50 protein-coding genes and 2 tRNA genes (2 of these 52 cut by a window edge) are annotated in these 57,671 nt (G+C 64.8%); 34 read left to right on the top strand and 18 right to left on the bottom strand.

What is annotated here, in order from left to right; genetic code table 11:
* Positions 1 to 2,299, bottom strand: partial view of a leucine--tRNA ligase gene (leuS, locus tag CH276_RS09795; protein ID WP_094629029.1) — the 5' portion only. It extends 524 nt beyond the left edge of the window; 2,299 of the gene's 2,823 nt are visible here — the first part of the coding sequence; it begins with the start codon at positions 2,297 to 2,299; its stop codon lies beyond the left edge, outside the window.
* A 68-nt stretch (positions 2,300 to 2,367) separates the two neighbouring features.
* Between leuS and CH276_RS09790 the strand changes: the two genes are divergently transcribed.
* Genes CH276_RS09790 through CH276_RS09775 form a run of 4 tightly spaced genes read left to right on the top strand, consistent with a single transcriptional unit; the run spans position 2,368 to position 6,168 of the window.
* Positions 2,368 to 2,772 (top strand): SdpI family protein, encoded by a 405-nt coding sequence (locus CH276_RS09790; RefSeq protein WP_094629210.1) that lies wholly within the window; start codon positions 2,368 to 2,370, stop codon positions 2,770 to 2,772.
* A 9-nt stretch (positions 2,773 to 2,781) separates the two neighbouring features.
* The gene (locus tag CH276_RS09785) at positions 2,782 to 3,762 is read left to right on the top strand and encodes a DUF1648 domain-containing protein (protein ID WP_094629028.1); all 981 of its coding nucleotides are present in this window, start codon (positions 2,782 to 2,784) and stop codon (positions 3,760 to 3,762) included.
* A gap of 9 nt (positions 3,763 to 3,771) precedes the next feature.
* Complete coding sequence (locus tag CH276_RS09780) at positions 3,772 to 4,773, top strand: bile acid:sodium symporter family protein (RefSeq protein WP_094629027.1); 1,002 nt, start codon at positions 3,772 to 3,774, stop codon at positions 4,771 to 4,773.
* Positions 4,774 to 4,806: 33 nt separating this feature from the next.
* A complete protein-coding gene (locus tag CH276_RS09775; RefSeq protein WP_094629026.1) occupies positions 4,807 to 6,168 on the top strand; it encodes a glutamate decarboxylase in 1,362 nt (453 codons plus the stop codon).
* Positions 6,169 to 6,232: 64 nt separating this feature from the next.
* Here CH276_RS09775 and CH276_RS09770 read toward each other — a convergent pair whose 3' ends face one another.
* Together CH276_RS09770 and CH276_RS09765 are read right to left on the bottom strand one after the other, a co-directional pair.
* Complete coding sequence (locus CH276_RS09770; RefSeq protein ID WP_032396966.1) at positions 6,233 to 6,850, bottom strand: YqgE/AlgH family protein; 618 nt, start codon at positions 6,848 to 6,850, stop codon at positions 6,233 to 6,235.
* A gap of 86 nt (positions 6,851 to 6,936) precedes the next feature.
* The gene (locus CH276_RS09765; RefSeq protein WP_094629024.1) at positions 6,937 to 7,626 is read right to left on the bottom strand and encodes a TetR/AcrR family transcriptional regulator; all 690 of its coding nucleotides are present in this window, start codon (positions 7,624 to 7,626) and stop codon (positions 6,937 to 6,939) included.
* A 117-nt stretch (positions 7,627 to 7,743) separates the two neighbouring features.
* Here CH276_RS09765 and CH276_RS09760 point away from each other — a divergent pair, with 117 nt between their 5' ends.
* Genes CH276_RS09760 through CH276_RS09750 form a run of 3 tightly spaced genes read left to right on the top strand, consistent with a single transcriptional unit; the run spans position 7,744 to position 11,540 of the window.
* The gene (locus CH276_RS09760; RefSeq protein ID WP_094629023.1) at positions 7,744 to 8,673 is read left to right on the top strand and encodes an NAD-dependent epimerase/dehydratase family protein; all 930 of its coding nucleotides are present in this window, start codon (positions 7,744 to 7,746) and stop codon (positions 8,671 to 8,673) included.
* A 24-nt stretch (positions 8,674 to 8,697) separates the two neighbouring features.
* On the top strand, positions 8,698 to 9,984 hold the full coding sequence (locus CH276_RS09755; protein ID WP_094629022.1) for an MFS transporter: 1,287 nt from the start codon (positions 8,698 to 8,700) through the stop codon (positions 9,982 to 9,984).
* A gap of 59 nt (positions 9,985 to 10,043) precedes the next feature.
* Entirely contained in the window at positions 10,044 to 11,540 is a 1,497-nt protein-coding gene (locus CH276_RS09750) for a DUF4185 domain-containing protein (RefSeq protein ID WP_094629021.1), read from the top strand.
* A 51-nt stretch (positions 11,541 to 11,591) separates the two neighbouring features.
* Here the strand turns inward: CH276_RS09750 and CH276_RS09745 are convergent, their stop codons facing one another.
* Complete coding sequence (locus CH276_RS09745; RefSeq protein WP_094629020.1) at positions 11,592 to 13,058, bottom strand: CCA tRNA nucleotidyltransferase; 1,467 nt, start codon at positions 13,056 to 13,058, stop codon at positions 11,592 to 11,594.
* 101 nt (positions 13,059 to 13,159) lie between these two features.
* Between CH276_RS09745 and CH276_RS09740 the strand changes: the two genes are divergently transcribed.
* The 8 genes from CH276_RS09740 to CH276_RS09705 all read left to right on the top strand — a co-directional run bounded on the left by CH276_RS09740 (position 13,160) and on the right by CH276_RS09705 (position 24,582).
* Positions 13,160 to 13,720 carry an NUDIX hydrolase gene (locus CH276_RS09740; protein ID WP_032396972.1) on the top strand — a complete coding sequence of 187 codons (561 nt, stop codon included), beginning with the start codon at positions 13,160 to 13,162 and terminating at the stop codon, positions 13,718 to 13,720.
* Positions 13,721 to 13,722: 2 nt separating this feature from the next.
* Positions 13,723 to 16,128 carry a glycoprotein gene (locus tag CH276_RS09735; RefSeq protein ID WP_094629209.1) on the top strand — a complete coding sequence of 802 codons (2,406 nt, stop codon included), beginning with the start codon at positions 13,723 to 13,725 and terminating at the stop codon, positions 16,126 to 16,128.
* On the top strand, positions 16,125 to 20,300 hold the full coding sequence (locus CH276_RS09730; RefSeq protein ID WP_176459182.1) for a lipid II flippase MurJ: 4,176 nt from the start codon (positions 16,125 to 16,127) through the stop codon (positions 20,298 to 20,300). The genes CH276_RS09735 and CH276_RS09730 overlap by 4 nt, the downstream gene beginning before the upstream one ends.
* A gap of 99 nt (positions 20,301 to 20,399) precedes the next feature.
* Positions 20,400 to 20,981 (top strand): RNA polymerase sigma factor SigM, encoded by a 582-nt coding sequence (gene sigM, locus CH276_RS09725; RefSeq protein ID WP_094629019.1) that lies wholly within the window; start codon positions 20,400 to 20,402, stop codon positions 20,979 to 20,981.
* 59 nt (positions 20,982 to 21,040) lie between these two features.
* A complete protein-coding gene (locus CH276_RS09720) occupies positions 21,041 to 21,769 on the top strand; it encodes a hypothetical protein (protein WP_094629018.1) in 729 nt (242 codons plus the stop codon).
* A 126-nt stretch (positions 21,770 to 21,895) separates the two neighbouring features.
* Positions 21,896 to 22,885, top strand: a complete 990-nt coding sequence (gene trxB / locus CH276_RS09715) for a thioredoxin-disulfide reductase (protein WP_032397344.1) — start codon at positions 21,896 to 21,898, stop codon at positions 22,883 to 22,885.
* A gap of 34 nt (positions 22,886 to 22,919) precedes the next feature.
* Positions 22,920 to 23,252, top strand: a complete 333-nt coding sequence (gene trxA / locus CH276_RS09710) for a thioredoxin (protein WP_008711582.1) — start codon at positions 22,920 to 22,922, stop codon at positions 23,250 to 23,252.
* A 136-nt stretch (positions 23,253 to 23,388) separates the two neighbouring features.
* Entirely contained in the window at positions 23,389 to 24,582 is a 1,194-nt protein-coding gene (locus CH276_RS09705) for an N-acetylmuramoyl-L-alanine amidase (RefSeq protein WP_032396977.1), read from the top strand.
* Between the two features lie 34 nt (positions 24,583 to 24,616).
* Here CH276_RS09705 and CH276_RS09700 read toward each other — a convergent pair whose 3' ends face one another.
* The 10 genes from CH276_RS09700 to rpmH all read right to left on the bottom strand — a co-directional run bounded on the left by CH276_RS09700 (position 24,617) and on the right by rpmH (position 32,870).
* On the bottom strand, positions 24,617 to 25,297 hold the full coding sequence (locus tag CH276_RS09700; protein WP_032396978.1) for a hypothetical protein: 681 nt from the start codon (positions 25,295 to 25,297) through the stop codon (positions 24,617 to 24,619).
* A 264-nt stretch (positions 25,298 to 25,561) separates the two neighbouring features.
* Positions 25,562 to 26,638 carry a ParB/RepB/Spo0J family partition protein gene (locus CH276_RS09695; protein WP_094629017.1) on the bottom strand — a complete coding sequence of 359 codons (1,077 nt, stop codon included), beginning with the start codon at positions 26,636 to 26,638 and terminating at the stop codon, positions 25,562 to 25,564.
* A 4-nt stretch (positions 26,639 to 26,642) separates the two neighbouring features.
* Positions 26,643 to 27,653 (bottom strand): ParA family protein, encoded by a 1,011-nt coding sequence (locus CH276_RS09690; RefSeq protein WP_032396980.1) that lies wholly within the window; start codon positions 27,651 to 27,653, stop codon positions 26,643 to 26,645.
* 81 nt (positions 27,654 to 27,734) lie between these two features.
* The gene (gene rsmG, locus CH276_RS09685) at positions 27,735 to 28,412 is read right to left on the bottom strand and encodes a 16S rRNA (guanine(527)-N(7))-methyltransferase RsmG (RefSeq protein ID WP_094629016.1); all 678 of its coding nucleotides are present in this window, start codon (positions 28,410 to 28,412) and stop codon (positions 27,735 to 27,737) included.
* A gap of 624 nt (positions 28,413 to 29,036) precedes the next feature.
* Positions 29,037 to 29,165, bottom strand: a complete 129-nt coding sequence (locus tag CH276_RS28930; RefSeq protein ID WP_254923856.1) for a hypothetical protein — start codon at positions 29,163 to 29,165, stop codon at positions 29,037 to 29,039.
* Positions 29,166 to 30,199: 1,034 nt separating this feature from the next.
* Positions 30,200 to 30,868 carry a Jag family protein gene (locus CH276_RS09675; RefSeq protein ID WP_032396983.1) on the bottom strand — a complete coding sequence of 223 codons (669 nt, stop codon included), beginning with the start codon at positions 30,866 to 30,868 and terminating at the stop codon, positions 30,200 to 30,202.
* 25 nt (positions 30,869 to 30,893) lie between these two features.
* Positions 30,894 to 31,985, bottom strand: coding sequence for a membrane protein insertase YidC (gene yidC / locus CH276_RS09670; RefSeq protein WP_032396984.1), 1,092 nt, complete (start codon positions 31,983 to 31,985; stop codon positions 30,894 to 30,896).
* A 4-nt stretch (positions 31,986 to 31,989) separates the two neighbouring features.
* On the bottom strand, positions 31,990 to 32,319 hold the full coding sequence (yidD, locus tag CH276_RS09665) for a membrane protein insertion efficiency factor YidD (protein ID WP_032396985.1): 330 nt from the start codon (positions 32,317 to 32,319) through the stop codon (positions 31,990 to 31,992).
* Positions 32,316 to 32,696, bottom strand: a complete 381-nt coding sequence (gene rnpA, locus CH276_RS09660) for a ribonuclease P protein component (RefSeq protein WP_032396986.1) — start codon at positions 32,694 to 32,696, stop codon at positions 32,316 to 32,318. The genes yidD and rnpA overlap by 4 nt, the downstream gene beginning before the upstream one ends.
* A 30-nt stretch (positions 32,697 to 32,726) precedes the next feature.
* Positions 32,727 to 32,870, bottom strand: a complete 144-nt coding sequence (rpmH, locus tag CH276_RS09655) for a 50S ribosomal protein L34 (protein WP_026347786.1) — start codon at positions 32,868 to 32,870, stop codon at positions 32,727 to 32,729.
* A gap of 621 nt (positions 32,871 to 33,491) precedes the next feature.
* Here rpmH and dnaA point away from each other — a divergent pair.
* The 15 genes from dnaA (at position 33,492) to CH276_RS09575 (ending at position 52,892) form a co-directional block, all read left to right on the top strand.
* On the top strand, positions 33,492 to 35,024 hold the full coding sequence (dnaA, locus tag CH276_RS09650; RefSeq protein WP_032397345.1) for a chromosomal replication initiator protein DnaA: 1,533 nt from the start codon (positions 33,492 to 33,494) through the stop codon (positions 35,022 to 35,024).
* Between the two features lie 583 nt (positions 35,025 to 35,607).
* Entirely contained in the window at positions 35,608 to 36,792 is a 1,185-nt protein-coding gene (gene dnaN / locus CH276_RS09640; protein WP_094629013.1) for a DNA polymerase III subunit beta, read from the top strand.
* Between the two features lie 65 nt (positions 36,793 to 36,857).
* A complete protein-coding gene (gene gnd / locus CH276_RS09635) occupies positions 36,858 to 37,784 on the top strand; it encodes a phosphogluconate dehydrogenase (NAD(+)-dependent, decarboxylating) (protein WP_032396988.1) in 927 nt (308 codons plus the stop codon).
* Positions 37,785 to 39,035: a DNA replication/repair protein RecF gene (recF, locus tag CH276_RS09630; RefSeq protein WP_094629012.1), complete on the top strand. Its 1,251-nt coding sequence runs from the start codon at positions 37,785 to 37,787 to the stop codon at positions 39,033 to 39,035. It begins immediately after the preceding gene.
* Positions 39,032 to 39,595 carry a DUF721 family protein gene (locus CH276_RS09625; RefSeq protein WP_032396990.1) on the top strand — a complete coding sequence of 188 codons (564 nt, stop codon included), beginning with the start codon at positions 39,032 to 39,034 and terminating at the stop codon, positions 39,593 to 39,595. The genes recF and CH276_RS09625 overlap by 4 nt, the downstream gene beginning before the upstream one ends.
* 166 nt (positions 39,596 to 39,761) lie before the next feature.
* Positions 39,762 to 40,679 carry a metal-dependent hydrolase gene (locus CH276_RS09620; protein WP_052049959.1) on the top strand — a complete coding sequence of 306 codons (918 nt, stop codon included), beginning with the start codon at positions 39,762 to 39,764 and terminating at the stop codon, positions 40,677 to 40,679.
* Between the two features lie 32 nt (positions 40,680 to 40,711).
* Positions 40,712 to 41,809 carry a PDR/VanB family oxidoreductase gene (locus CH276_RS09615; protein ID WP_094629011.1) on the top strand — a complete coding sequence of 366 codons (1,098 nt, stop codon included), beginning with the start codon at positions 40,712 to 40,714 and terminating at the stop codon, positions 41,807 to 41,809.
* A 257-nt stretch (positions 41,810 to 42,066) separates the two neighbouring features.
* Complete coding sequence (gyrB, locus tag CH276_RS09610; RefSeq protein WP_032396991.1) at positions 42,067 to 44,109, top strand: DNA topoisomerase (ATP-hydrolyzing) subunit B; 2,043 nt, start codon at positions 42,067 to 42,069, stop codon at positions 44,107 to 44,109.
* Positions 44,110 to 44,177: 68 nt separating this feature from the next.
* Positions 44,178 to 46,721, top strand: coding sequence for a DNA gyrase subunit A (gene gyrA, locus CH276_RS09605; protein ID WP_032396992.1), 2,544 nt, complete (start codon positions 44,178 to 44,180; stop codon positions 46,719 to 46,721).
* The gene (locus tag CH276_RS28435) at positions 46,722 to 48,131 is read left to right on the top strand and encodes a DUF3566 domain-containing protein (RefSeq protein WP_254923855.1); all 1,410 of its coding nucleotides are present in this window, start codon (positions 46,722 to 46,724) and stop codon (positions 48,129 to 48,131) included.
* Between the two features lie 109 nt (positions 48,132 to 48,240).
* Positions 48,241 to 48,314, top strand: a tRNA-Ile gene (locus CH276_RS09595).
* 190 nt (positions 48,315 to 48,504) lie between these two features.
* A tRNA-Ala gene (locus CH276_RS09590) sits at positions 48,505 to 48,577 on the top strand.
* Between the two features lie 409 nt (positions 48,578 to 48,986).
* Positions 48,987 to 49,937: an acyl-ACP desaturase gene (locus CH276_RS09585; protein ID WP_045197778.1), complete on the top strand. Its 951-nt coding sequence runs from the start codon at positions 48,987 to 48,989 to the stop codon at positions 49,935 to 49,937.
* A gap of 154 nt (positions 49,938 to 50,091) precedes the next feature.
* Positions 50,092 to 51,141 carry a GGDEF domain-containing protein gene (locus CH276_RS09580; protein WP_254925918.1) on the top strand — a complete coding sequence of 350 codons (1,050 nt, stop codon included), beginning with the start codon at positions 50,092 to 50,094 and terminating at the stop codon, positions 51,139 to 51,141.
* A 119-nt stretch (positions 51,142 to 51,260) separates the two neighbouring features.
* The gene (locus CH276_RS09575; RefSeq protein ID WP_094629010.1) at positions 51,261 to 52,892 is read left to right on the top strand and encodes an alpha/beta hydrolase; all 1,632 of its coding nucleotides are present in this window, start codon (positions 51,261 to 51,263) and stop codon (positions 52,890 to 52,892) included.
* Here the strand turns inward: CH276_RS09575 and CH276_RS09570 are convergent.
* A complete protein-coding gene (locus tag CH276_RS09570; protein ID WP_141214685.1) occupies positions 52,887 to 53,267 on the bottom strand; it encodes a hypothetical protein in 381 nt (126 codons plus the stop codon). The two genes, CH276_RS09575 and CH276_RS09570, sit on opposite strands and share 6 nt — an antisense overlap.
* 94 nt (positions 53,268 to 53,361) lie before the next feature.
* Here CH276_RS09570 and CH276_RS09565 point away from each other — a divergent pair, with 94 nt between their 5' ends.
* Both CH276_RS09565 and CH276_RS09560 read left to right on the top strand, forming a co-directional pair.
* Positions 53,362 to 53,898: a peptidylprolyl isomerase gene (locus CH276_RS09565; RefSeq protein ID WP_094629007.1), complete on the top strand. Its 537-nt coding sequence runs from the start codon at positions 53,362 to 53,364 to the stop codon at positions 53,896 to 53,898.
* A gap of 24 nt (positions 53,899 to 53,922) precedes the next feature.
* On the top strand, positions 53,923 to 54,852 hold the full coding sequence (locus tag CH276_RS09560) for a rhomboid family intramembrane serine protease (protein ID WP_094629005.1): 930 nt from the start codon (positions 53,923 to 53,925) through the stop codon (positions 54,850 to 54,852).
* A gap of 77 nt (positions 54,853 to 54,929) precedes the next feature.
* Here the strand turns inward: CH276_RS09560 and CH276_RS09555 are convergent, their stop codons facing one another.
* Positions 54,930 to 55,415, bottom strand: a complete 486-nt coding sequence (locus CH276_RS09555; protein ID WP_094629003.1) for a PH domain-containing protein — start codon at positions 55,413 to 55,415, stop codon at positions 54,930 to 54,932.
* Between the two features lie 36 nt (positions 55,416 to 55,451).
* On the bottom strand, positions 55,452 to 55,715 hold the full coding sequence (crgA, locus tag CH276_RS09550; RefSeq protein WP_032396997.1) for a cell division protein CrgA: 264 nt from the start codon (positions 55,713 to 55,715) through the stop codon (positions 55,452 to 55,454).
* A gap of 203 nt (positions 55,716 to 55,918) precedes the next feature.
* On the opposite strand from crgA, the gene CH276_RS09545 reads away from it, so the two are divergent.
* Together CH276_RS09545 and CH276_RS09540 are read left to right on the top strand one after the other, a co-directional pair.
* Positions 55,919 to 56,665 carry a DUF881 domain-containing protein gene (locus CH276_RS09545; protein ID WP_094629207.1) on the top strand — a complete coding sequence of 249 codons (747 nt, stop codon included), beginning with the start codon at positions 55,919 to 55,921 and terminating at the stop codon, positions 56,663 to 56,665.
* Positions 56,666 to 56,678: 13 nt separating this feature from the next.
* Complete coding sequence (locus CH276_RS09540) at positions 56,679 to 57,320, top strand: aminodeoxychorismate/anthranilate synthase component II (protein WP_045200668.1); 642 nt, start codon at positions 56,679 to 56,681, stop codon at positions 57,318 to 57,320.
* Positions 57,321 to 57,336: 16 nt separating this feature from the next.
* Here CH276_RS09540 and pknB read toward each other — a convergent pair whose 3' ends face one another.
* Positions 57,337 to 57,671, bottom strand: partial view of a Stk1 family PASTA domain-containing Ser/Thr kinase gene (gene pknB, locus CH276_RS09535; protein WP_094629002.1) — the end only. Its footprint extends 1,603 nt past the window's final position; the window shows 335 of its 1,938 coding nt (coding positions 1,604-1,938); its start codon lies off the right edge, out of view — the gene reads right to left on this strand; its stop codon occupies positions 57,337 to 57,339.

Raw genomic sequence — 57,671 nt, 5'->3', positions numbered from 1 at the left:
GTCGCCACACCCGCTGGAGGAAGCGCTGCGCGCCGACGACATCCTTGGTCGCCCACGGCCGCGAGGTGTCCAGCGGTCCCATCGACATCTCGTAGAAGCGCAGGGTGTCGGCACCGTACTCGGCGAAGATCTCGTCGGGGGAGACCGAGTTCTTCAGCGACTTACCCATCTTTCCGTACTCACGGTTGACGGGCTGGTCGTGGTGGAAGTAGCCACCGTCGCGCTCGATCACCTCGGCCGCGGGCACGTAGACGCCGCGAGCGTCGGTGAAAGCGTAGGCCTGGATGTAGCCCTGGTTGTAGAGGCGACGGTACGGCTCGCTCGAGCTGACGTGGCCCAGATCGAACAGCACCTTGTGCCAGAAGCGCGAGTACAGCAGGTGCAGCACCGCATGCTCGACGCCACCGACGTAGAGATCGACTCCGCCGGGATCGTGGGGTCCGTGGATCTCCGGACGCGGTCCGACCCAGTACTTCTCGTTCTCCGGGTCGGCGAAGGCTTCGGAGTTGGTAGGGTCGATGTAGCGCAGCTGGTACCAGGAGCTACCGGCCCACTGCGGCATCACGTTGGTGTCACGGGTGTAGGTCTGCAGCCCGTCGCCCAGATCCAGTTCGACGTTGACCCATTCGCTGGCCTTGGCCAGGGGCGGGGACGGCTCGGAGCCCGCGTCGTCGGGATCGAACGACACCGGTGCGTAGTTCTCGACCTCCGGAAGTTGCACCGGCAGAGCAGAATCCGGCAGCCCGTGCGGGTTGCCCTCTGCGTCCCAGACGATCGGGAAGGGCTCGCCCCAGTAACGCTGGCGAGCGAACAGCCAGTCGCGCAGCTTGTACTGAATGGTGCCGCGGCCGGTGCCGTCGGCTTCCAGTCGCGCGATGACGGCGGCCTTGGCCTCGTCCACCGGCAAGCCGTCGAGGAAGTCGGAGTTCACCAGCTCACCGTCGCCGACGTATGCGGCCTCGGTGACGTCTCCGCCCGAGATGACTTCGCGCACAGGCAGATCGAACGCGGTGGCGAACTCCCAGTCGCGTGCGTCGTGTCCGGGGACGGCCATGATCGCGCCGGTGCCGTAGCCGGTCAGCACGTAGTCGGCGATGAACACCGGCACCTGCTCACCGTTGACCGGGTTCTTCACGTAGGCACCGATGAAGACGCCGGTCTTCTCCTTGTTCTCCTGCCGCTCCAGATCGGACTTGGCCGCGATCGACGCGCGGTATGCGGCAACGGCTTCCGCGGGGGTTGCGGCTCCGCCGGTCCACTTGTCGGAGACGTCCGCCGGCCACTGTTCGGCCACCATGCCGTCGACCAGCTCGTGCTCGGGGGCGAGCACCACGTAGGTGGCACCGAACAGCGTGTCCGGACGAGTGGTGAACACCTCGATGTTCGAGAAGGAGACCTGCGCACCGCGGGAGCGCCCGATCCAGTTGCGCTGCATGGTCTTGACCTTCTCGGGCCAATCCAGGTACTCGAGATCGTCGACCAAGCGGTCCGAGTACGCGGTGATCCGCATCATCCACTGCCGCAGGTTCTTTCGGAACACCGGGAAGTTTCCACGATCGCTGCGTCCGTCGGCGGTGACCTCCTCGTTGGCGAGCACCGTACCCAGACCGGGGCACCAGTTGACCATCGAGTTGGATTCGTACACCAGACGGAAGCCGTCGATCACCTCGCGGCGTTCACCGACGGTCAGCGACTCCCAGGAGCGGCCGTCGTCGAGGGTCCGCTCGCCCGAGGCGAAGGCCGCCTCCAGCTCGGAGATCGGACGCGCCTTGTTCTGATCGACGTCGAACCAGGCATTGAAGATCTGCAGGAAGATCCACTGCGTCCAGTGGTAGAAGTCGACGTCCGTCGTCGCCAGGGACCGTCGGCGATCGTGCCCGAGACCCAGCCGACGCAGTTGGCGTCGCATGTTGGTGATGTTGTCCTCGGTGGTGCTGCGCGGGTGCGTGCCCGTCTGCACGGCGTACTGCTCGGCCGGCAGACCGAATGCGTCGTAACCCAGCGCGTGCAGCACGTTGCGGCCCTGCATGCGGTGATAGCGCGCGAAGACGTCGGTGGCGATGTAGCCGAGGGGGTGACCGACATGCAGCCCACTGCCCGAGGGGTACGGGAACATGTCCTGGACGAAGAGTTTGTCCTTCGGGACGTCTCCGGCGAGGCTTCCGACCGGATTGGGCGCGTCGAAAGTGCCCTGCGTCTCCCACAGGTCCTGCCACTGCTCCTCGATGTGCCCGGCGAGTTCGGCCGTGTAGCGGTACTCGGGGGCGGACTCGGTGGGTGCTTCAACGGAATCGGTCACACCTACCAGCCTAAAGTGTGACGCGGCCCGCCTGGTACCAGGACCTCGCTGCGCCGTATCCTGGCCAGGTGGTCATCGTCTCGGTTGTGTTGTTCGTGCTCGCCCTCGTCGTCGGCGCTGTCGCTGTCGCGTCACTGCTGGGCCGGCTGCCACGCAACCGTTTCGCGGGTGTCCGCACCGCCGAGGCCATGCGTGACGACGAAACGTTCACCCTCGCCAACCGCGTCGCCGGCCCCACCACCGCCGCATCGGCCCTGGTACTGGCCATCGGCGCCGTGGCCGCTCTCGCACTGAGCGGCATCGCCGCTGTCGTCGGCGTCGTCGTTGCCCTCGTCTCCGCGCTGTTCATCGCCGCGGCCGGCGGGACCATCGGGGCCCGCGCAGCAGCGGCCGTTCCGCCACCCGCCGAGGCGGACGGATGCGGAAGCTCGTGCATCTCGTGCAGCCTCAAGGACGCCTGCCAGCCGAGCTGAGCCGAGCAGATGAAATCGAGGGCTGCCCGCACGTTCGATCCCGCCGGGGTCGTCTTCGGTGTTCTCGGACCTCTGGTCGTCGCTGCTCTCGGTCTCGTCCTCGCGTACCTGTGGCAGGACCGTCTGCCGGAGCAGGTCGCCACGCACTTCAGCGGCACCGAACCCGACGACTTCGCCGACCCGCTCTCCAACGCCTGGACCCTCGCGGTCGTGATCGTGCTGGTGGGCGGCGGGTGCAGTGCCGTCGCATCATTGGCTCGGGTGCTGCTGATCATGCGTCGCACGATGCTGATCATCGGGCTGACCGTCGTCGGGACCATCGGTGTTCTGCAGATCGCGACCCTCGTCCGTGAACTGGACATGGCGACCGCGCAGAGCGTCACCATCCCCGGTTGGGCCATGGCGGTGGGAACCGTCGCCGGCTTCGCGGCCGGACTGTTCGGCGCATCGCGGCTGCGCGACCACCGCGAGCGCGTTCTCGCCACCTCGCCGCCGCACTCCGATCTGCCGCGGTGCAATCCCGAATTGCCCCTGGTCGTCCATGTCGGTGCCAGTCGAGTCGCCGGCACGACCGTCGCGGCGGTATCTCTGGCAGGCGCTGCTCTGACGTGCTACCTGTCCAGCTCGCTGTGGCCGATCTTCCTGTTCGCACCGCTGACGATTCTCATCCTGTCCCTGCTGCGCTTCACCGTGCACGTCGACAGCGACGGCCTGTACGTATCGAGTCTGGGAATGGCCGCGTTCGACTACGACATCGACGAGATCACCGGCTCGTCCGTTCGAACGGTGGACCCGTCGAAGGAGTTCGGTGGTTGGGGTCTACGGGCCAAGGGACGCGGCAACTACGCCGTCGCCACCGAAGCCGGGCCCGCGGCCTTCGTCACGTTCGCGAACGGGGACCGGCTCACCATCGGGTCTGCCGACGCGGCGATCATCGCGGGAACCCTCAACACCCTCACCGATCGGACCCGCAGCACCACGATGGATTAAGTTAGCCGAGTGAAGTTGTTGCGGGATACCGTGCTGGATCCCTTCCTGTTGGGCATCTTCGCGGTCGCCGCGCTGGCAAGTCTCTTCCCGGCCACCGGCACAGCGGAGGACGTCCTGGGCTGGATCACGCGCATCGCCATTGCGCTGCTGTTCCTGATCTACGGCGCTCGGCTCTCGCCGCGCGACGCCTGGGACGGCGTCAAGCACTGGCGGCTGCACTCGGTGATCCTGGCGTGCACGTACCTGCTGTTCCCCGCGCTCGGGCTTGCGCTGCGGATTCTCGTCCCCGGGGTGATCAGTGACGACCTCTACACCGGAATCCTGTTTCTGTGTCTGGTCCCCTCGACCGTCCAATCCTCGATCGCCTTCACCTCCATCGCACGCGGCAACGTCGCCGGAGCTGTCGTGAGTGCATCGTTCTCCAACATCATCGGCGTGTTCGTCACCCCACTGCTGGTGATCGCCCTGATGACCACCACGGGTTCCGTGACCATCGACCCCGGCTCGGTACTCGATATCGCTCTTCAACTGCTGCTTCCGTTCGCCGTCGGTCAGCTGATCCGGCCCTGGGTGACCGGATGGCTCACCCGACACAGCGCGCCGACGAAACTCGTCGACCGCGGTTCGATCCTGCTGGTGGTCTTCGCCGCCTTCAGCGAATCGATGAACCAGAACGTGTGGTCGTCGGTAGCGGTGTGGCGCATCGGAGTCGTCGTCGCCGTGTGCGCCGCGTTGCTCGCCCTGGTGCTCACGATCACCTGGTACGGAGGCAAGTTGTTGGGCTTCACGTTCGAGGATCGATTGGTGCTGCTGTTCTGCGGATCCAAGAAGAGTCTGGCCAGCGGTCTACCGATGGCGGCGGTGTTGTTCGTCGGCCAACCCGTCGGACTGATCGTGCTGCCGCTGTTGATCTTCCACCAGATCCAGCTGATGGTGTGCACCGTGATCGCGCAGCATTTCGCGCGACGGCCGGAAACGGAACTGGGCCCCGTGGCCCGCGTCGCGGACTAGATTGAAAACCAGTCGAGAACTCGGGAGAAGACGATGACCAGGAAACTGCACACCGACGGCGTCGTCTCTGCCGCCTACACCGGCCGCCTCGCCACCAATCCCGTACCCGCACTGCGACTTCCCGAGGACCAACTCGATCCGGAAGCCGCATACCGCTACATCCACGACGAACTGATGCTCGACGGCAGCTCGCGCCTGAATCTGGCGACGTTCGTCACCACGTGGATGGATCCGCAGGCCGAGAAGCTCATGGCGGAGACGTTCGACAAGAACATGATCGACAAGGACGAATACCCGTCCACCGCGGCCATCGAGGAGCGCTGCGTCAACATCGTCGCCGATCTGTTCCACGCGCCCGGGCTCGACCGAAACAACCCGTCGTCGGCCACCGGCGTGTCGACCATCGGGTCCAGTGAGGCCGTGATGCTGGCCGGGTTGGCACTCAAGTGGCGCTGGCGAGCCAAGGGCACCGGAACGGCCGCGCCGAATCTGGTGTTGGGCAGCAACGTTCAGGTGGTGTGGGAGAAGTTCTGCCGCTACTTCGACGTCGAGCCCAAGTACCTGCCCGTCGAACGTGGACGCTACGTCATCACCCCCGAGCAGGTTCGGGATGCAGTGGACGAGAACACCATCGGCGTCGTCGCGATTCTCGGCACCACGTTCACCGGAGAACTCGAACCGGTGCAGGAGATCTGCGCGGAACTGGACAGGATCGCGTCGAGCGGAGGCCCGGACGTCCCGGTCCATGTCGATGCGGCCAGCGGCGGCTTCGTCGTTCCGTTTCTCGACCCGGATCTCGAATGGGACTTCCGGCTGCCGCGGGTCAAGTCGATCAATGCCAGCGGCCACAAGTACGGATTGACCTATCCGGGAATCGGATTCGCAGTCTGGCGCACCAAGGAAGATCTTCCCGAGGACCTCGTGTTCCGGGTCAACTATCTCGGCGGAGACATGCCCACCTTCACCCTGAATTTCTCCAGGCCGGGAAATCAGGTGATCGGGCAGTACTACAACTTCCTGCGACTCGGCAGATCCGGATACACCGACATCATGAAAGCACTGCGCGACACGGCCGTTCGTGTGAGCAGGCATCTCGACGAACATCCCGACGTCGAGGTTGTCACCGACGGATCTGCGATCCCGGTGCTGTCGTTCATGTTGAAGGATCACTGCGACTTCACGGTCTTCGACGTCTCCCACGAACTACGCGCCCGTGGATGGCAGGTGCCGGCATACACGATGCCCGACGACGCCACCGACGTCGCAGTTCTCAGAGTCGTTGTCCGAGAGGGTTTCAGCGCGGATCTGGGCAGAATGCTGTGCAGCGCCATCGACGAAGTGATCGACGGACTGAAATCAGGCGGGCACTCGAACGCGAGGGCCTTCTCTCACTGAGTGCCTGCGGCAGTGGTGCGGTTGAGTGCCCTGGTTGGCACGTAACCGCACCACTGCATAGCACTCAGTTCCGGTCGACGTCGATCGGATGGGATGCCAGCAGCGCCAACGGCATCGGCTGCCGACGCAACACATGGGCCCACAGATCGATGCGTGGTGGCCCGATCACATCGGATGGCAAGGCAGACAACACCATCCAGTCCTCCCGGTCCAGTTCACCTTCGAGCTGGCCGAACGTCCACCCCGAGTACCCGGCGAAGATGCGGACACCTTCGACCAGTGGGGCGATATCGGCAGGATCGGAATCGAGATCGACCATCACCACTCGGCCGTCGACGCGTCGTAGACCGGCAACACCGTCGAGCGACACGCCGGTCCGCAGCGTCGCCAGGCACAGCGCCGAATCGCGCTTGACCGGGCCACCGACGTACAGCGCCTGCGGCTTGGCGGCCAGCTCGGACCAGTTGGGCAGCACGTTCTGCACCGCGGTATCGCTGGGACGGTTGATCACGACACCGAGGCTGCCCGCATCGTTGTGTTCGATGATGTAGATGACGGTGCGCCGAAACGTGGGCTCCACCAGTTCGATGGACGACACCAACAGGCTGCCTGGGCGGACATCGCGCAAGGCCGATGTCGTCTGGTCCTCGGGTTCCTCCGCATGCGATGCCACGCTAGCCATTGTGGCACCGCGCACCCGCCGATGTGGCGCAAGCACCGCGGCCAGTTTCCATGGGTCGTTCCGCGGGCTCCACTCCCGCCTCGGCCCTACCCGAGCCCGGCGATCTCGGTGAGAAGTCCCAACTGATACTCGAACAAGTCGTCCCTGTTGGCGAAGGTCGTGGCACCGTACTGATCGAACACGTCGAAGCTGATGGCCCCGAACAGCGACGCCCACACCATGACTCCCAGTGCGATCAGCCCGTCGGGCAGATCCGTCTCCATCTGCGCACGGATGTCCTCGAAGCTTCCGTGCAGTGACGCCAGCTCCGGCGGATCGGCCTCGACGTCCGGTCGACGTGTCTGCCACGCCGAGTGCAGGACGGCCACCAACGTGGTGATCACGCGCGTGCCCGGCCCGGTGGTCTGCTCCGCGGGCGCGTGATAGCCGGGCACCGGGCTGCCGAACAGCAACGCGTAGCGCGCCGGCTCCCGCAGTCCCCACTGTCGAACCGTCCGGCCGAGCGCGAGGAACTTCTCCCTGGGACTGTCCACCGCGTCCACCGCCGCGTCGACAGCGTCCCCGAGCTCGGTGTATCCGTCGACGACGAGCAGGGTCAGCAGCTCGTCGCGGCTGGCGACGTACCGGTAGACGGCGGAGGACACGACGCCGAGGTCCCGGGCGACTGCCCGCAGCGACAGGGCCGCGGCACCGTCGGCGGCCAGGTGCTCGCGTCCGATCCGCGTGATGTCGGCCAAGGTCTGCGCACGGGCTCGGGTGCGGGGGGTGCTCGCCATGGCTCTCACAGTAACTGCCGCTCTTTTTGGAGAGCACTGCTCTTGCTTTATTGCCGCCCCGGGTGCACACTAGTTACATCAGAGAGCACCGCTCTCGTTTACCGAATTGGAGCAGTCATGACCGAACTACACGTCGTCACCGGAGCCGGGCCCGCCGGCTGGACCGTCGCCGAACAACTTGCTGCACAGGGCCACTCGGTGCGCGTCCTCACCCGGTCGGGTAGCGGACCGGATCATCCGATGATCGAACGCCGCGCCGTCGACATCGAATCCGACGATCTTCGACCCCATCTGAGCGGTGCCACCGCGATCTACCACTGCACCCACGTCGCCTACGAGGACAAGGTGTGGCGGGACAAGCTCGAAGCGATGGAAAAGCGGGTGCTCGACGCGGCCGCGGGCACCGTCGTCGCGTTCCCCGAAAGTCTCTACGCCTACGGCCGAGTCGACGGACCGATCCGCGAGGACTCGCCCCGAGACGCGACGTTCCGGAAATTGGGAGTACGTACCGAGCTCCTCGCTGCGCGTGATGCGCACGCGACCCCCACCGTCAGCGTCGCCGCCTCGGATTTCTACGGGCCACGCGTGCTGGCCTCGCACATGGGGGAGCGGGTGATTGCGCCGATCCTGGCCGGCAAGCCGATCCGCGTCGTCGCCTCCGCCGATCTACCCCACTCGTTCACCTACGTCCCGGATCTGGCAGCCGCGATGATCACCGCCGCGGCGTCGCCATCGCTGTGGAACACCGTCCTGCATGCCCCGACAGCTCCCGCGGTATCGCAGCGATCCATGATCGAGATGTTCTCCGCTGCAGCTGGACTCACCGCACCGAAGGTCGGCGTCATTCCGGCCTGGGTGATGCGCGCACTGAGGCTGGTGCCCGGCCCGATGAAGGAACTCGGCGACACGCTGTATCAGTTCCGCTACCCCTATGTCCTCGACTCGAGCCGCAGCGAGAGCATCCTGGGGCAGCAGCCCACCTCACTCGTCGACGGTACGGCCGCCACGATGGCGTGGTGGGCCTCGACTCCCGCTGTCTCCGTATGACGCGCGGGGGCTAAAGTCCCGTCGGTGAGCGACGCGTCCTTCCGTACCCGACTGCGCCGGTCCCCGGGAGTCGGCAAGCTGACCACAGTTCGGTTCGCCGGTCAGTTCGGCGACGGGTTGTTCCAGGCCGCGCTCAGCGGTGCCATTCTGTTCAACCCGGAGCGTGCGACGAACCCGGCCGAGATCGCGGCCGGATTCGCGGTGTTGCTCGTCCCGTATTCAGTGGTCGGACCGTTCGCCGGGGCATTGCTCGACCGCTGGGATCGCCGCTCGGTCCTGCTGTGGGCCAACTTGATTCGCATCGTTCTGATCATGGCCACGGCAGGACTGCTGTGCAGTGGGGTCGATTCCACACCACTGCTTCTGCTGGCGTTGGCCACCGTGGGGCTCAGCCGGTTCGTGCTCGCCGGATCGTCGGCGTCGCTTCCTCACGTGGTTCGGCAGTCGTGGCTGGTGCCGATGAACTCGGTCCTTGCAACCGTCGGCTCCGGTTTCGCCGCCGCGGGTGCCGGCCTGGCTGTCGCGGTGATCGGCATCGTCGGTGCCGGCGATGTCGGCTCGGGGATCGCCGTGGGTCTGGCGGCCACCGGCTCGGTCGCAGGCGCTCTCGCGGCGTCACGGTTTCGGCCCCGATCACTGGGACCGGGAACCCCGAGCCGAACCGACAGTACTGTGAAAGACGTTGCGACAGGATTGAAATCGGGCGCACAGGCAGTCTGGCGCTCGGCCGGCGTCACGACCGCGATGATCGGCATCGGCGCACACCGCATCGTGTTCGGCATCAACACCCTGATCATGGTGTTGATTCTTCGCGAGACGACAGCGAGCAGCTTGCCCGGCGGACTCGCCGGCTTCGGCATAGCCGTGGGTGCCACCGCCACCGGCATGTTCCTCGCTGCTGTCATAACCCCCTTCGTCGTTCCCCGGTTGGGGCGCACCCGCACGATTGCCTCCGCTCTCGTGCTCGCCATCGCGGCGCAGCTCGGAGCCGTCTCCGCCCTGACGCAGACCAGCTTGCTGATCGGAGCCTTCCTCCTGGGCATCGCCGGGCAGACCGTCAAGCTCAGCGGGGACGCCGCCATGCAGATCGAGATCGACGACGCCCACCGCGGACGCGTCTTCGCGTTGCAGGACACCGTGTTCAACGTGGCATTCGTCTCTGCCCTCGCCGCTGCGGCCTTCGCCGTCGGCCCCGACACGACCGATCTGAGCCAGGACCCCAGTGCACACACGCTGGTGTTCGTCGGGGCGGGAATCTATACCCTCGGCCTGGCCGCAGCGGTGATCGACACCAGGCGCGCACGCCTCTGACGTGGTGTATCTTCTCGTACCGGACCGATGAGTATCGTCGGAGATCACGGGGGCAACACATGCAGGGCCGTACGACATCGCTCGGCTGCATACTCGCGGTTGCTGCAGGTACGGCCGTCCTTGCTGCGCCCCCGGCGTTCGCGGCCCCGCCTCCGCCGGTGAACTCCTGTGGGGAAACCGGTTTCGACCCCAAGGACTATCCGCCCGAACCCATCGGACCCGGCAATCCACCGCAGTTGCCGCCGTTGCCGGACCGCGTGGTGATCCCCGTGCCGTACCCGTCGATCGAAGTCGTGCCGGTGCCCGACCCGGCCCCGAACAACACCCGCGTACAGGCCGATGTGCTGACCGACCCGTGTGCGGACCCGTGCCCCGATCTCACCGACGACACCGATTCACCGGCATCGGGCTCCGCAGACCATCTGCCGTTCCCCCGCATCGAGATCGACCCGCAACCCGAAACCATTCCCATCCCGATCCCCGGCCCCGGCGGTACCCCGGGAACCCCGCCGCCCGCTCCTGCCGTCACCCCAGCAGAGCCCGGACCCACGACGATGCCACCCGCGGCACCTGCCGTCGGACACGTCGAGGTCGTCTCGCAGGTGACCGGACCGGGATCGGAGAACCGCACCGACAAGCGCTGGCAGGTCGACGGCACCGATCTCGGCATCATGTGGGAGAGCAAGCCCGGCGAGATCGCAGTGGCATTCGGCGATTCGTTCGGCAAAGGGTGGGAATTCGGCGTCGTCGGCGGCGACGACTGGCGATCCAACGCACTGGGACACAGCACCGACACCGACCTGTCCGACGGCATGACCCTGGACTCGATGGTGCAGGACTCGCGTTGCCACGCAGCCGAACTGCTGCCCTCGCGCAAGATCGAGAATTGGGAGACCACGGTCATCCCCACCTCCGGGTTCGCGATCGACGATCGGCAGTACATGTCCTACATGTCCATCAGGCGCTGGAGCACGATCCCCGGCATGTGGTGGACCAACTACGGCGGTATCGCCTACTCGGACGACAACGGGTCAACCTGGGTCAAGGACGAGCATGCCAAGTGGGACAACGTCTTCGGCTTCTCGAAGTTCCAGGTGTCGACGATGGTCCCGGCGGGGGAGTACGTGTACATGTTCGGCACCGTCAACGGTCGCGTCGGACAGGTGGGGCTCGCGCGCGTCCCGAAGGCGGACGTGCTGAACAAGACTGCCTACCAGTACTGGGTGAACGGCACCTGGGCTCCCGTCGGCTCGAACGAGGCCACCCCCATCGCCGACGGTATGGCCGGGGAACTGTCGGTCCATCACGACGAGGCCCGGGACCTCTGGCGGATGACGTATCTCGATCCACTGCGCGGCGATATCGTTCTGCGCGAGGCGAATTCGCCGCAGGGGCAGTGGACCGCGCCGGCGACCCTGATCGACACCGCCGAGTACCCGAAGACCTATGGCGGCTTCGTTCACCCGTGGTCGACGGCGGACGAGCTGTACTTCACCGTCTCGGAGTGGGACAGCTACAACGTCTATCTGGTCAAAGCCGAGCTGCGCTCGTCGTGAGCGGAAATTCGTAGCGGGCTACGAACTTTCGCGCACGTGCGCGGGACGCGCCTAGTGGGTGGGCCACCACTCGAGCAGTGCGGCCTCGGCCTCCTCGCGAGAGAGCGGTCCCCGATCCAGGCGCAGTTCTTTCAGGTACTTCCAGGCCTTGCCCACATCGGGTCCGGCCGGGATGTTCAGCAGCTCCATGATCGCGTTGCCGTCGAGGTCGGGCCGCACCCGAGCCAGGTCCTCCTGCTCGGCAATACGGGCGATGCGCTCTTCCAGGTCGTCGTAGGTGGCCTGGAGCGCCGCAGCTCGTCGCTTGTTTCTCGTCGTCGAATCCGCGCGAACCAGCTTGTGCAGCTTGGGAAGTAGCTCGCCGGCATCGGTGGCGTAGCGGCGGACAGCAGAGTCGGTCCACTGACCCTTGCCGTAGCCGTGGAACCGCAGATGCAGAAACACCAGATGCGAGACGTCCTCGATCATCTTCTTCGAATACTTCAGGGCGCGCATACGCTTTCGCACCAGCTTGGCACCCACGACCTCGTGGTGGTGGAAGCTGACTCCGCCGCCCGGCTCGTTGCGTTTGGTGTCGGGCTTGCCGATGTCGTGCAGCAGTGCAGCCCAACGCAATACGAGATCCGGATCGCCGTCCTCCAGATCGATCGCCTGCTTCAGCACGGTCAACGAGTGCGAGTACACGTCCTTGTGCTGGTGGTGCTCGTCGATCTCGAGTTTCATGTTGGGCACCTCGGGAAGGATGCGCTGCGCCAGACCCGTCTCGCACATCACGTCGATGCCGTCGATCGGGTGCGCACCGAGGATCAGCTTGTCCAGCTCCACCTGGATTCGCTCGGCGGTGATGCGATCGATCTGATCCGCCATGTCCTCGATGGCTCGGTGCACCCGAGGCATCAGCGAGAAGCCCAGCTGGGAGACGAACCGCGCAGCCCGCAGCATCCGCAACGGATCGTCGCCGAACGAGACCTCCGGTGCCGACGGGGTATCGAGAACGCCCTCGAGAAGCGCATCCATCCCGCCGAGCGGATCGACGAATTCCTGGGCGCCGTCGGCCCCGAGACGCACAGCCATGGCGTTGACCGTGAAATCGCGGCGAACGAGATCCTCTTCGAGGCTGTTGCCGTACTGCACCTCGGGATTACGGGAGACCTGATCGTAGGAGTCGGTGCGATAGGTGGTGATCTCGATCGTCTGGCCGTCCTTGGCCGCACTGATCGTCCCGAACGCGATGCCGGTGTCCCACTGATGGTCCGCCCAGCCCGAGAGCAAGGCCTGAACGTCCTCGGGCCTGGCGTCGGTGGTGAAATCCAGATCGGTTCCGAGTCGTCCGAGAACTGCGTCGCGCACCGTGCCGCCCACGAGGTACAGCTCGTGCCCGGCTGCGGCGAACAAGGTACCGAGCGGAGTCAACACCGGAGCGAGTTCGCGCAACGTCACAGCAGCTCCCGCCAGCAACCTCTCCCGGCGGGCATCGGTGTGCTCGGCGGAAACGGAGGACAGGGACTGATCGGCCACGGTGGAAGAGCCTACTTGCGCCGAGACCAACGATTGTCCCGGCCTTCACCGCGCGGTGCGGCACGGTAGAAGAGTGCGCACAGGCAACTAGTATGGATTGGGTGTCTGCTGCCGAACGTGCGAACAGGAGCCGCCGCAACCCGCGGCGGCGTCAGGCACGCGCCGACACCGAAGCACCCAAGCTGAGGACCGTCCGCGAAACCTCGGCAGGAGGCCTGGTGGTCGACGGCCTCGACGGGCCGCCCGCCAAACGCTGCGCCGCCCTGATCGGCCGCACCGACCGTCGCGGACGCCTCCTCTGGTCCCTGCCCAAGGGACACATCGAGCAGGGCGAAACGGCCGAACAGACCGCCATGCGCGAGGTCGCCGAGGAAACCGGCATCCGCGGTACCGTCCTGGCCTCGCTGGGCAGCATCGACTACTGGTTCGTCACCGAGGGCCGACGCGTCCACAAGACCGTCCACCACTACCTGCTCCGATTCCTGGGCGGCGAACTCTCGGACGAGGACCTCGAAGTGACCGAGGTCGCGTGGGTTCCGCTGACCGAACTACCGTCCAGGCTCGCCTACGCCGACGAACGCAAACTCGCCGCCATCGCCACCCGCCTGATCGACGACATGAGCAGCGGCAACTCGGGCGCACCCATCCCCGGCGGGAAGTGATCGTGCGGGCCCGGAAGGTCGCTGCCGCCGCATTGACCACGTTCGTTCTCGCGGTGGCACCGTCGGTCGGCACCGCGGCACTGATCCCGGCACAACTTCCCGACGCCGGAGCCCAACCCGACTCGTCCGTCGGCGATACGAGCGGTACCACCAGCGCCGTTCCGGACACCCCGATGACGCAGGACGGCAACCCCTTCCTGACGCTGAGTATCGAAACCGTCGCCCCCTCCACCGTCACCACCAGCAGCGATCCGTTCGTGACGGTGCGCGCCACCGTGAAGAACACCGGGGACCGCCGCGTCGACGACGTCAGTGTCCGGATGCAGGCCGCGGATGCCGTCGACACCACGGCCGGACTGCGGACCTCGCTGACCCTCGACCAGGACCGCTTCGAGCGTGTCGGCGATTTCGTCACCGTGGCCGAGTCCCTGGAGAAGGACGAGAGCCGCCAGTTCGACATGTCGATGCAGCTGCGCAGCACCACCGAACCCTCCCTGGGAATCGAGGCCCCTGGCGTCTATCCGCTTCTGCTCAACGTCAACGGCACTCCCGAATACGGCGGAACCGCACGACTCGACGACGCCCGCTTTCTGCTCCCGGTCGTCGGACTGCCCCGCAACCCCGGTGAGATGGACCCCACCGCTCCCGACGCGATGCCGCTGCCTCCCAACACCCGCAACCCCGTCGCCATGACGGTTCTGTGGCCGCTGGCCGACATTCCGCGACTCGCTGCCGGGATACCCGGTTCGGTCGACGAGCGCGTTCGGCTGATCGACGACGAACTCGCCGGCGAGCTGGCCACCGGTGGCCGACTCGACACCCTCCTCAAGGCGGTCGAGTTCGCGACACAACCCGGCCTCGATCCCGACGGCCGACTGGCGTCGAGCCTGTGTATCGGCCTCGACCCCGACCTGCTCGTCACCGTCTCGAACATGACCCGCGGTTACCTCGTCGTCGACAACCCGGCCGATCCTGCCGGCACGACCCGCGAGGGCACCGGAAGCGCAGCCGCAGCTCAGTGGCTGTCCCGACTGGAAACGATCGCATCGAGCACCTGCGTGACGGCAATGCCGTTCGCCCAGACCGATCTGGGGGCGGTGGCCGACATCGGCGATCCCACGCTGCTCAGCAGTGCCGTCAGCGCCCCGGCCGACATCGTCGACGGCATCCTCGGCATCACCTCGACACGCGGCTTCACCTGGAGCACCACCGGTGGGGTCGACGCGAACACCGCCGACGCCCTGCGTGCGGCGGGCACCGGAACCGTCCTGGTCGCCGACAACAGCATCAGCCCGCCGACTTCGGCACCGACCTCCCTGCTGGCGACGACCGACAGTGCATCGACCGGAACCGAGCAGACCCAACCGCTGGCCGCCACCCACTACGACGCCGCCACCGCAGCGGCATTGGCCGGGGTCGGAGCCTCGCCGTCCACGCCTGCCCTCACTCCCTCCGAGCAACGCTTCGACCTCGCCACGGACTCGCGCACCGCACGCCTGCAGGACGCGCTCGGAGCCGTCAACTTCCACGCCCTCGTCGGTGCCGATCGGCCCGGACGCACCGTCACCGTCGCGCCCCCGCAGTACTGGACCGCGGGCGGAGACGAACCGTCGGCGATTCTGTCGACGGTGTCCTCGCTGCTGCGGTCCGGACTGGCGACGCCGCGGCCTCTGGCCGAGTTGCTCACCGAGCCCACGACCGGAACTCCGGTGACCGGCATCGACGCGGCCACCGAACTCGATGCCGGCACCATCGACCTGGTGCGATCGCAGAGCGCCCGAGTCGACACCCTGATGCAATCGCTCGTCGAGGATCCGCAGTCGGCGCTGACTCCACGCCTGTACACCGCTCCGCTCCGCGAGGACATGCTCCGCGCGCTGTCGACGGCAGGTCGCGCGAGCGCCGCCAGCGAACGAACCGGCACCATGGCACGCGACCGACTCGCGGCGATCCGCATCGGACTGGACACCATCTACGGATCGGTGACCGTGCTGGCCCCCGGCGGCGTCTACACCCTCGCCTCGGAACAGAGCCCGCTGCTGCTCGTCGCCCGCAACGACCTCCCCGTCCCGGTCAACGTGCTGCTCCAGGTCGACGCACCGCCGGAGATGACGATCAGTGACGTCGGCGTCACCCAACTTCCGGCCCGGGGATCACGGACCATCACCGTCCCGGCCGAGGTCGACGACACGCGCAACCTGTCCGTCGACTTCTCCGTCACCACGCTCGACGGCTCCCGGCTCGGCGAAGTGTCCACGGTGTCCGTGCGATCGAACGCATACGGCCAGGCACTGGCGATAATTACCGCCTGCGCCGGTGCTCTCCTACTGTTACTTGCAGGTCGACGCCTCTGGCATCGATTCAGAGGTCAACCAGACCCGGCCGACGAAGGGTACGAGAGACCATGACTGGCAACGTCCCGTACGACGGCGATTTGCCGCGGTCACGCCTGCCCGCGTCGCAGGTGTTCCGACGAACGACGCCACCGCGGTCCGCGCCCTGGGAGCGGCAGGCGCGCCCGGAGCTGCGCTCGTACCCGGCACCGCCGCCGCTCGACGGGCAGCCCGCCGCCGACGACACCGTCACCCAACTCATCCCGCGTTTCCGCGAGGAGGATTACCCGCAGGCACCCTCCGGAACGATCCCGCCGACAGAGTTTCCGCCGAAGGGGTCCGACTCGGTGCCGCAACCCGAGCCGAAACCGCAGAAGTCACTGCTGGCTGCGTCGGGTTCGATCGCGGTGGCGACCCTGGTCAGCCGCATCACCGGATTCGCCAAGCAGGTCGCCATGACGGCCACCCTCGGGGCAGGGCTGGCCAGTGCGTTCACCGTCTCGACGATCCTGCCGAACATGATCTCCGAGCTGGTCCTCGGTGCGGTGCTCGGAGCGATCGTCGTTCCGGTGTTGGTCCGGGCCGAGCAGGAGGACGCCGACGGCGGGCGAGCATTCGTTCGACGGCTGTTCACCATCGCGGTGGCGCTGCTCGGAACCGTGGCGCTGGCCGCAACGATCGCGGCCCCGCTGCTGGCGCGGCTGATGCTCGACGGCGATCCGAAGGTCAACGAGGACCTGACCATCGCGTTCACCTACCTGGTGTTGCCCGCGCTGATGTTCTACGGATTGTCCGGCCTGCTCACGGCGGTGCTCAACACCCGGCAGAACTTCAAGCCCGGGGCCTGGGCACCGGTGTACAACAACCTGATCGTGCTCGGCGTCTTCGCGCTGTACTTCTTCATGCCGGGCGAGATCAGCGTGAACCCGGTCGAGATGGGCAACCCCAAACTCCTCGTTCTCGGCCTCGGAGTCACTGCCGGTGTCATCACCCAGGTCGTCGCGCTGATCCCGGCACTGCGCCGTGAACGCATCGACCTGCGCCCGCTCTGGGGATTCGACGAGCGCCTGAAGAAGTTCGGCGCGATGGCCGCCGCGATCGTGCTCTACGTCGTCATCAGCCAGATCGGGCTGATCGTGGCCACCAGGATCGCGTCGGGCACCGACGACGCGAGCAACGTGATCTACTCGCAGGCCTGGATCGTCCTGCAGCTGCCTTACGGCATCCTCGGCGTGACGGTTCTGACGGCCATCATGCCCAGACTCAGCCGCAACGCCGCCAACGGTGACACCCCGTCCGTCGTCGACGATCTCTCGGTCGCCACCCGCCTGACGATGGTCGCTCTGGTGCCGATCGTGGTGTTCCTGACCTTCGCGGGACCGTGGGTGGGCGAGGCGCTGTACGGCTTCGGCCGGTTCGCCGATGTCGCACCCCGGCTCGGCGAGGCCGTGAGCTGGTCGGCGTTCTCCCTCATCCCGTACGCCCTCGTCCTGATCCATCTCCGCGTGTTCTACGCCCGCGAGAAGGCCTGGACGCCGACGTGGATCATCCTCGGCATCACCGCCGTCAAGATCGGACTGTCTCTGCTCGCCCCGATCGTCGCGTCCGACCCGGATCAGGTGGTGCTGCTCCTCGGCGCAGCGACCGGCCTCGGGTACACGGTCGGCGCGATCATCGGCGGATACCTGCTACACAAGAGCCTGGGCCGCCTGCGGATGGCCAACGTCGGCAAGACGGTCTGGCTGGTCCTCATCGCCTCACTGGCCGGCGGTGCGGCCATGCTCGCGATCGACCGGATCCTGGGTCTCGACGCCATGACGAACGGCTGGATCGGCAACTTCGTCCGCGTCGCGATCGACGCCGTCATCATGCTCGGCATCACCTTCTCGATACTCTGGTTCGGCAAGATTCCCGAAGTCCTGGCAGTCACCGTGGCCCTGAGCCGCGTCGTTCGGAAATTCCGCGGCACAACCGCTCGGACGGACACCGATCCGGCCGCCGCAGAAACCGGCGTGATTCCGGTTATTCGAACCGAGCCCACATGGGACACTGCGCGGGATCGGCTCCCGTACCCTGGTCATCGGCACCCGGGGGCAGAAGCCAACGCAGGTCGACCTTTTGCAGGACAACACGGGGCATATTCGCCTGAAGGAGTGACAGTGACCGACGACGAAGTTGCTGGGGGGCCGGCACAATCTCCAGCAAGCGAAGCCGACCGAACGAGCGGCGGCGGCGTCGAGGTCGACACCCAGGACCGCACCGAACCCGTGAAGGCCGACGCTGCCTCGCCATCGAAGAGTGCGAAGCCCGCCGAGACACCGAAGCCGGCCGAGACACCGGCCGAGCCGAAGGCTGCACCCGAAGCGAAGAAGTCGGCCGCAGCTCCCGAGCCGGACGACGAGAAGGCAGCCGACAAGCCTGCCCCGAAGCCGGCCGACAAGACGGTCTCCATCTCCAAGGCCGCTCTCGCGGCCCGTCCGACCGACAAGACCATCTCCATCTCGAAGGCCGATCTCCCGGTCGAAGCCGACAGCGACAAGAAGGCCACACAGGAGTCGAAGCCTGCGGCCGACGCTGATTCCACGGCGGATGCGGATTCCGAGAAGACCGAAGCGGCACCGGCCACACCCGACGCCTCCGACTCGGACAGCACCGACGAGGGTGCCACTGCAGCAGCCCCGGCGAGCGCTCCCGAGCGCACGCTCCGCGGCCCGACGCTCATTCCCGGTGCCTCCGTTGCCGGTGGCCGCTACCGACTGCTGGCACCGCACGGCGGAGCACGTGGACTCAAGTTCTGGCAGGCACATGACGTCAAGCTCGATCGCGAGGTCGCCTTGACGTTCGTCGACGCCGATCAGCAATCGACCGCCTCGACCGACGACCGCACGCAGGGACCGCAGGCGATTCTCTCGCGCACGCTGCGTCTGGGACGGATCAATTCGCCCGGCCTCGCCCGCGTGCTCGACGTGGTGCGCGGCAGCTCCGGCGGCATCGTCGTTGCGGAGTGGACTCCCGGCCGCTCACTGCGTGAGATGGCCGACACCGTGCCCTCACCGACCGGCGCTGCGCGTGCGATCAAGGTCCTCGCCGCAGCGGCCGAGGCAGCGCACCGCAGCGGAGGCGCCCTGTCGATCGACCACCCCGATCGGGTGCGTATCAGCTCGAGCGGCAACGCCGTCCTCGCATTCCCCGCGACACTGGCCGACGCCGACCCGAGTTCGGACGTCCGCGGACTCGGCGCGATGCTCTACGCCCTGATCACCGCCAAGTGGCCGCTGTCCGACACCACCGGCGATGCCGTCGTGTCCGGTGATGCAGCTCCGGCACGCAGCGTCGGTGGAATGCGTCCGGCCGACCGTGACGACAAGGGTGCCCCGCTCGAGCCGAGGCAGGTTCGTCCGGACGTTCCGTTCGAGATCTCCGCCGTCGCCGTGCGGGCATTGGAACAGAACAGCGGCATCAGGACCGCTGCCACCGTGCAGCACGTTCTCGATCAAGCAGCAGTGGTCAACGACAAGACGGATCTGATGCCGGCGCTGCGACTGGGCCAACGAGCGCCAGGTGCCAGTGGGCACTCGCTCGCCGATCCCGAGGAGATCGCTGCCGAGAAGGCCAAGTCGATGCGCACCAACATCGCCATCGCGGTACTCGGTGCCCTGACGGTGGTGGTTCTCGCATTCGCCGGCTTCTGGCTGTTCACCTCGATTGCCGGCAACGACACCGACACTCCGCTCGACACCCAGGACTTCGGTCTCACCACTCCTGCCACGGCACCACCGGCGGGCGATGCGGCCGCTGCGCCGCCGGCCGAGACCGGTGGACCCGTGGCGATGGAGGACGTCAGCGTGTTCTCACCTCAGGGTTCCGCCGACAACCCCAGCACCGCGTCCAACGCGATCGACAACGACCCCACCACAGCGTGGACGACCGACTCGTACTTCCAGCAGTTCCCGGCCCTCAAGAACGGCGTCGGGCTGCTCGTGTCCATTCCGTCCTCGACGCTGCAGAACGCGTGGATCGAGTCGACATCTCCCGGAACTGTCGTCGAGATCCGGTCGGCCCCGAACGGCTCGCCCAGTCTCAGCGACACCACGCTCCTCGGTGAAGCCACACTGCAGAACGGCCGCACCGACATCGCCCTGAGCGACGCGGAGCCGACCGGGAACGTGCTCGTCTGGATCACCCGACTCGGCGAGCAGGGCGGCCGCATCGCCACCTCGATCTCCGGGATCGGTTTCGGCTCCTAAATCGGGCTTTCGGTAGCCGATACCGACTTGTTTCGTACTTCGCGGTCTCGATGGCTTAGGCTCCCCCCAATGCGTTAACACGGGGGGAGCCGTTTTCGTATGACCGAACGTTTCGATTCGGCGCCAGGGGAGCGCACGGATGCGGAGCTTCTTGCTGCCCATGCGGCCGGGGAGCCGAATGCCTTCGCCACGCTGATCTACCGACATCACGAACATCTGTGGCTGACGGCACGACGCACCAGCTACACGCCCGAGGACGCCTCAGATGCTCTGCAGGAGGCACTGCTCTCCGCTCACCGCACGGCCGGGTCGTTTCGCGCCGACGCCGCGGTGCGAAGTTGGTTACACAAGATCGTCGTCAATGCCTGCCTGGACCGCATCCGAAGAAACAGGGCTCGGCCGTCGGTTCCGTTGAGCGAGAACGAAAGTCACGAGCCCGTTTCGCCCAGGGACCGGATCTCCGAGACGGAGACGAGCATTCTCGTTCGACAGGCTCTGATGACGTTGCCGCCCGACCAACGCGCAGCCGTCGTCATCGTGGACATGGAGGGCTATTCGGTGGCCGACGCTGCCGTGTTGCTCGGTGTTCCCACCGGTACCGTCAAGAGTCGATGCGCCCGCGGCCGGCTCAAACTCTCGACACAGCTCGCGTATCTGAAAGATGCAGGGAACCGAATCTGACCCTCTCGCGTCTATACCGTGTGAGAAGGAAAGCAGATTCGGCGGAGGGAGGCAGGAACGTGTCGTCGAGCACCGACGCTCCACAAGCCCCGTTCTCGCCGGAACTGCTCGCCGATCTGCATGCGGATGCACTTCCCGAGGACGTCAGCAGACGACTGTGGCCACTGGTTCGTCTCGACGAGGATTCGATGCGGATCCTCGCCGGTCTCGACGCCGTCTCGGCTCGACTCCACGAGATGGGCGAGGACCCCACCGGAACGTTGTCCATCCCGCCCGAGGTCGCCCGGCAGATCGACCGCACTGTCCAGACGGTCGAGCGATCGGCATCCACGCCGGAGGTCGTCGTTCCGCTCCGTCCCCGAAGACGACGTGTCGTCCTCGGAACTGCCGCTGCCGCAGCACTTCTGGTGGCCGGGTCGGTTGCCGTCGTGGCACTGCTGTACACCCCGAACGAACCCGAATCGATCGCCGCCGACCCGTCGCAGCCTCCGGATTCGTCTCTGGTGCTCGATTCCGCCGACCTCGATTCCGGTTTCGCCTTCAGCATCATCGGCAAGCGCGATCCCGGAGCGCTCGCCGATCCGGCCGATCTTGCTGCCTGCCTTCGGTCCAACGATGTGGATCCGGCCACCACCGTTCTCGGCTCGAGTCGAGTGCGCGTCGACGGCCGAGACGGAACCCTGCTCGTCCTCGCCGGAGCACAGCCCTCACAGTTCATCGCCCTCGCGGTGGGCAACGACTGCGGCACCGCCAACCCCGACGTGCTCACGCGTCGCGATATCGGCTGACGGATCTCTCACCGGGGAACAACTGCCTCTAGGGTGGTGTTGACCAGATGTACGTCGAGAGCCGTGTGCGCTGAGCACTCGCTTGTCGACGACACGTACACGCCGCACAAGATCGGAAGGTCTGCATTGAGTACCCCCAAGGTTCACGATCTCATCATCGTCGGCTCGGGACCGGCCGGTTACACCGCCGGCGTCTACGCCGCACGCGCGGAACTGGAACCGATCCTGTTCGAGGGAACGCAGTTCGGTGGTGCGCTGATGACCACGACCGAGGTCGAGAATTTCCCCGGGTTCCGCGAGGGCATCATGGGCCCCGATCTGATGGAACAGATGCGCGAGCAAGCGCAGCGATTCGGTGCCGACATCCGAACCGAGGATGTCGAGGAGCTCGACCTGACCGGCCCGATCAAGACCGTCTCTGCCGGCGGCGAGACCTACCGGGCTCGCGCGATCATCCTCGCGATGGGCGCAGCAGCTCGCTACCTGTCCATCCCCGGCGAGGAGAAGCTGCTCGGACGCGGTGTCAGCGCCTGCGCCACCTGTGACGGCTTCTTCTTCCGCGATCAGGACATCGCCGTCATCGGTGGTGGCGACTCGGCCATGGAGGAAGCGACCTTCCTCACCCGCTTCGCACGCAGTGTGACCATCGTGCACCGCCGCAGCGAGTTCCGGGCGTCGCGCATCATGCTCGAGCGCGCCAAGAACAACGACAAGATCCGCTTCCTGACCGACACCAAGGTGCTCGAGGTCCTCGGCGACACGAGCGTGACCGGACTGTCGCTCGAACACGCCGATACCGGCGAGAAGACCACCCTGGACGTGACCGGAATGTTCGTGGCGATCGGTCACGATCCCCGCAACGAACTGGTCAAGGGCCAGGTCGAGCTCGACGACGCCGGCTACGTCAAGGTCGCGTCGCCCACTTCGGCCACGTCCGTCGAAGGCGTGTTCGCTGCCGGAGACCTCGTCGATCACGTGTACCAGCAGGCCATCACCGCTGCGGGTACGGGCTGCACCGCGTCGATCGACGCCGAGCGTTGGTTGGCCGAGCAGGGCGATATCACCACCAACACACTCGAACACGCCGACCAACCGGTCGACGCCGTCAACGCCTGACAGGCACCGAGCTTCCAATATCGAGGAGATAGATATGTCCGACGACAAGAGCACTGTCACCATCACCGACGCATCGTTCGTCGACGATGTTCTGACCAGTGAGAAGCCCGTCCTGGTCGACTTCTGGGCCACCTGGTGCGGCCCGTGCAAGATGGTCGCCCCGGTTCTCGAGGAGATCGCGGCCGAGCACAAGGACAAGCTCACCATCGCCAAGCTCGACATCGATGCCAACCCGCAGGCCGCCCGCGACTTCAAGGTCATGTCGATTCCGACGCTGATCCTCTTCCAGGGCGGCAAGCCGGTCAAGCAAATTGTCGGCGCAAAGGGCAAGGCCGCGCTGCTCAAGGACCTCGAAGGCGTTATCTGACTCACCCGCACACCGTGTGGATTGCAGCGGAAGCCAGTCTTTCTGCGACAATCATCTGATGTGCCGATGCTTCGGCATCGGCACATCGGCCGCGAGGTGCGAGTGCCGTCGGAACGATCGAGAGGCTTTGTCGAGGATGCAGGAACTCAGTCACGGCGATTCCGGACCCGCCGTCGCCGAGGTCCGCGGCACCCTGTCGGCACTCGGCTTTCTCCACGAAGCAGTCGTTCCCCCAGGTCCGATGGCCGACGGCCACTGGACCGCTCCCGGATCCGTGTTCGACGGTGCCCTCGGAGGTGCCGTGCGCGCCTTCCAACAACACCGCGGCCTGCTGGTCGACGGCGTGGTGGGCCCGGCCACGTATCGCGCGTTGAAAGAGGCGTCGTATCGCCTCGGCGCTCGAACCCTCATCTATCAGCTGTCCGCTCCGCTGTACGGCGACGACGTCGCCTCGTTGCAAACGAGACTTCAGGATCTCGGCTTCTACAGCGAACGCGTCGACGGCTTCTTCGGTCCGCGCACACACGAGGGTCTGTCCTCGTTCCAGCGCGAGATCGGGCTTTCCCCCGACGGCATCTGTGGGCCTGCGACTCTGCGCTCTCTGGACCTTCTCGGAACTCGTGTCACCGGTGGATCCCCTCACGCCATGAGCGAGGAAGAACTCGTTCGTAAGTCCGGCCCGCAGCTGACCGGCAAGCGCATCGTCATCGACCCCGATCTCGGCGGAGCAGACACCGGACACATCGTCGACGGAGCGTTCGGCCGGGTCTCCGAATCGGAGATTCTGTGGGATCTGGCCAGTCGGCTCGAGGGCCGCATGGCCGCGACCGGCATGGAGACGTTCCTCTCCCGTGCGCGCGGAACCAATCCTTCGGTTGCCGACCGCGCCGAGACCGCAAATGCCTGGGGTGCCGATCTGATGATCTCGTTGCGCTGCGCATCGAGCACCAGCCCCATGGCCAACGGTGTCGCAAGCTTCCACTTCGGTAACTCGCACGGATCCACCTCGATGATCGGCCAGGTACTGACCAGCTACGTGCAGCGTGAAATCGTCGCTCGCACACCGCTTCTGGACTGCCGTAGCCACGGCCGCACGTGGGATCTGTTGCGTCTGACCAACATGCCGACCATCCAGATCGACCTCGGTTACCTCACCAACGAATCCGATGTCGAAGTGCTCAGCGACCCGAAGTTTCGCGACATCATCGCCGAAGCAATTCTGATCGCCGTCAAACGTCTGTATCTACTCGGGCAGGACGATCAGCCGACCGGAACGTTCACCTTCGCGGAGTTGCTCGCCGAAGAACTCGCCGCCTCCGATCGCCCCTGACCGACCGCGCACGAACGTGTCGATCGGTCAGTACTCAGCGCGCCCCGACGGTCGACTTCTGCTCGATGTCGACGACGGAGATACTCGCCGCGATCAGTAGCTGCTCGAGTGCGGATTCGACGTCCTGCTTCCACCCGTGATCACGATCGAGCTCGAGCCGTAGTCTCGGGAATCTGTGGTGGGGAGCGATGACCTCGAACCCGACCTTCTCGAGGAAATCCGCTTCGATCATGCACGTCGATGCCGAACACGTCAGTTGTGCGGTGGCGTTGGGAACCACCGGCGCAGCATCGTCGGCGTTGCGTCGAATGCCGAACGCTTCCAGAGCGCGGACGCCACGATTGACCAGATCACCCACGACTGCCTGGATCAGGGTCGCCGAATGCAGATCCGCATCGTCGGGCGAATCGATGCGGAGTTGGGTCAGTAGGACCGCATCGTGGCTGACGGGCGAAGTCGGGAACGTCGCCGCGCGTGGAACTGCTCGGGGTGGGCAGTAGAGCGCGCAGCCGATCGTCCTGCCATCGATGGACAGCAACTGCCCACACGATCCCCACTCGAGCATGATGGTCGACAGCCATACTTCGTTCTCGAATTCGAGATCGACCGACGAACTCTCCGACGCGGGATCGAGTACCCAGAAGCTGCACCGCCGCGAATGCGTCGGCAAGTGCTCGAACGAACCGAGCGTCACTCCGGTCACCATCGCCGACACCGCTTACCTCAGCCTTCGTGCACTCGTTCAACGCGAGAATTCTCCGTCGGAGTCGATCCGCTCCTCGACAAGGATGTCACATGGGTTGTTCCGCAGGCGTCACCCCCGCCATTCCATCGTCGAACCCGTCGAGCGGAGCGAATCATTCAAATGCGTTGTATAACAATATTTTTCGACCATATCGCGAACATTCGTGACCGCCTCCGACCGAGCTACGTCACAGTGACGTTTCGACCGCGTATGACTGGTCCTGAAAATTCGCCACTACTTTTTCTTCTGTGCTTCCATCATCTCGACGATCCTCTGAAGGTCGTCGACCGAACCGAATTCGACCACGATCTTGCCTTTCCGCTTGCCGAGGCTGACCGTCACCCGAGTGTCGAACGAATCCGAGAGCCGATCGGCGACGTCCTGGAGGCCCGGCATCTGAATCGGCTTGCGTCGAGGTGCCGGATCCGGGCTCTTTCCGTCCTCCCGATTGGCGAGAGTGACGGCCTCTTCGGTCGCGCGAACGGAGAGACCTTCGGCGACGATTCGCGCCGCCAACGACTCCTGCGCATCCGACCCAGCGTCGAGCGACAGCAAGGCGCGGGCGTGTCCGGCCGACAGAACTCCGGCCGCCACTCGTCGCTGCACGGGAATCGGCAGCTTCAACAGACGAATCATGTTGGTGACGACCGGCCGTGACCGACCGATTTTCGCAGCCAGTTCCTCGTGCGTGACGTCGAATTCCTCGAGCAACTGTTGGTACGCGGCCGCTTCTTCGAGCGGATTGAGCTGTACCCGGTGGATGTTCTCGAGCAAAGCATCGCGCAACATCGCATCGTCCGCGGTCTCCCGAACGATCGCGGGGATCGACTCAAGGCCGGCTTCCTGGCTTGCACGCCACCGACGCTCGCCCATGACGAGCTGATATTTTGCGTCACCGGCGGCAGCGGAACCCGATACGAGACGGACCACGATGGGCTGCATGAGCCCGAATTCACGGATCGAGTGCACCAGTTCGGCCAACGACTCGTCGTCGAAGACGTGCCTCGGCTGCTTCGGATTGGCTTCGATTCGGTCCGGTGCGATCTCGCGATAGACGGCACCGACGGGGGATAGGTCGTCTCCGCTCAGCACCGGTGGTGTCGGAGTGGGCGCCGTGGCTGTCTCGGTGAGATCGTCGGCGGGTGCGGTTCGCTTCGGCTTGGTGGACGTATCGGGACGGTCCTTGGCGTTGCGATCCGCGCCGATGATCACGTCTGCCGCGGCGTTACCGAGGCGTGGTCCGGCGTCAGGTCCGGTGGGGATCAGTGAGGCCAGGCCGCGACCCAGACCACCCTTACGTGTCGAACTCATCTGGTTACTTCTTTCGTGCTTCGTCGATGCCGGCCGATCGGGCAGCGAGCTCTCGTCCGGCGTCCAGGTAGCTCATCGCACCTCGCGAACCGGGGTCGTAATCCAACACCGTCATGCCGTACCCGGGAGCCTCGGATACCTTCACGCTGCGGGGGATGACGGCGCGCAAGACGGCGTCCCCGAAATGCTTGCGTACTTCTTCTGCTACCTGGTCCGCCAACTTGGTGCGGCCGTCGTACATCGTCAGGATGACGGTCGAGACGTGCAGTTCGGGATTCAGATGAGACTGCACCAGCTCGATGTTGCGGAGGAGCTGACCCACGCCTTCGAGCGCGTAGTACTCGCACTGGATGGGAATCAGTACCTCGGTCGCGGCCACGAGCGCGTTGACAGTCAGCAGACCGAGCGACGGCGGGCAGTCGATCAGGATGAAGTCCGCGTCGATGCCGGCGAGCTCCTCCACGGACAGCGCCGTCTTGAGGCGCCCTTCGCGAGCGACCATCGACACCAACTCGATCTCGGCTCCGGCGAGGTCGATGGTTGCCGGGATGCAGAACAACCGGTCGCTGTGCGGACTCTTCTGCACGGCGTCCTTGGCGCTCACCTCACCGATGAGGACCTCGTAGCTCGACGGCACACCCGAGTGGTGCTCGACGCCCAACGCGGTGCTGGCGTTGCCCTGAGGGTCCAGATCGACCACGAGAACCGTCAGGCCTTGGAGCGCGAGCGCGGCAGCCAGGTTCACGGCGGTCGTCGTCTTCCCGACGCCACCCTTCTGGTTGGCAATGGTCAGCATGCGTCGCTTCGCCGGCTTCGGCAGCGACACCGATCCGGGATGCAGAACCTGGCTGGCTCGATGTGCCGCGGCACCGATGGGGGTGTCGTTCGGTGAGATCGCGTTGGTGTACTCGAACCCTGAGCCGGCCGTCACCCCCGACTTGTTTTCCGAGTTGCTCGAGGCGTTCTTCTTGGGCGCTGTTTCACGTGAAACAGCGGGATCGGACCCACCCGACATATGTGCTCCTTAGTGCGGAACTGACTGTGTTCAATACGATCGATCGGGTCGAGCGCGCGGCGTGTGAGCCCGCAATCGACTTCAGTGACGACTCAGTCTCCGCGGCTCACGCACCGCTCTGACGACAATGGTGGGAGTGGGCAACAGCCCCACTCCGCACTCCACTACCTCCAGCTTGCCAGCACCCATCCGAGCGAGGGAAGCCCGGTCACGTTCGATCTCTTCAGCGGCGCTCGAACCCTTCAGAGCCAGCATTCGACCGTGCTCGTGAACGAGCGGCAGCGACCACTTTGCAAGCTTTTCCAAAGGTGCCACCGCCCTCGACGTCACCACGTCGGCGCCGCCGGCTTCCTTCTTGACGCCGGGCTGCTCCGCGCGGCCGCGCACGACCAAGATGTTCAGATCGTGTTCCTCGATGAACTCGGCGAGATACACGGTCCGCCGGAGGAGGGGCTCGACGAGTGTCACGCGCAGATCGGGTCGCGCGATCGCCAGCGGGATCCCGGGCAAGCCCGCGCCGCTGCCGATGTCCACGACGGTCTCGCCTTCATCGATGAGCTCACCGATCGCCGCACAGTTGAGGATGTGTCGCTCCCAGAGCCGTGGAACTTCACGCGGTCCGATGAGTCCTCGTTCGACGCCTGCCGTTGCCAACGAGTCGTGATACCTCCGTGCCAACTCGAGCCGGTCACCGAAGATCTGCTCTGCCACGGCCATCACTTGGTTGCTGTCCGAGCCTTCTTGTTCCACGTGAAACATCTTCCCGTGCCCGAGCGCGGAACGCCAAACGACATCGCTGTAACTCGGCGGATTGCGACTTTCGCACCGGAATTGGCGACACCACGGGCGCCGTGCGGGCTCCCTTCGGACCGAGCCGTAGCAAGTCACGATTGGCGAGCCAGCCGGTTTTCGGCCAGGTCCGTCCGAGCAAACCGATCCGCCCGTGCGCTCGAATCAATGATCTCCAGCCCCAATCAGAATCAGGCCGACCTATCCATCCCCGACGGACTCGGTCCTGTCGACGAATCGAGGTCCACCGACCCCACATCATGTTTCACGTGAAACTTCACCTCCCATCGATGGCACTCAATCGCCTACCGCGCACCGACTCGATAGGGCACACGTTCGTCGACTGAGCAACAAGTCGATGGGAGAAGAGCCGACGCAATCGATCGGTTCGTCCGCACCTGGCAGCAGCCTCCAGAATCCAACCGAATGGGCCCGGTGCGATCCACACCAACGCCGCCGTACCGATACCGCGGGACGGGTCCATCCCGTCGGCGAACGATCACAGTCGGTGGCGCTACGCCTTGATGACGCGGATCCTCGAGAACGAGGTTTCACGTGAAACCGACCCACCGTTGCTCAGCCCCGCGTCAAACGTCATCGCAGAACGATCGCGGGTAGCCGATGCACACCGCAGACATTCTCGGCCGCAATGGCGTCCCGGAGATCCTCGATCTCGCGGCCGGGCACGGACGGGGGAGAGTCCACAGTTTCGATCTCGATCACATCGCGATCGCCTCGAGCACCCAGCCGCTGCACCCGAACTCCAGACGCACCCACACTGCATGTGGATCAGCCGGATGGGTCAGCAGTCGTACACAGTCGATCGCTGGACGAGTGCTCCCGTGCAACTGTCTCGAGCACATCGTCGGCCCTCGCTCATGTCCCCGAATCGAGCCCGCGGAGATTTCGACGGGCACCCTCTCGAAGATCGACAACGCCGCGAGTATCGCCTCATCGTCGGCTTCGCGGTACGGGCACTTCGTATCGCGCTGGAGTTCCCGCCGCGGCTACAGCAATCGAACGATTCTCTCGACCTTCACAACGATCGATGCGCGACTGTCCAAGGTGAGTCGCATCGTCGTCGGAAGGATCGTCCATGAGCCCGGGCCCGCTGTTGTCTATCTCCGAATCCCGGCAACGCCGATCTTTGCCGACATCGAATCCCACAGCGACGGCCGGATGTCCTGTCCCACGTATATGCCCTCGGCCGGATCGTCGGCACACACCCTGCGCGATCGATGCCCGTCGCTATTTCTTCGCTGAGTGTCTCGAACTCAGTTTCACTGCTGCGCCGAACTCGATCCGGACACCCAACTGGCATCGGACTGTTTCACGTGAAACCGCCCCGGCTCCGGACCGTCTCGAATAGCAGTCGAAATGTCTCAACTTCATCAGAGAACGAACGTCACGACGGCCCAGTGTGCGCGGTGCCTAGAACCAGCGTCCGCGAGAACAGCACTGCGACGGACGCAACATGGTTGGACGATGACGACATCGATGTCGCACGTTTCACGTGAAACATTCCGCACAATGTGCGCTCGATACCGACGCGTCACACCGCCATAGTTGCCGTCACAGTGACGAAAGCGCACTGGATGCCTGGATCTGGTAATTCGGCGAGGAAATCGATCGAACCGGCAACATCGTCGTCTGCTCGGCGCACAAATTACATCGATGATATTTGCCAGGATGTGCGGCTACATCCGGATACGACGATGGCCCCCACCGAAGTGGGGGCCATCGACTGGGAGGCTCAGTTACGCCTTGACGACGACTACTCGTCGGGCCGGCTCGACGCCGGTGCTTTCGCTCGCGACGCCGTCGATCTTCGCGACCGCGTCGTGCACGATCTTTCGCTCGAACGGAGTCATCGGGGTCAGTTCTTCGCGTTCACCGGATTCCAGAACGCGACGGGCTGCTTCGGCACCGAGGTTGCCGAGTTCCGTACGCCGGTTGGCGCGCCAGCCGGCGACGTCGAGCATCAGCTTGCTGCGCTCACCCGTCGACTGCTGAACGGCGAGACGAGTCAGCTCCTGCAGTGCATCGAGAACTTCGCCCTTGCGACCGACGAGCTTGGCGAGATCGTCGCCGCCGTCGATGCTGACGATCGCGCGATCACCCTCCACGTCGAGATCGATGTCGCCGTCGAAGTCCAGGACGTCCAGAAGTTGCTCGAGGTAGTCGCCGGCAATCTCGCCTTCCTCGACCAGATAATCCTCGTCGTCCTCGTCCTCGTCATCCTCGTCGGTCTTGTCCTCGACCACTCCCGAGTCATCGGATTCCTCGACCACAGGAGTCCGATCTGCCTCCGCGTCGACTGCACCCACCTGATCGGCCTCGACCACCACGTCACTCGCTCCATCCCCGGATACCGCGCCGGTTGTCCGTACTTCGTCGTTCTGTGCTTCTTCTACGTCCGCTGCCATGTTCGTCCTTCTCTCGACGTGTCGGTCAGCGCCGCTTGCGCTTGGTCGACTTGTTCCGGTTCGCCTGCGGTCTCGGTTTCGCCGGCGTTGCGGCACCGGTCGTCGAACCGGAACTGCCCTCGCCGGTCTCCGCCACGGACGAATCGCTCGTCGGCGTCATCTTCGAGAGCTTGGGACGAGCACCTGGCTTCGGCTTGGTGGTCGATACCGGCTTCACACCGGGCTTGGGCGCGTTCTCGGAACGCTTCTCCACTGCGGCAGCGACCTTCGCGGCTTCTTCTTTGTCGATCTTTCCGAACACCAGGTGCTGCTGCGCGTAGGTCCAGGTGTTGTTGCTGACCCAGTACAGCAGGATCGCGACGGGCAGCAGGGCACCGAACACGAGAACACCGAGCGGGAAGACGTACAGCGCGAGCTTGTTCATGATCGCGGACTGCGGGTTCGCTGCGGCCGCCGCGCTCTGACGCGCGACCGATGCGCGCGAGTTCAGGTGCGTCATGATGGCCGCGATGATCATCAGCGGGATGGAGACTGCTGCGATGACCCAGGTGGACGGAATGGTCGCATCCGGTCCTACGGCGAAGGCATTGAGCTGGTCCTGCGGCATCGTGATCCACGCCGAGATCGGTGCACCGAACAGGCGGGCGTCCAGGAAGGACTGCACGTCCGCCACGTTGAACGCGTAGTTCGACAGCTCGCGGTTCTCCTCGGGAGTCAACCCGAGCTGACCGAAACCGGTACCGGTGCGGTTGAACGAGCGCAGTACGTGGAACAGGCCGATGAACACAGGCGCCTGCGCCAGCACCGGCAAGCAGCCCATCAGCGGATTGAAGCCGTGCTCCTTCTGGAGCTTCTGCATCTCGACGGCCATCTTCTGCTTGTCTTTGCCGTACTTCTTCTGCAGCGCTTTGATCTGCGGCTGTAGCTCCTGCATCTGCCGCGTGGTGCGAACCTGCTTGACGAAGGGCTTGTACAGAATCAGGCGGAGGGTGAAGACCAGGAAGACGACGGACAGTGCCCAGGCGAACCCATTGCTGGGATCCTGGAACACAAAGCCGAACACCTTGTGCCACACCCAGAGAATCCAGGCAACCGGGTAGTAAATGAAGTCGAGCACGGCTCTATGTACTCCTCTGTTCTTCCACTCGCACGAGATCGTGGTGTTCTTCGGTTTCGGTAGGTTCGGTGACGATCGCGCGCCACCTACCGGGTTCGGGTACCGGGTCCCACCCTCCAGAGTGCCAGGGAGCACATTTGAGGAGGCGGACGACTGCCAGCAACGAGCCCTTCGTCATTCCGTGCACCTGGAGGGCCTCGATGGCGTACTCGCTGCAGGTGGGGGAGAAGCGACAGGTGGGAGGTCTCATCGGGGACACGTATGTCCGGTACAACCCGATGACGTAGACGAGTGTTCGAGCAGGAATGGAACGAAGGTTGCCCATGAATGTCATGACGGCGGACCCTTCGGAGCTTCGAGAAGACCGAGCTTCTTCAATCCTGAACGCAGTTGAATCGATAGATCTGCCGAGGACGCGCGCGCGGCTCCGGGCAGTGCACGGATCACCACGTCGGTGGTCTCGGGGAGCTCACCGATGACGTCGGTACAGATATGCCGAAGCCGGCGCGCAACTCGATGACGAGTTACGGCCGGCCCGACTGCCTTGCTGACGATCAATCCGAATCGTGGCCCGCGAACGGTCGATGCGATGTCCTGTTCGTCACGCACGACGGCGTGAACCACAAGATCCGATCTACCCATTCGGCGTCCTCGACGCACCGCTACGGAGAAATCACGTGCTCGGTGTAGTCGATTCGGCTCAGGAAGCATCCCGAGCTCCAAGCTTCGGACGAACAGATATCAGGCTGTGAGTTCTTTACGGCCCTTGCCGCGACGTGCGGAAACGATTGCACGACCCGCACGGGTACGCATACGAAGACGGAAGCCATGAACGCGCGCGCGGCGGCGATTGTTCGGCTGGAACGTCCGCTTGCCCTTGGCCACGGTCAACACTCCTCGAGATTCGACGACGCCGATCTGTCGGCGCCTGCTGTAAAGGTTCTCAGCGAGTTCGGATGAAGTCGCTAGCCTCCCGAGCGAGAAATCCGAGTGAAGACAGACTGTGAGCAGCCAGCAAGCATCGGCCACCTCGCTATTGGGTGACTGTTCGAGAGTACTGATCGAGTCACTGCCGGTCAAACTCGCTCCCGAGTGCACCGTGCCGTCGTTCATGCACAGGCAGTGCCGGTCCGGGGCCACAGATGGTGTGACGGTGCTCGACATCGCCGCCGAACGAGCAGGCACTGCGACACAATTCGTCCGATCGCACGACAGACAGTCGGCATCGATGCAGGTCAGACTGGCGCAAACGCCATACCACGAACCGAAACGCGTTCTGGGGTCACATCGGTGTCGTTTATCCACACCTGTGGATAATTGTGTGGAAACACAGTTCAGGTGGCATATTCGTACCTTGCGGGGTCCACCCACGGACCCTGGTCTCGGCCGCAGCGACGCACGAACGACGACGCTATCCGACGCTGTTGCTGCGCGGGTACGAAACGACGCACGAATTCACGCGTCGAACACCGCCCGAGACCAATGCTCGACGACGGAGGGCCCAACGTGAACGACGATCCGGATGCGCTCGCGCGCATCTGGCCCGAGGTGGTCGCGGAGCTCACATCCGACCGACACAGTGGGTCGCCGCTGACCAAAGGCCAGAAGGCCTGGCTCGCGCTGGTCAAACCGCTGACCTTGACGCAGGGGTTCGCACTGCTCGCAGTTCCGTCGACCTTCGCGCAGGAAGCGATCGAGCGAGATCTTCGCGAACCCATCCTCGGCGCCCTCGGGCGTCACCTGGGACAGGGTGTCGAGGGACTCGGTGTGCGTATCTCGGCTCCCGAGGACGAGAAGATCGAGGCCGAGCGATCCACGTACCCCGATGCAGTCAGTTCTCCTACCTACCGACGCCGAATCCTGACCAGCAGAGACGACGAGCCGTCGGACTCCGAAACCGCCGACTACGAAGAGGTCGACGACGAACGCGAGGCCTTGGCCAGCGTCCAGAACTCCTGGCCGACGTATTTCACCAAGCCTCCCGACTCGACGCCACCGTCCTCGGGCGCCAACAGCCTCAACTCGAAGTACACCTTCGACACGTTCGTCATCGGTGCCTCCAATCGATTCGCACACGCAGCCGCGGTGGCCATCGCCGAGGCACCTGCTCGCGCCTACAACCCACTGTTCGTCTGGGGGGCGTCGGGTCTGGGCAAGACGCATCTGCTGCACGCGGCCGGCCACTACGCGCAGCGGTTGTTCCCGGGCATGCGCGTCAAGTACGTCTCGACCGAGGAATTCACCAACGACTTCATCAACAGTCTTCGTGACGACCGGAAGGTGGCGTTCAAGCGCCGCTACCGGGAGACCGACGTGCTGCTCGTCGACGACATCCAGTTCATCGAGGGCAAGGAAGGCATCCAGGAGGAGTTCTTCCACACCTTCAACACCTTGCACAACGCGAACAAACAGATTGTCGTCTCGTCGGACCGGCCACCGAAGCAACTGGCCACGCTCGAGGAGCGACTTCGTACCCGCTTCGAGTGGGGCCTGATCACCGATGTGCAGCCACCCGAGCTCGAGACGCGCATCGCAATTCTGAGCAAGAAGGCTCGGATGGATCGGCTCGATGTGCCGCACGACGTGCTCGAGCTCATCGCCAGCCGGATCGAACGCAACATTCGTGAGCTCGAAGGTGCCCTCATTCGAGTGACGGCCTTCGCATCGCTGAACGGACAGGCACTCGACCTCACCCTGGCCGAGGTGGTCCTGCGCGATCTCATCCCCGATTCGTCGAGTCTGGAGATCAACGCGGCCACGATCATGGCCGTGACCGCGGAGTACTTCAACACGTCCATCGAGGACCTGTGCGGTCCGGGTAAGGCCCGAGCACTGGCCATGGCCAGGCAGATCGCGATGTATCTCTGCCGTGAGCTCACCGATCTGTCGCTGCCCAAGATCGGCCAGACGTTCGGTCGCGACCACACGACGGTGATGTACGCGGACAAGAAGATCCGCAAGGAGATGACCGAGCGTCGCAAGGTCTACGACCAGGTCCAGGAGCTGACGGCGAGGATCAAGCAGCGCTCGAAGAGGTAGACGACCCGGCACGGACCGACTCGTCGGACGGCACCGAATCCCATCGCGGGTTCGGTGCCGTCGTGCTTTTCTCGTCGTTCGGCGGACCGATTCTCGACGCGGATTCGGTGATTTTTCGAGGCGTCGACCATTGATTCACACCTGTGGATAACCATGTGGACAACATCGAAGTTCTGGGGATGGAGTGTGGGCGCCTGTGCACCGATGTGATTCGTCCACAGGCAGCGGTTCGTCAACCACGAATTGGTCCCGAGTTCATCCCCACGACACCACGCTCGGCCACCAGCGGATCGAGTGCTCCGTGCACAGATTCCACAGGACCTATTAATACTTCTGTTTTCTCCTTGAAAGAACTTCTTTGAAAACAGGTGCTGGGGAACGATCCGTTCACAGGCCCCTCGGGGACACCCGAATCCCGAGTTCGGCGAGACCCTCGCGCTTCCGTCTTGGGTTCGGAGGGCATACGGTGTGCTTGCGCTGGATGTGCCACACTCGTCGTTGCATCGGTTCGAGCGGCAACCATCGTGGTTGCACCGCCGGATCGTGAAGACGAACGCCACCGAACGAGAGGAAATGCCGAGCGATGGAGCTTGGAAGTTTGAAGTTTCGCGTTGCTCGTGAAGATTTTTCCGATTCCGTCGCGTGGGTGGCTCGTAGCCTGCCGTCCCGGCCGCCCGTTCCCGTTCTCGGTGGAGTTCTTCTTGCCGCCGACGACCAGGGTCTGACGGTCTCCGGATTCGACTACGAGGTCTCCGCTCAGGTCAAGGTCTCCGCCGAAGTTGCCACTGCCGGCCGAGTTCTGGTGTCGGGCAAGCTACTTGCCGATATCACCAAGTCGTTGCCGAACAAGCCGGTCGACGTCACCGTCGACGGAACCCGCGTTCTGGTCAACTGCGGCAGCGCCAAGTTCTCACTGCCCACGATGCCGGTGGAGGACTACCCGCAGCTCCCCGAGCTGCCCAACAACACCGGTTCGCTGGCCGGCGATGTCTTCTCCGAGGCAATTGCCCAGGTCGCCGTGGCGGCGGGCAAGGACGACACACTGCCGATGCTCACCGGCATCCGCGTCGAGATCGACGGCACCAACGTCGTTCTCGCGGCCACCGACCGTTTCCGGTTGGCCGTTCGAGAGGTGGAGTGGACACCCGCCGGCGCCGATACCACCACCGCGGTGCTCATCCCGGCCAAGACCCTGTCCGAGTCGGCCAAAACCCTCGGCGGTAACTCCGGCTCACCCGTCGAACTGGCCCTCGGTTCCGGTTCGACCATCGGTAGTGACGGGCTGCTCGGCATCGTCAGCGATGGGCGCCGCACCACGACGCGTCTGCTCGACGCCGAATTCCCGAAGTTCCGTCAGTTGCTGCCGGCCGAACACACTGCGGTGGCGACCCTCGAGATCGCGTCGCTGATCGAAGCGATCAAGCGTGTGGCTCTCGTCGCCGAGCGTGGCGCGCAGGTTCGACTGGAATTCAACGGCGAGGGTGTGTTGCTCTCCGCAGGTGGAGACGATGCAGGTCGCGCCGAGGAGGCGCTGCCCGCCGATTTCCAGGGCGAGGCTCTGACCATCGCGTTCAACCCCGGTTACCTCATCGACGGCCTGTCGTCGCTGCACAGCGAGAAGGTCACGTTCGGATTCACGACGCCGAGCCGACCCGCAGTGCTGCGGCCGACCTCGGACGAGGAATTGGTGCCCGACGACGCGGGCAAGTTCGCGGCGCCGCAGTCCGAGTACACGTACTTGCTGATGCCGGTCAGGCTGCCGGGCTGATCCGGTCTGGTTACTGTTGAACCCGCGCGAACTTTCGCACCTGACACAGACAAGGACGCCTCATCATGCAGCTGGGCTTGGTCGGTCTCGGAAAAATGGGCTTCAACATGCGCGAGAGACTGCGTGAGCACGGTCACGAGGTGGTCGGCTACGACCCCCGACCGGAGGTGACCGATACTCCGTCACTGGCCGGTCTGGCCCAGGCGCTGACGGCGCCTCGTGTGGTGTGGGTGATGGTTCCGTCGGGCAAGATCACCCGCGACACCATCACCGGTCTGGCCGATGTGCTCGAGCCGGGCGATCTGGTGATCGACGGCGGAAATTCTCGATTCACCGACGACAAGCCCAACGCAGAGCTGTTGGACGCCAAGGGAATCGGCTACATCGACGCCGGAGTATCCGGTGGGGTCTGGGGCCTGAAGAACGGCTACGGTCTGATGGTCGGCGGTCAGGACGAGCACGTCGCTCGGGCGATGCCGATCTTCGACGCCTTGCGTCCCGAAGGCGAGCGTGCGGACGGTTTCGTGCACGCCGGTCCGGTCGGTGCAGGCCACTACTCGAAGATGGTGCACAACGGCATCGAGTACGGGTTGATGCAGGCGTACGCCGAGGGTTACGAGATCCTCGAGGCCGAAGAACTCGTGCAGGATGTCCAGGGCGTACTGCGAGCCTGGAGCAAGGGCACGGTCGTGCGATCGTGGCTGCTCGACCTGTTGGTCGAAGCGCTGGGCCAGGATCCGGAATTCAGTGCGATCTCCGGCTACACCGAGGATTCCGGTGAGGGTCGTTGGACCGTCGAGGAGGCCATTCGCCACGCGGTCCCCGCGCCGGTCATCTCCGCGGCCCTGTTCGCGAGATTTGCGTCGCGGCAAGAGGATTCACCGGCAATGAAGGCTGTTTCCGCACTGCGCAACCAGTTCGGCGGGCACGCGGTGAAGAAGGCCGATGCCGACGAGACCCTGCGCGCCCCGGCGCCGAAGAACACCGAGTAAGTGTTCGTTCGGTCTCTGCAGCTGCACGATTTTCGATCCTGGGACGATCTCACCGTCGACCTCGGACCGGGCTCGACCGTGTTCGTGGGGCCCAACGGACACGGCAAGACCAATCTGCTCGAGTCGCTCAACTATCTGTCGACGTTGTCCTCGCATCGTGTGTCGTCGGACGCTCCCATGATTCGAGCCGGTGCTGCCAAGGCCTTCGTGGGCAGTGCCGTGGTCAATCACGGTCGCGAACTGATCATCGATGTCGAGCTCCTCGAAGGCAGAGCCAACAAGGCTCGGATGAACAGGTCTCCGCTGCGGCGCCCCCGTGAGATTCTGGGGGTGTTGCAGAGTGTGCTGTTCGCTCCCGAGGATCTTTCGCTCGTGCGCGGCGATCCCGGCGAGCGACGCCGCTATCTCGACGAGCTACTGACCACTCGGATTCCTCGAATGGCCACCGTCCGTGCCGATTACGACAAGGTGCTGCGGCAACGATCGGCTCTGCTCAAGACGGCGAGTGGATCGCTGCGTCGCGGATCGTCCTCGGGCGACGGCGCGAGTGCGCTCGCCACCCTGGACGTCTGGGATGGTCATCTGGCAGCGCACGGAGCTCGATTGCTCGCTGCCAGAATAGCTTTGGTGCACGAGCTGATGCCGTTCGTGCAACAGGCCTACAGTTCGATCGCACCCGAGTCGCGGTTGGCTGCCGTCGCCTATCGCTGCAGTCTGGCCGAGGCGCTCCCACCGGAGTTCTCCGATGCCGACCGTGCACCCGAGCCCGACGACACAGAAGTTCTCGAAGCTGCCTTCCTCCACCAACTTTCGGTGATGAGACAGCGTGAAATCGAACGCGGGGTCTGCCTGGTCGGACCGCACCGCGACGACCTGGAACTGATGCTCGGTGACCAACCGACGAAAGGCTTTGCCAGCCATGGTGAATCGTGGTCGTACGCATTGTCTTTGCGGCTCGGCTCCTTTGCCTTGTTGCGGGAGGACGGTACCGATCCGGTACTGATGCTCGACGACGTCTTCGCCGAACTCGACCGCAAACGGCGTGCCGCGCTGGCGACGGTGGCGGCCGGTGCCGAGCAGGTGCTCATCACGGCCGCGGTACCGGAAGACGTACCACCCGAGCTGGACGCTCGTCGTTACGGAGTGGAAGCGAAGCAGAGCGCGGATTCCGGTGCAGCAGGACGTATCTCGCGTATCTCGGACTTGTCGAACGATATCGATATCGCACGTTCGGAAGGTGAGGATCGATGACCGACGACGACGCGACTCCCACGGACAACGGTGACGTACCGGAACTGAAAGGCGTGGATCTGGCGCGTCGAGCACTCGAGGACGCCCGAGCCGCAGCCAAGGCCAGCGGCAAATCGGTGGGACAGGGACGGTCGTCACCGACAGGCGGAGTCAGAGCACTGCGGGGGCGTCGTCGCCGGGGCTGGTCGGGAGCGGGGCCGGACGACCGTGATCCTCAGGCGTTCGGGGCGCTGGCGAACTCGATCGCGTCCAAGCGCGGATGGTCGGCGAAGGTGTCGGAGGGCGCGGTGCTCGGCCGGTGGCCGAGCGTGGTCGGCGAGGACATCTCGGCTCATGCGGACCCCACCGGTCTCAAGGACGGAGTGTTGAGTATTTCCGCCGAGTCCACGGCGTGGGCGACCCAGTTGAGGCTGATGCAGTCGCAGATTCTGGCCAAGATCGCTGCCGCCGTCGGTCACGGCGTGGTGACCTCGCTACGCATCACCGGTCCGACGACCCAGAGTTGGAGAAAAGGCGAACGGCACGTCCGGGGACGAGGTCCGCGGGACACGTACGGATAGTGAGAGGTCCCAACCTTCGCTTTCGGAATCTCCTGGTCCAGGTGATTCTCAACAGATGTTGGGGCCAGTGTTGCTGTGACATGGTCGATGTGCGTAGCGTGATTCGGGACACGCAACGGTCGGGGGACCGATTTACTGTTCTGTGCGCATCGGACGAGGAGAAGTTGTGTCTGCACCAACGAAGAAGACATCGACAGCAGCCGTCGATGTGGACGGAACCCCCGAAGATCGCGTCATCCTGCACGCGCGGAACGTGGAGTTCGATTGGAACTCGCTGCCGCTGCACTACATGGACGGCAACCCACTCGCGACGCACCTGATCAACGTGATGCACCTGCTCCTGCCCGAGGGTGAGGAGTGGTTCGTGCGCACGTTCAAGGAGGCGCTGCCACTCATCCACGACGATCAGCTGCGCGACGACGTGATCGGATTCATCGGTCAGGAAGCGATGCACGCGCAGGCGCACACCGATGTGCACGATCAGCTTCGGGCCCACGGCATCGACGTCGATCCGTACGTCGATCAGATGAAGTTCCTGTTCGGCCGTGCTCTCGGCAACCGGACCGGCCACGGCCAGAACAGCCTTGTCGAACGTCTCGCCCTGATCGCCGCCGCCGAGCACTTGACCGCTTTTCTCGGCGATTGGGTTCTCAATGCCACGGCGTTGGACGAGGCGGACATCGATCCGATCATGCTGGACCTGCTGCGGTGGCACGGAGCCGAAGAAGTCGAGCATCGATCGGTGGCCTACGAGGTGATGCGGTACTTCGACGTCCGCCCGGCCCGTCGGATCCGAACCTACGTCGTCATCGCGCCCACGCTCGTGTGGTTCTGGACCCGCGGTGTTCGCTTTCTCATGAGCCAGGATCCGACGCTGGCGCACCTTCCCGCAAAGCAGCGCACACCGTCGTTCCGAGAGTTCCGCCGAGTGGCCGCTGCGGGTCTGTTCCCGACCCCGATGTCGATGGTGAAAGCGTCGCTGCGCTACTTCAAGCGCACGTACCACCCTTCGCAGGAAGGGTCGACGGCGCAGGCAGTGCAGTATCTGGCCACCTCACCGGCAGCTCGGTCCGCCGATCGATGACCAAACGCACGTTGCGGAGCAAGCTCGGCGTAATGGCACAGAAGGTGGACTCGTTCCGACTGGGACGCACGATTCCGAAGAATCTGTACGGCCGCGACGAGCCCGATCAGACCGTGTCACTGGTGACCGACGCGCTCGACAAATGGTTCGCTCTGCTCGACGGTGACGACTACGACGCGTCGTTCGCGGCACCGCCTGTCGTCCGGACCCGCGTACTGACCTTGGTCTCACGCGAAGTGCTCTGCGTGGACGAGCACGTGGTCCGACTGACGTTCGCCGCGGCCGACGGAGCGGTGTTGCCTGCGTGGGCACCGGGAATGCATCTGGACTTCTATCTCCCGTCCGGCCGCCGTCGGCAGTACTCGTTGTGTGGCGATCCGGATGCCGACTCGTACTCCATCGCGGTGCGCCTGGTGCCCGACGGCGGCGGCGGGTCGCGCGAGATGCACGATCTCCCGGTCGGCACCGAAGTCTCGATTCGGGGGCCGCGCAACGGTTTTCCGTTCGTACAGTCCGAGCATGCACTGTTCGTGGCCGGAGGAATCGGTATCACTGCCATCATCTCGATGGTCCGTCGCGCTCGCCGGACGGGAATGGACTGGCACCTGGTCTACTGCGGCCGTTCGCGTGAATCGATGCCGTTCCTCGACGAGATCGCCGGCTGGGAGGCCGAGCGTGTCACGGTGCGGACCGACGATGTGGACGGCATGCCGTCGAGCATGGATCTGCTCGGTGCCGCGGCACCGGGTGGTTCGGTCTACGTGTGCGGGCCGCCGCCGATGATCGACCTGGTTCGGGCCTCGTTCGACTCCTTGCCCGCAACGCATCTGCACTTCGAGCGGTTCTCGCCGCCACCGGTGAAGAACGGAGCCGAATTCGAGGTCCAACTCGTCGACTCCGGTGACATCGTCACGGTCGGCCCGGAAGAGACTGCGCTGCATGCCATTCGGCGGCTGCGCCCGGATGTGGCGTACTCCTGTCAGCAGGGTTTCTGCGGGACGTGTCGCGTTCGAGTACTGAGCGGAACACCGCAGCATCGGGAGAATCGGCTCACGGCCGAGGAGCAGCAGCGTGAGATGTTGATCTGCGTGTCGCGTTCCGAGGGCGAACGGATCGTGCTCGATCTGTAGCCGAATCGCCGGTTTTACCCTTCATCTTTGCCGTCCGGTATCGAAAAAATGCGTCTGTGAAGCAATCAGGGGCCTTTTAGGGGTGTCATCGTGCCCATGCTGTCGCAGGCAACCAGTACTATGGACCGGTACGACATCAAGCCCGGAAAAAACGCATGGACTCGGGCGCGGCCGGAACCGACTGCGCCCATCCCTGCGGTAGCACCCTGCGGGGTGTGAGCGGGGTAGTGGACGCGTAGAAGGAGAACCAGCTAACCGTGGCTGCCCAGAAGTCAGGTACCAACGACAACAGCAAGGATTACGGCGCTTCGTCCATCACGGTCCTCGAGGGCCTGGAAGCGGTTCGTAAGAGGCCCGGTATGTACATCGGCTCCACCGGTGAACGAGGCCTGCATCACCTGATCTGGGAGGTCGTCGACAACTCCGTCGACGAGGCCATGGCCGGCTATGCGTCCACCGTCGACGTCACCATCCACGAGGACGGCAGCGTCGAGGTCAAGGACGACGGTCGAGGAATTCCCGTCGCCATGCACGCCTCCGGTGTTCCCACCGTCGAGGTCGTCATGACACAGCTGCACGCGGGCGGCAAGTTCGACTCCGACTCCTATGCCGTCTCCGGTGGACTGCACGGCGTCGGCATCTCGGTGGTGAACGCACTCTCCACCAAGGTGGAACTGCAGATCGCGCGCGACGGTCATCGCTACAAGCAGACCTACGACTACGCCAAGCCCAGCCCGCTCGAGACCGTCGGCGATACCGACGAGACCGGCACCACCGTACGATTCTGGGCCGACGGCAAGATCTTCGAGACCCTCGACTACAGCTTCGAGACCGTACATCGTCGCCTGCAGGAGATGGCGTTCCTGAACAAGGGACTGACCATCAACTTCACCGACGAGCGGGTGGCAGCCACCGACGCCACCGAGGAAGAACTCGGTGAGACGGCCGAGGCACCCAAGACCGCCGAGGAAGAACAGGCCGACGCGGCCGTCGCCAAGCCGGCCAAGGTGCGCAAGCGGACCTATCACTACCCGGACGGCCTGGTCGACTTCGTCAAGCACATCAACAGGACCAAGACCGCGATCCACAATTCGGTCGTCGGCTTCACCGGTAAGGGTGAGGGCCACGAGGTCGAGATCGCCATGCAGTGGAACGCCGGGTACTCCGAATCGGTACACACCTTCGCCAACACCATCAACACGCACGAGGGCGGCACCCACGAAGAGGGCTTCCGAACCGCGCTCACCTCGACGGTGAACAAGTACGCACTCGAGAAGAAGCTCGTCAAGGAGAAGGACGTCAAGCTCACCGGCGACGACATCCGTGAGGGTCTGGCCGCAGTCATCTCGGTACGGGTCGGCGAGCCGCAGTTCGAGGGACAGACCAAGACCAAGCTCGGCAACACCGAGATCAGGTCGTTCGTGCAGAAGGCATGCAACGAGCACCTGGCGCACTGGTTCGAATCGAACCCCGCCGACGCGAAGACCATCATCAACAAGGCGGTCTCCTCCGCGCAGGCCCGGATGGCCGCACGCAAGGCACGAGAATTGGTGCGCCGCAAGAGCGCAACCGACATCGGAGGCCTGCCGGGCAAGCTCGCCGACTGCCGCTCGAACGATCCGAGCAAGTCCGAGATCTACATCGTGGAGGGCGACTCCGCCGGCGGCTCGGCCAAATCGGGACGAGATTCGATGTTCCAGGCGATCCTGCCGCTGCGCGGAAAGATCATCAACGTCGAGAAGGCTCGCATCGACCGCGTCCTCAAGAACAACGAGGTCCAGTCGATCATCACCGCCTTCGGCACCGGCATCCACGACGAGTTCGACATCACAAAGCTTCGCTATCACAAGATCGTGCTGATGGCCGACGCCGACGTCGACGGCCAGCACATCTCGACCCTGCTGATGACGCTGCTGTTCCGCTTCATGCGACCGTTGATCGAGCACGGCCACGTCTACCTGGCCATGCCGCCGCTGTACAAGTTGAAGTGGAGCCGGGGTGAACCCGACTTCGCCTACTCCGACCGCGAGCGCGACGGTCTGCTCGAGGCCGGCATCGCCAACAAGCGCAAGATCAACGTCGAGGACGGCGTCCAGCGCTACAAGGGCCTCGGCGAGATGAACGCCAAGGAACTGTGGGAGACCACCATGGATCCGTCGGTGCGCGTCCTGCGTCTGGTGACACTGGACGACGCGGCGGCAGCCGACGAGCTGTTCAGCGTGCTGATGGGCGAGGACGTGTCCGCACGTCGTAGCTTCATCGCGCGCAACGCGAAAGATGTTCGCTTTCTTGACGTTTAGTCACTTCCCTTCACGCACCGATGAGTTCTCTCGGTGCGTGACGGTGACCGTTTCTCGAGGAGATTTGCATGTCTGACATCACCGAACCGCCGGTAGGACCCCCGCCGGGTTCGACCACCAACGCCGAGGGCGGCGACCGGATCGATCCGGTCGACATCCAGCAGGAAATGCAGCGCAGCTACATCGATTACGCGATGAGCGTCATCGTCGGGCGCGCGCTGCCCGAGGTGCGTGACGGACTCAAGCCGGTGCACCGCCGCGTGCTGTACGCGATGTACGACTCCGGCTTCCGGCCCGACCGCAGCTACGTCAAATCCGCACGCCCCGTTGCCGAGACGATGGGTAACTACCACCCCCATGGCGACACCTCGATCTACGACGCACTGGTGCGTCTGGCCCAGCCGTGGTCGATGCGGTACCCGCTGGTCGACGGCCAGGGCAACTTCGGCTCCCGCGGCAACGACGGTGCCGCAGCCATGCGTTACACCGAGGCCCGGCTGACTCCGCTCGCGATGGAGATGTTGCGCGACATCGACGAGGAAACCGTCGACTTCATCCCCAACTACGACGGCAAAACCCAAGAGCCGACGGTCCTTCCGTCCCGCGTGCCGAACCTGTTGATGAACGGCTCCAACGGCATCGCCGTCGGTATGGCCACCAACATTCCGCCGCACAACCTGCGTGAACTGGGCGACGCGGTGTTCTGGGCCCTCGACAACTTCGAGGCCGACGAAGAAGCGACGCTCGCGGCCTGCATGGAACGCGTCAAGGGCCCCGACTTCCCGACCCACGGCCTCATCGTCGGTGGCCAGGGCATCCAGGATGCGTACTCCACCGGCCGCGGCTCGATCCGCATGCGCGGCGTCGTCGAGATCGAAGAAGATTCCAACGGTCGCACCACGATCGTCATCACCGAGCTGCCCTACCAGGTCAACCCGGACAACCTGATCACCTCGATCGCCGAGCAGGTCCGAGACGGCAAGCTCTCGGGCATCTCCAAGATCGACGACGAGTCCTCCGACCGTGTCGGCATGCGCATCGTCGTCACGATCAAGCGCGACGCCGTCGCGAAGGTCGTGCTCAACAATCTCTACAAGCACTCGCAGCTGCAGACGAGCTTCGGCGCGAACATGCTCTCGATCGTCGACGGCGTTCCGCGGACGCTGCGCCTGGATCAGATGATCCGCTTCTACGTCACTCACCAACTCGACGTGATCGTCCGACGTACGCGGTATCGCCTGCGCAAGGCAGAAGAGCGCGCCCACATTCTGCGCGGCCTGGTCAAGGCTCTGGATGCGCTCGACGAGGTCATCGCGCTGATCCGGGCATCTCCGACGGTCGACGACGCGCGGCAGGGCCTGATCTCGCTGCTCGACATCGACGACATTCAGGCCCAGGCCATCCTCGACATGCAGCTGCGGCGCCTCGCAGCCCTCGAGCGTCAGAAGATCATCGACGAGCTGGCCGAACTCGAACGCACCATTGCCGACCTGCAGGACATTCTGGCCAAGCCGGAGCGGCAGCGACAGATCGTGCGCGACGAGCTCGCCGAGATCGTCGAGAAGTTCGGCGACGACCGTCGCACGCGCATCATCGCCGCCGACGGGGACGTCAACGACGAGGATCTGATCGCCCGGGAGAACGTGGTCGTGACGATCACCGAGACCGGATACGCCAAGCGCACCAAGACCGACCTCTACCGCTCGCAGAAGCGCGGCGGCAAGGGCGTGATGGGAGCGGGGCTCAAGCAGGACGACATCGTCAGCAAGTTCTTCGTCTGCTCGACGCACGACTGGATCCTGTTCTTCACCACCAAGGGGCGCGTCTACCGGGCCAAGGCCTACGAACTGCCCGAGGCCAACCGAACCGCCCGCGGTCAGCACGTCGCGAACCTGCTCGCCTTCCAGCCGGACGAACGCATCGCCCAGGTCATCCAGATCAAGACCTACGAGGACGCGCCGTACCTGGTGCTCGCCACCAAGGGCGGTCTGGTCAAGAAGTCACGACTGACCGACTTCGACTCCAACCGCAGCGGCGGCATCGTGGCCGTCAACCTGCGCGGCGAGGACGAGTTGGTCGGGGCCGTTCTCGCGTCCTCGGACGACGATCTGCTGCTGGTCTCGGCGCAGGGACAGTCCATCCGGTTCTCTGCCACCGACGAGGTGTTGCGCCCGATGGGCCGCGCCACCTCGGGCGTGCAGGGCATGCGCTTCAACGGCGAGGACGCGTTGCTCTCGCTCAACGTCGTCAGCGAGAACAAGTTCCTGCTGGTCGCGACCTCGGGTGGATACTCCAAGCGCACCGCGATGGAGGACTACCCCCAGCAGGGCCGCGGCGGAAAGGGAGTGCTGACAATCCAGTACGACCCGAAGCGTGGCACGCTGGTGGGAGCTCTCATCGTCGACGACGAGGACGAGCTGTACGCCATCACGTCCAGTGGTGGCGTGATCCGGACCGCTGCCAAGCAGGTTCGGAAGGCCGGCCGACAGACCAAGGGCGTGCGGTTGATGAATCTCGGTGAAGGCGACACACTGCTCGCGATCGCGCGCAACGCCGACGAGATCGAACCGGATTCTCTGGGCACCGAAGACGATGCAGCGAAGGAGTCGTAAGTGAGCACTCCCAACCGGCCTGGTAGCAGGCCCGGCCCCAGCGGTGGACCGGACAGCCGGGATGCCGCGCGGGCCGAGCAGCCCGCGCGTCCCGCGCCGCCCGAGGGAGCTCGCCCGGGCAACCGCCCGCAGCCGGCCACTCGTCCCGCGCCCGCCGCAGGCCGTGGTCCGGCCCCGCAGGGGGGTGCACGCCCACCGATGCGACCCGCACCGGGTGCTCCGAACGGTCCGGCACGTCCGGCCCAGGGACCCCCGCCGCAGCGGCCGCCTGCACCTCAGGGACCGCCGCCTCAGGCTCCTCCGGGGGCCACCGAGCAGGGTGCGCCTCGGCAGGGACAGGCTCCTGCCGGTCCGGCGCGGGCCCAGCCGCCCCAGGCTCCCGGCCGTCCGCCCGGACCCGGTCAGCAACCGGCCGGTCGGCCCAACGGTGGTCCGGCGCAGAACGGCCAGCCGCCACAGCGGCAGGCACCGGCCGGTCAACCTCCACGACAGCAGGCTCCACAGCCCTCGGCTCCACAGCGATCGGCACCCGGCGAGACCGTGCGCACTGCGGAGGTCTCCGCCGAGTCGACGGCCACCGGCGAGGCGTCACGCGCGCCGGAAGCCGCTCGGGGTCAGGACCAGGCCGGTCCGGCAGCAACTCAGGCGATGCCGGCCCAGCAGAACGACGGTCCGCAAGGTGGCTCGGGAACCCCGCCCTGGCAGCGCGGTCAGCGTCCCGCATCGCAGGGAACCGACGATCGGCAGCAGCCGCAGAATCAGCCGCAGACCAACCTCTCCGGACGCGGTGCGGCACTGCCTCCGACCGGTGAGTTCGATCGATCGGCTCGCACGTCCGCCGAGCCGATCCAGCGCGAATCGACCGAGGACAAGACCGAACGGCGAGAAGCCGCCAGGTCGAAGGCCGCGGTCATCGACGGACCGACACGGCACATCGAACGCAAGGATCTGGCGAAGGACATGCCGGATCTGTCTGCGGTGCGGCACCCGGAGCCGTCCCTGTCCGAGCGTGCGGCACCGGCATCGATCACGGCCGTGCCCAGTGCCGACGGCGATCCCCTGCGGGCGACCATCCAGATCCGCAAGATCGATCCGTGGTCGACGCTCAAGATCGCCCTCGTGATCGCAGTGTCGCTGTTCTTCGTGTGGATGGTGTCGGTCGGCCTGCTGTACGCGGTGCTCGACGGCATGGGCGTCTGGGAACGGCTCAACAGTGCGTTCACCGAGATCGTCAACGAATCCGGCGACGGCGGACTCGTCAGCGCCGGGCAGGTATTCGGCTACGCGGCGGTGATCGGTGTGATCAATGTCGTACTCTTCACCGCTCTGACCACCATCGGCGCCTTCATCTACAACCTGTCGTCGGACCTGGTCGGCGGCGTCGAAGTGACATTGGCAGACCGCGACTGACCTGCATCATCGACAGCCGTATCGGGCCGTTTTGGAAGACAGCGGCCCGATACGGTAATCTCATCCCTCGGTTCGAGGAGAGGTTTTCTTCGGTCCGAAGTAGTGATGAGGGCCTATAGCTCAGGCGGTTAGAGCGCTTCCCTGATAAGGAAGAGGTCGGAGGTTCAAGTCCTCCTAGGCCCACACCGAACGAACGAAAAGAGGCAGGACGTGAAAATCCTTCTTCTGGTCGCATCGGCGGTGATTGCAGTGCTGACACTATCGAAGGTGCGCTCGCAGCGCAGCGCAGACGGCGTCTGGCACAGCATCCCCACCGCGTGACAATCGCTCGGAGTGGACGTGTAAGGTTCGTCTACGATTACCGGCAACACCCGGGGCCTTAGCTCAGTTGGTAGAGCGCTGCCTTTGCAAGGCAGATGTCAGGAGTTCGAATCTCCTAGGCTCCACAAGAAATAGGACGTCCACTTCGGTGGGCGTCCTTTTTCGTTTCTCCACCCGGCCCCACGTCCACTCGATGTGACATCGACCCCCCAAAAGTCCACTGAATGTGACATCGAGTGCCCTCGAGTGCCGAGAGGTTCGAAGCGGATTCGGCGGCCCGGTTGTGATCGGACCCAAGGCGGTCTGTGCTTCGGCGCCCACATGTCCAGACAGTCGCCGGTTCAGTGTCGTATCCGTATTTCGATCCTTAGCGTGGTCGCTGTGCAAAGCACGTCGGTTCTCGGATCGATGTGGATGGTCGCGACGGCGCACCGCAGGGGGGTGTGCCGTCGTCCGATCTCGGCGGACGCTGTTCGCCACTGTCTCGAATCGGTTGGCGGTTCGGGCATCTCGAATCTCTAAGGAGTCCCGCAGATGACGCGTGTTCTCGATCATGAAGAGCTGTTGACGGAACTCGACGGCACTCTGGAAGCCAATTTGAATCGCCATCTGTCGATGGCGAAGGAATGGCATCCGCATGATTACGTTCCGTGGGATCTGGGTCGGAACTTCGCGGCGATGGGTGGGCAGGACTGGTCTCTGGAGCAGTCGTCGTTGTCGGAACTGGCTCGCACGGCGATGATCACCAATTTGCTCACCGAGGACAATCTGCCGTCGTATCACCGGGGGTTGGCAGACAACTTCTCGTTGGACGGTGCCTGGGGGACGTGGGTGGGGCGTTGGACTGCGGAAGAGAATCGCCACGGCATCGTCATGCGCGACTATCTGGTCGTGACCCGAGCGGTCGACCCGGTGGAGCTGGAGCGGGCTCGAATGCATCACATGACGGTGGGCGTCGATGCGCCGATGGATGGCGCGAATTTTCTCCATTCGGTGGCGTATGTGACGTTTCAGGAGTTGGCGACGCGGGTGTCGCACCGCAACACGGGTCTGGCGTGCGGAGATCCGGTGGCGGATCGAATGTTGGCTCGTGTTGCCGCTGACGAGAACCTGCACATGATCTTCTATCGGAACCTCGGTGAGGCGTCGCTGGATCTGGTGCCCGATCAGATGGTCCGCGCCATCACCGATGTAGCGACCGACTTCCAGATGCCCGGTCTGAACATGCCCAATTTCCGCAAGAATGCGATGACCTTGGCCAAGCACGGGATCTACGATCTGCGGCAGCATCTGGACGAGGTGTTGATGCCTGTCTTGCGCAAGTGGAAGATCTTCGAGCGCAACGATTTCACGGGTGAGGGCGAGCGGGATCGTGATCGGCTGGCAGCCTTCGTCGAAGACCTGGCAGTCAAGGCGACCAAGTTCGAGGAGTCTCGCGATCGTCTGCTTGCCAGGGAGGCGGCACGCGCCGAGAAGGCGTCCTGACCTGCTACGTCTTCGCCGGCCAGAGTCGTGATCACGTCGCGGAGGTGTTAGAGTCCGGGCATCGTTGGGTCATGTGAGGCGATGGCCGTAGTGCGTGGGGAGGGCCGATGGTGCCTGGGGGGTATCGGGTGAGTGGTGGTGTTACTTTCGGTGAATGCTGCCTCCAGTCGGCCGAATCATGGTCTTGCACGGTTGGAATCGACTGGTGAGCAGGCCCAGGTTCGACGAGTCCGGACGCATGCTCGCCGTGTTCGCGGCGGTCACCACGGTTCTGTACGCCGCCAGCGCGATTGCGTCGTGGTCGAATCTGACCGGTGCGCAGCAGGTTCTGGCCGCTTTGGCTCTGATACTCGGTCCGACGGCGATCGTGGTGCTGGCAAGGGCGGGTGTGCCGAGCCCCAAGCAGGCGGTGGGATTGGCGACCGCATTGTCGGTGATGGCGCTCGCCTGCGCGTTGGGGAGCAGCGACACCATGCCGGCGTTCTTGATCTGCGTCCAGGCGGCCATGTTCCTCGGCATGCACATCGGTGCGTTCTGGTCCGAACGCAGTGCAGGCATTTGGGTTGCAGTGCTTGCTGTTTCGGCGGTCATCGGAGCCGCGATCGCGCCGTACGGAACGCCGTTCATCAGTTACATCCTCGTGGCGCTCGGCATCGTCGGTGCCACGGAGGTGTTCGGTGTCTTCGCGCGCCGAATGCGCTATTCCGCGACGCACGACGCTCTGACCGGCCTGCTCAACAGATTCGGGTTCGAGTCCAAGATCGAGAAGATGTTGCCGGCATGTGCCGCTCGCGGATTGTCGGTCAGCCTCGCCGTGCTCGACCTGGACAATTTCAAGGAGATCAACGACGAGTACGGCCACATTGCCGGTGACGTCCTGCTCGCCCGGGTCTCGAAGGCATGGAAGGGGCAGTTGACCCGACGTGACGTTCTCGGTCGGCTCGGCGGAGACGAGTTCGTGCTGTTCATGCCGGGGGTTCTCGAAACGGAGGCCTGGCAGATCATCGAGCGACTGCGCCGCGCTCATCGTGCGGAGTGGAGCGTCGGATTGGCCTGCATGCCCGCGGGTCGCCGCTGGGGTGAGATCTATCGGGCAGCCGACGCCGATCTGTACCGGGCGAAGCGAAGCCGGCCGCCGAGGACGAGTCGGCCGTCCGATCCCGACGCCGGGTACAGCGGCCCGATTCGCAGGATCGCGCAGTAGCGCTCCGTCGACGCAGCATTGATCCCCAGATTTCATCCACAGGCTGGGGATAGATTTTCCCGCGCTGTGCACTTCTCGCGTTGACTCGTCGACAACGACGATGCTGCGGGGGATGCGCGATGGTCACTCTCGACGAGTTCAGGACATGGGACAGCCGAGTGCTGGCAGCCGCGTCCGAAGCCCTGATGCGGCGCTGGCGTGAAGTGACTGCCGTGCACGATTCGGTAGCGGACGCGGCCATGGGCACAGGGTGGGACGGTCCTGCGGCCGAGGCGGCGCGTGAGGCGATGAGCCGCATCCGATCCGATCTGGCAGACGTCGCAGCCGAGTTGCTTCGGATCGCGACCTGTACCGCGGATGCCTCGATCGACATGCAGAGTCTGGTCGCTGCCCTCCGCTCGGTGGAGCAGACAGCGGCGGACGAGCGATTCGCGGTCGAATCCGATGGCTCGGTGTCCGACGCTGCAGCGTCGTATTCGGTTGCGCTCGCGGATCTGTGGTCGACGATGCGAGAGCGGCGGCGGTGCCGTGACGAGCTCGCCGAGCGAATCGCGCAGCTGATCCGTACGGCCACGGACTTCGACGACTTCCTTGCCCGACGCCTCGCCGGGGAAACGTCCGCAGCCTCCGTCGCGACGGTAGTTGCGGCTTCGGTGCCGCGCGACGGGTCACCGGCGGCCAATGCTGCCTTCTGGAGCGCGCTCTCGCCCGCGGCACGGACCAGGTTGCTCGTCGAACAGCCCACGCTGATCGGCAATCTCGACGGCCTGCCTGGACGGGTACGGGACAGCGCCAACCGCCGAGTGTTGGCCGCCGAGCGTATCCGCCTCCGCGCCGTCGAGGCCGAACTGCAGAAAGAGTTGGACGACAATGTGTTCGGCGGAATCTTCAGTGACGCCGATGCCGGACTCGAGCAGACTCGCACACGGCTGGCATCACTCGATGCGATCGACGCGACGCTGGCGCAAGGAGCTCGACAGCTTCTTGTCCTCGACAATTCCTCGTACGAGGAGACGATGGCGGCCGTGGCGGTCGGCGATGTCGATACCGCAACCCATGTCGCCGTCTTCGTGCCCGGTCTCGGCTCGACGGTGCACGGTCATCTTCCCCGCTACGACGGCGACATGGAGAACCTCGAAAGCACTGTGCAGCAACTTGTTTCGCAAGACGGACCGCAATCCGCCGCTGCCGTGACCTGGCTGGACTACCAAGCCCCTCAGGTGGGGTGGAGCTTGCTCGATCCGGATCGGACCGTGGTCTCGGGTGCGGCTGCGCATGCGGGAGCCGATCGACTGGTTCCGTTTCTGAACGGCCTCGACGCCGCGCGTGCGGGCGATCCGCATCTGTCGGTGTTGGCCCACTCCTACGGATCCCTCACGGCAGCATCTGCGCTCCGAGGTGACACGGGAGTCGACGAGTTCGTGGCTCTCGGGTCACCGGGGCTCGGCACCCACAGCGTCGCGGACCTTCAGCTTCCCGTCGGACACGCCTTCGCAGCGGAGGCCCAGGGCGATATCGTCGCCGATCTCGCCGCGTTCGGCCGCGATCCGGGCGCACTCGACGGAGTCACACTGCTGTCCACCGAGCCGTCCGACAGGGCCGACGGCTCGATCGGTCACAGCGACTATCTCACCGAGGGCACCACCAGCGGACACAACACGGCACTGGTCGTCGCCGACCGCGGCGCTGAGGCCGTGATCAGAACGAGGCCGGGTCTGCTCGACCTGCTGCAGAAAGCTCTGTACCTATGACGGCGTGTCGTCGTAGTCGGCCAGACTCGGCGGAACGTCGGCAGGCGGGGGAACCTCGTTGCGACGACGACCGAGGAAGAACACGACACCTCCGACGACGGCAGCAGCGGCACCGAACACCAGTATTCGGCGGGTCCGACGCGATCCGGCGTCGACCGTGACCAGCGCTGGGGTGCGATTCGCTTCGGCAATACGTTCCGCGGTCACCGCTCGCCGCTGCGCGGCCTGCTTGCGTGCCAGCCCGTAACCCTGTCTGGCCAACAGCAGGCCCACTCCTGCCGGACCCTTGCTTGCGGCAGATGCGGCTCCGAGCAGCGCGGACGCTGCGGTACCGGTGGTCGACCGACCCCGGTCGGGCTTCGTTGTGCTCGTCATACCCTCACTGTTCCACAACACGCCCCCGCTGAACCCTTCCGATACATCCGACTCGATGCCCGTTGTGAACTGCCCGATCACCCGAGATGGCACGATGGAGGGCGTGACTTCACCAAACAAGACCCAAACGGCCACGCTGCACACCAACCGCGGCGATATCGTCATCGAACTGTTCGGCAATCACGCCCCCAAGACCGTCGCGAACTTCGTCGGTCTCGCGGACGGATCCAAGGAGTACACGACGCAGAACGCATCGGGTGCCAAGACCGGACCGTTCTACGACGGCGCGGTCTTCCACCGCGTCATCGACGGCTTCATGATCCAGGGCGGCGACCCGACCGGCACCGGTGCAGGCGGACCGGGCTACAAGTTCGAGGACGAGTTCCACCCGGAGCTCTCCTTCGATCGCCCGTACCTGCTGGCCATGGCGAACGCCGGCCCCGGCACCAACGGCTCGCAGTTCTTCATCACCACCGGCAAGACCCCGCACCTCAACCGCAAGCACTCCATCTTCGGTGAGGTCACCGACGAGGCGTCGAAGAAGGTCGTCGACGCGATCTCGAGCACGCCGGTCGGCCGCGGAGATCGCCCGGTGGACGAGGTCGTCATCAACAACGTCACCATCTCTTGATCTGACCGAAGGACTCTCGACAAGATGACGAACCCCGGCTGGGGTGGCGCCTACGGCGACCAGCCCAACCCACCCCAGTCGGTGTGCGTCCGACATCCCGATCGCCCCACCGGCTTGGCCTGTTCGCGCTGCGGGCGCCCGGCATGTCCGCAGTGTCTGCAGGCCGCCGCCGTCGGACAGCACTGCGTCGATTGCGTGCGCGAGGGCAGCAAGAACATCCGCACTGCGCAGACCGTCGCCGGTGCACCCATGGCACGATCGGCCAAAACCCCACTGACGTACGCCCTCATCGCCGTCAACGTGATCGTCTACGGCATCACCGTGGCACAGTCCGGCGATCCGATGAACAACACCTCCGGATCCGCGCTCGCACGCAGCTGGGCTCTCAACAGCCTGCTCGTCTCCGACGGCGACGTGTTCCGGTTGATCGGCAGCGGCTTCGTCCACTACGGGCCGATCCACCTGCTCGTGAACATGTTCGCGCTGTACATCATCGGTCGCGACGTCGAACTCGTGCTCGGCCGAACCCGCTATCTGGTCGTCTACTTCCTCTCGCTCCTCGGCGGAAGCGCGTCGGTGATGCTGCTGGAGAACCCACTGGCGCTCACCGTCGGCGCGTCCGGTGCCGTCTTCGGCCTCCTCGGCGCGCAGGCCGTCATCCTGCTGCGGCTCAAGCGAAGCCCGGCACCCATCCTCATCGTCATCGCAGTGAACATCTTCATCAGCATCTCGATCCCCAGCATCTCGCTGTGGGGACACATGGGCGGACTCGTCGCCGGAGCCGCCGCAACCGCCGGTCTGGTGTTCCTCTCCCGACGAACCCCGGACACGGGTCGACAACGAACCATGGCCGGCGTGTCCATGGCCTGGCTCTCGGTCATCGCCGTCGCTCTGGTGTCACTGGGCATCATCGCCATCCGTGTACTCGACCTGCGCGCCCACTTGGGCCTCTAGCCAGTCCACTCGATGTGACATCGACCCCCCAAAAGGCCACTGAATGTCACATTGAGTGACCCCTGGGGGCCGTGCGGTCAGGAGTTGCGTGGCACCAGACCGTGTATTTCGAGTGCGTCGTACACATCTCGGGGGTCGGTTCCGAGGTCCCATCTGCCGAAGATGATGAGTCGGTCGTCGTCTTCGCCGGGTGGGCGGACGTCGAGTTCGAGCATCGGGACGCGTCGGCCCAGTCGTGGGTATTTCACGATTTTGATGCGGACGATGTCATTGCGGGTGTACGTGTGTTTGCCGCCGAGGCGTTTCATCACCAGTGATCCGTCGTGGGTGATGGCCAGTCGGGGGCGTTGTGCGGCGGCGAGTGCGGCGATGATCCACATTCCGACGGCGGCGAGGCCGACGAGGAATGTTCCGGCTGCGTCGGTGGATGAGAATGCGGCTCCGATTCCGAGCGCAATTCCGCCCACGACCAGGGCTGCGACGGCGACGAGGGGCGTCGCCCACTGCTGTTCGTACACACCCTGTGGATCGTTCGTAGAGTTATCCACAGGGTTTATCCACATTGGGGATGAATGACATCGATGTAACTCGGTCGGCTCTCAGCGCCACCGCATGGTCATCACGAGTCCGACGACCATGAACCCGAAGCCGATCAGGAAGTTGTAGGCGCCGAGGTTCCCGATGAAGGCGATGTCCTCGGAAGCCAGGTAGTAGACGATCAGCCACAGCAGCCCGACCAGCATGAATCCCAGCATCAGCACCACGTACCAGACCGGTGACGGCCCGGCGTTGACCTTGACCGGCGTACGGTTCGCCGGGTTGATCGTGTAGTCGTTCTTCTTCCGTACCTTCGACTTCGGCATTGCTTCCTCTTCGTGTTCGTGACGGCCGGTGGCACTGCGGCCGTACCTGTGGACAACTTACGGTCGGAACCTGTGGATCGGCGGGTGCCGCGCATCCCCAGGCTATTGTCACCTCGAGGACCGTGACGGTCACCGAACCGGTTGCTGTACACGCTAACGCAGGTGAGCCCAGCACCGACCCACCGGACAAATTGCGAGCACCCGTGAGACGACGATCGACTGCCCCCGCCGACACGCGCTGGTGGGTGCTCGCCGTTGTGGTGTGCGCTGTCGTGGGTCTGCTGCTCGGCACCACCAGGCATGTCTCGGACGGCTCCGAGCTGCGCGGCGGGGACACCACTCGGCTCGCGGATCTGGTCGATGCGGCCCGACTCAGCAGTGACGATGCCCAGCGGAGCCGGGACGCGCTCGAGCAGCAGGTCGAGTCCATCCAGCAACGCACTGCGACAGGGGACACCGAGGTTGCCGATGCGTTGGTGCGTATCGATTCCCTGGCCGACGCGGCGGGACGCGAGCCCGCGTCCGGCGGGGGTGTGACCGTCACGATGGCCGACGCTCCCCGTGGACCGGACGGCTCGTACGCGTCCGACGCGTCCGTCGACGATCTGGTGGTTCATCAGGTCGATGTCCAGAGCGTGCTCAACGCGTTGTGGGCCGGCGGCGCGTCGGCGATCGCGATGCAGGATCAACGCCTGGTGGCCTCGTCGGCTCCGCGGTGCATCGGGAACACCCTTCTGCTCGGCGGGCGAACGTACAGTCCGCCGTACGTGATGACAGCGATCGGAGATTCGGATCGGTTGCGCGCGGCCTTGAAGAACGAGCCGGGTGTGCGGTTGTACGAGCAGTACGCGCTTCGATACGGCCTCCGTTACGACGTCGCAGCGTCCGAGAACCTCTCGGTGCCCGCGTACTCCGAATCGGTGCGCATGCGGTATGCACAGCCTCGCTGAGTACGCTGTCCACATGCGTATTCTCGTCGTCGACAACTACGACAGCTTCGTCTTCAACCTCGTCCAGTACCTGGGCCAGTTGAATGCCGATGTCGAGGTCTGGCGCAACGACGACGAGCGCCTCACCGACCGTGACGCCGTTGCTGGCCGGTTCGACGGCATTCTGCTCAGCCCGGGGCCGGGCACGCCGCAGCGCGCGGGTGCCACGATGGATCTCGTCTCGGCCAGCGCTCGCGCGAAGACGCCCCTGCTCGGGGTCTGTCTGGGCCATCAGGCGATCGGTGCAGCCTTCGGTGCGACGGTGGAGAAGGCCCCGGAACTGCTGCACGGTAAGACCAGCCTGGTGCACCATTCGGGCGTCGGAGTTCTCGAGGGGATGAACGAGCCGTTCACGGCCACTCGCTACCACTCGCTGACCGTCCGGGAGGACACGATCCCGGACGAACTCGAGATCATCGGGCGCACCGAATCCGGTCTGGTGATGGCCATGAGGCACACCGAACTACCGATTCACGGCGTCCAGTTCCATCCGGAGTCCATCCTCACCGAGGGCGGCCACCGCATGCTGGCGAACTGGCTGACCGTCTGCGGGATGCCCACCGACCAGGGTCTGGTTTCCAAGCTCGAGGCCCAGGTCGCCGAGGCGTTCGCCTGAGCCGGCCTCGACGCGGCTAGTTGCCGCTGGGGATTCCCAGCGCCCCGATGCTCACGGTGATGGTGTCGGTCTTGCTGATCTCCGAGCCTGCCGGCTGCGTCTGGTTGACGATTCGCCCGACCATCAGTGGATCGAGTGTCGACTGCCTCGACGTCGACAGGTTCGACGCAGTTCCGGTCCACCCTGCCGATTCCAGCGATGTGAGGGCCTGAGCCTCGGTGAGGCCGGACAGGTCCGGCATCGGAATCTTGTCTCCGTTGGAGACCCGCAATGTCACGACGGTGTTCTCGGCGACGTTGGCACCACCGGTCGGGTCCGTCGAGACGACCTGTCCCACCGGCTGACTCGAGT

It is taken from the genome of Rhodococcus sp. 06-470-2, from assembly GCF_002258235.1.
Classification (GTDB): Bacteria; Actinomycetota; Actinomycetes; order Mycobacteriales; family Mycobacteriaceae; genus Rhodococcoides.
Note: the sequence above shows the minus strand (reverse complement) of the source record. Positions and strands in the feature narration are given on the sequence as shown.

Coding starts and splice junctions, on each gene's coding strand:
- CH276_RS09730 (WP_176459182.1), top strand. CDS start 16,125: ATGACTGGCAACGTCCCGTACGACGGCGATTTGCCGCGGTCACGCCTG.
- CH276_RS09675 (WP_032396983.1), bottom strand. CDS start 30,868: ATGGCAGCGGACGTAGAAGAAGCACAGAACGACGAAGTACGGACAACC.
- trxA (WP_008711582.1), top strand. CDS start 22,920: ATGTCCGACGACAAGAGCACTGTCACCATCACCGACGCATCGTTCGTC.
- CH276_RS09695 (WP_094629017.1), bottom strand. CDS start 26,638: ATGAGTTCGACACGTAAGGGTGGTCTGGGTCGCGGCCTGGCCTCACTG.
- CH276_RS09540 (WP_045200668.1), top strand. CDS start 56,679: ATGCGTATTCTCGTCGTCGACAACTACGACAGCTTCGTCTTCAACCTC.
- CH276_RS09580 (WP_254925918.1), top strand. CDS start 50,092: ATGCTGCCTCCAGTCGGCCGAATCATGGTCTTGCACGGTTGGAATCGA.
- CH276_RS09765 (WP_094629024.1), bottom strand. CDS start 7,626: ATGGCGAGCACCCCCCGCACCCGAGCCCGTGCGCAGACCTTGGCCGAC.
- rsmG (WP_094629016.1), bottom strand. CDS start 28,412: ATGTTTCACGTGGAACAAGAAGGCTCGGACAGCAACCAAGTGATGGCC.
- rnpA (WP_032396986.1), bottom strand. CDS start 32,696: ATGCTTCCTGAGCCGAATCGACTACACCGAGCACGTGATTTCTCCGTA.
- CH276_RS09760 (WP_094629023.1), top strand. CDS start 7,744: ATGACCGAACTACACGTCGTCACCGGAGCCGGGCCCGCCGGCTGGACC.
- crgA (WP_032396997.1), bottom strand. CDS start 55,715: ATGCCGAAGTCGAAGGTACGGAAGAAGAACGACTACACGATCAACCCG.
- gyrA (WP_032396992.1), top strand. CDS start 44,178: ATGTCTGACATCACCGAACCGCCGGTAGGACCCCCGCCGGGTTCGACC.
- CH276_RS09785 (WP_094629028.1), top strand. CDS start 2,782: ATGAAATCGAGGGCTGCCCGCACGTTCGATCCCGCCGGGGTCGTCTTC.
- yidD (WP_032396985.1), bottom strand. CDS start 32,319: ATGACATTCATGGGCAACCTTCGTTCCATTCCTGCTCGAACACTCGTC.
- gnd (WP_032396988.1), top strand. CDS start 36,858: ATGCAGCTGGGCTTGGTCGGTCTCGGAAAAATGGGCTTCAACATGCGC.
- sigM (WP_094629019.1), top strand. CDS start 20,400: ATGACCGAACGTTTCGATTCGGCGCCAGGGGAGCGCACGGATGCGGAG.
- CH276_RS09570 (WP_141214685.1), bottom strand. CDS start 53,267: ATGACGAGCACAACGAAGCCCGACCGGGGTCGGTCGACCACCGGTACC.
- CH276_RS09575 (WP_094629010.1), top strand. CDS start 51,261: ATGGTCACTCTCGACGAGTTCAGGACATGGGACAGCCGAGTGCTGGCA.
- CH276_RS09615 (WP_094629011.1), top strand. CDS start 40,712: ATGGCACAGAAGGTGGACTCGTTCCGACTGGGACGCACGATTCCGAAG.
- CH276_RS09750 (WP_094629021.1), top strand. CDS start 10,044: ATGCAGGGCCGTACGACATCGCTCGGCTGCATACTCGCGGTTGCTGCA.
- CH276_RS09775 (WP_094629026.1), top strand. CDS start 4,807: ATGACCAGGAAACTGCACACCGACGGCGTCGTCTCTGCCGCCTACACC.
- dnaN (WP_094629013.1), top strand. CDS start 35,608: ATGGAGCTTGGAAGTTTGAAGTTTCGCGTTGCTCGTGAAGATTTTTCC.
- CH276_RS09560 (WP_094629005.1), top strand. CDS start 53,923: ATGACGAACCCCGGCTGGGGTGGCGCCTACGGCGACCAGCCCAACCCA.
- CH276_RS09770 (WP_032396966.1), bottom strand. CDS start 6,850: ATGGCTAGCGTGGCATCGCATGCGGAGGAACCCGAGGACCAGACGACA.
- CH276_RS09705 (WP_032396977.1), top strand. CDS start 23,389: ATGCAGGAACTCAGTCACGGCGATTCCGGACCCGCCGTCGCCGAGGTC.
- CH276_RS09625 (WP_032396990.1), top strand. CDS start 39,032: ATGACCGACGACGACGCGACTCCCACGGACAACGGTGACGTACCGGAA.
- CH276_RS09555 (WP_094629003.1), bottom strand. CDS start 55,415: ATGTGGATAAACCCTGTGGATAACTCTACGAACGATCCACAGGGTGTG.
- CH276_RS09690 (WP_032396980.1), bottom strand. CDS start 27,653: ATGTCGGGTGGGTCCGATCCCGCTGTTTCACGTGAAACAGCGCCCAAG.
- CH276_RS09585 (WP_045197778.1), top strand. CDS start 48,987: ATGACGCGTGTTCTCGATCATGAAGAGCTGTTGACGGAACTCGACGGC.
- CH276_RS09565 (WP_094629007.1), top strand. CDS start 53,362: ATGGAGGGCGTGACTTCACCAAACAAGACCCAAACGGCCACGCTGCAC.